Here is a 42,712-nt window from a genome sequence, read left to right on the forward strand (position 1 = left end):
GGACGCCCTCGGCGTCCTGGAGAACGTCGAGATCGGCAGGTGGCGCTGACCGGCACAGGCCCGGGCGGCCGGGCGCCCCGGACCGGGGCGCCGCACGACACTGCTGGAGGAAGTGACCCGTGACCATGACCAGAGCGGAAGCGGCCCCGGCCGACGGGCGTGAGGCGGCCGCCCTCCTCGAACGGGCCCGCCGTACCGTCGACCCCCACCTGCGCGCGGGCGTGCAGAGCCTGCCCGCGTCCATACGGCGGATCGCGCGGTACCACTTCGGCTGGGAGCAGGCCGACGGCACGCCGGCGGCGGGTCAGTCCGGCAAGGCCATCAGGCCCGCCCTGGTCCTCGCCGCCACCGAGGCCCTCGGCGGGGACCCGGCGCAGGCGGTGCGGGCGGCGGCGGCCGTGGAGCTGGCGCACAACTTCACCCTGCTCCACGACGACGTCATCGACGAGGACCCGACCCGCAGGAACCGGCCCACCGCCTGGACGGTCTTCGGTGTGCCGGACGCCATCGTCGGCGGGGACGCGATGTGCGCCCTCGCGCTGCGGCTGCTGGCCGAGGACCCGCACCCGGCGGCGGCCCGCGCCTCGGCACGGCTCGCCGCCTGCATCATCGAGCTGTGCGCGGGGCAGCAGTCCGACTGCGCCTTCGAGCGGCGCGGCCCGCGGGACGTGTCGCTCGACGAGTGCCTCGTCATGGCCGAGGCGAAGACCGGGGCCCTGCTGGGCTGCGCCTGCGCCCTCGGCGCGCTCTACGCGGGCGCGGACGAGGACGAGGTCGAGGCCATGGACGCCTTCGGGCGGCAGGCCGGGCTGGCCTTCCAGCTCATCGACGACCTCATCGGCATCTGGGGCGACCCCTCCCACACGGGGAAGCCCGCGGGCGCCGATCTGGTCGCCCACAAGAAGTCCCTCCCCGTGGTGGCGGCGCTGACCGCCGACAACGAGGCCGCCGCCGAGCTCGCCGCCCTGTACACGGGGCCGCTGGACGAAGCCGCCGTCCTGCGGGCGGCCGACGCCGTCGACCGGGCGGGCGGCCGGGACTGGGCGCAGGAGCACGCGGCGGACCGGATGGCCCGGGCCGTGCAGCACCTGTCCCGCGCGGCGCCCGATCTCAAGGCGGCGGAGGATCTGCTCTCCCTCGCGGAGTTCGTCACCCGCAGGACCCGCTGACCGGGGGACATCGGGGGACAGCGGAGGGGGACAGCGGGGGCAGGGGGATGCGGTGACGGGCGTCCGGGGGAAAACCCCCGGACGCCCGTCGGCTCAGAAGCGCCAACACAAGGATAAGACACGTCAGTTCGAACGACAGCATCTGATGCATCAGATAAGGAGAGAAGAGGCCGGACCGTGGGCGTGGAGATACGACAGGCGGGGGAGAGCGACCGTGAGGCGCTCGTGGGGCTGCTGGACGCGGCCTTCATGGACGACCCGGTGAGCAGCTGGGTCTTCCCCGACCGGGCGCACCGCGGCCGCGTGCACGGCACGTTCCTCGGCGTCTTCCTCGACGTGGCCCTGCGGGACGGCCGGGTCGACGTGACGGAGGACGGCTCGGCCGCGGCGCTGTGGCTCCAGGTGCCGGCCGGGGCGCCGCAGGAGGAGGACGACACTCCGGTGCGCATGCGCGAGACCGCCGACCCCACCAACGAGCGCGCCGAGCTCATCGGCCGGCTGACGGGCGCGGTCCATCCGCACGACCGCGCGCACGAGTACCTGCTGCTCATCGCGGTGTCCCCGGACCGTCAGGGCGAAGGGCTCGGCACCGCGCTGATCCAGCCGGTCCTCGACCGCTGCGACCGCGACGGCGTACCGGCCTATCTGGAGGCGAGCAGCGCGCGCAGCGCCAAGCTGTACGAACGGCTCGGCTTCGCCTTCACCGGCCGCACGGTCGACCTGCCCGACGGCCCCCACATGTGGCCCATGTGGCGCGAACCGGTGCGCTGAGCGCCGTACCGCGGTTCGGCCTCCGCTTTCCACGGGATGAGCGCGGCTCCTCGGGTCGAGCCCCGACACGCCCCCCGTAAACCGCCTTATGCCGCAAGCCCCTTGCCTAACCACTACGGGTGAGGCACTATGGCCGACGTGGTTTCGGGGGGAGGTCGGTCCACGGCCTCTCCGCGGTTCGACCGCACGCCCTGTCTTTCGACCAGAGGATCGGTTTGCGCAAGCTCACGTACTACGTCGGTATGTCCATCGACGGTTTCATCGCCGGGCCCGGCGGCGAGGTCGACTTCTACCCGTTGAGCGAGTCCTTCATGAAGGACTTCCTGGTCGGCGAGTACCCCGACTGCCTCCCCACGCACGTACGGCAGCACTTGGGCGTCGACGATCTCGACAACAGGCACTTCGACACGATGCTCCAGGGGCGCGCCACGTACGACGCGGCACTGGAGCTGGGGATCACCAGCCCGTACAGGCACCTGCGGCAGTACGTCGTGTCGCGCAGCCTGGACACGTCGATCGACCCCGACATCGAGGTCGTCGCCGGTGACGTCGCCGCCAAGGTCCGTGAACTCAAGCAGGAGGACGGCCTCGGGATCTACCTCGCGGGCGGGGCGGATCTCGCCGCGCAACTGCTGGAGGAGATCGACGAAATGGTCCTCAAGGTCTACCCGGTCGTGGCCGGTTCCGGTGTCCCGTTGTTCTCCGCCGAGTTCGGCGTGTTCGCCTTCGCGCTCGAATCGACCCGGACCTTCGACAACGGCACGATCGTGCTGAAGTACGTCAAGCAGCGCTAGCGCCGGGCCCGTTCGGGTGCCTCGCCCGAACGGGCTAAAGTCCGGGTCATGACAGGAGAGCCGTGGGCCGGCTGGTATCGCGACCGCAGGGGTTCCGTCGCCGTCCACTTCACGACGGACGGGCAGCGGCTGCGCACCCGCATCAGGGGAGTCGACTTCGAGGGTGACAGCTTCGACGCCCTCGACCCGACGGCCGGACCGCCCGCCGGGGAGGCGGGGTTCGCGCTGTCGGGCGGCTCGCTGTGCGACTGCATACTGGAGTGGGACATTCCGGTCCCGGTGTACGCCGAAGGGCGGGTGCACCGGGCCACGCTCAGCTGCCTCCTCACGCTGGGCAAACCGCTTCCGAACGGCGGCGTCGACCGCGAACACCTCGCCCTGACCCTGCACTTCGACGGGGCGGCATACGCCTCGGAGCGTGCGGAGAACGACTTCGAGCACGCGCTGACGGTCATCCAGCGGCAGCTGCCGGCCGGGGCGTACCTCCGGGCGTGCATCTCGTGTGCCTTCTCCGACTACCACCCGTTCGGCAGCGGGATGTTCGGCAACCTCGCCTGCTTCCGCAGGACCAAGGATGCCTACCGGACGGTCGAGGGCAAGCAGGACCTGTTCGACCTGTGGGACCTGCGGTCCGGTTTCGTCCAGGAGACCTGGGCGTGCGCGGACTTCGAGCGCAGGCCGGCGCAGGGGCCCGGGACGGGATACCGGGGCCCGTTCCCGTTCGTGCACGAACAGGCCACCGCGACGGCCGCCGGAAGCCCGGCCGCCGGACCGGTGGTCGCCCGGACGGCCGCGCGCCCGCTCTCGTAGCGCGGCAGGGCGATGCCCCGTACGCCGTACGCGTACGGGGCACCCGGGAGCGGACCGGTCAGGAGGCGTCGGCCGGGACGAAGCCGTTCTGCCAGAGCTGGTTGACGCGCCTGCGCTCGCGCAGGTCGGGGGTCGCGTTCTGGCAGGAGGTGCCGGGACCGCCGCCGGACATCAGCTCGCTGCACGGACCCGAGTAGTGGTCGGGCAGCCCCAGCACGTGGCCGGTCTCGTGGGACGTGACGCGGGTCGAGTTGTACTGCTGGTTCTGGCGGTAGTCCAGGAAGATGTACCCGTTGCCGTGGCCGTCGGTGCTGGCGTACGAGCCGCGGGGGTCGTTGCCCTCCCGGTACACGAAGTCGGGGTTCGAACCCTCCTGGAGCTTCACGTTGACGACGGAGCTGTTCCAGATCTGGGTGCTCCTGGCTATCTGCGTGCGGAAGGTCGGCGCGCTCGCCGCCGAGTAGACGACGGTGACGGCCAGGGCGCCGGGGTTCGCCGCGCGCTTCTCGGCGACCGACTTCTTCACGGCGTCGAAGAAGGCCCTGTTGGCGGCGGCGTTCTCCTTGGACCGCTCGTACGAGACGTAGGAGACGGACGCGTCGGACGAGGCGGGGGCGGCCGAAGGCGCCGCCGCGGCGGGCGCGGCGCCGAGGGTCGCGGCGGCGAGGCCGAGGCCGAGGGCGGTGGTGAGGAGGGTTCTGGGGTGCCGCTTCTTCATGTGGGGGGCTCCTACTCGTTCCGTTCATGTCAAACGGGTGGGTAGGGAGAGTGTCGGGGCCCCCGGCCCGGCCGCGGATGATGCCAACCGGTGATAGCGCGAGCGCATCACCCCGGCCAACTCCCGCCGAAGCAGGGGTGATTCCTGTGCGTATGGAGTCTGGTGCGGCTCCGGCGGACCGCCTTAGGGTCGGGGCATGGAGCTTGAGGTCAGGCACCTTCGCGCGCTGTGCGCCATCGCCGACACCGGCAGTCTGCACAAGGCCGCCCGTACGCTCGGAATGAGCCAGCCGTCCCTGACCACGCAGCTCCGCCGGATCGAGAACGCCCTGGGCGCTCAGCTGTTCTCCCGCGAACGCACCGGATGCCGGCCGACGCCGCTGGGGCGGGCGGTGCTCAGCAGGGCGCGTCCGCTCGTCGAGCAGATGAACGCCCTCGTGGCCGACACGAGGGCGGCGGCCCGCTCGTCGGGCGGCCCGCACCTGCGGATCGGGGCCACCGCCAGCCGGGTCCTCGGCGGATGGCTGCGGCGGCTCCGTACGCGGCTGCCGGAGACCGGCACCTCCCTGCACGTCGACGTGTCGGCCCACACGCTGCTGGGCCTGGTCGCGGCGGGGCAGCTCGACGTCGCCTTCGTGCACGAGGTGGAGGGGTCCGCGCTGCGCGTGCCGGCCGGCCTCGACCAGCGTGTGCTGGTTGAGCGGGAACCGCAGTTCATCGCGATGTCACGGGACCATCCGGCGGCCGGCCGGTCCGTGGTGGACCTGACCGACCTGGCGGCCGACCGCTGGATGATCGACCCGACCGTGGACGGCGAATGGGACGGCGTGCGGCGCGTGTTCGACGCGGCCGGTCTCGATCCGCCCGTCCTGCGCGGCGACTACCACACGGCGACCTCGCTGATCGTCATGGGCGAGGCCGTCGCCCCCTGCCAGCCGACCTCGGGGCCGCGCGACGACATGGCGATCCGCCCGCTGCGGGGCGACCCGCTCGCCGTACGGCTGCTGCTCGTGTGGCGGCCGGGCTTCCCCGAGGCGGCGGGGGTGTACGCCGACCTGGAGGCGGCGTACCACGACGCGGCGATGCGGGCCCCCGGATACCGGCAGTGGCTGCTGCGCGAGGAGAACCGCCTGCCGGCGGGAAGTGCGGTGGCCTGACGGCGGGCCACTGCGCCCCCTCGGCGGCGCCCCGGGGCGTGTCCGTGCTGGTGCCAATGGCCGTACGCAGGAATGCCGCCCGGCGGCGGCCCGTCGAGGCTGTAGGGGGCGGATGCCACCGCCGCCCACCGGGACGCAGGACGCACCAGCGAAGGGCACTCCTCATGACCCCAGCAATCGCCGTCACCGGAGCGAGCGGCCGGATCGGCGGAGCCGTCGCCCGGCGGCTCGCCGGAGCCGGAGTCTCCCAGCTCCTCCTCGGCCGCGACCCCGCACGCCTGCCGGACCTGCCCGGCGCGGTGAAGGCGGGCCCGGCGTCCTACGGCGACGCCGCGGCGATGAGCGCCGCGGTGGACGGCGCCGGGACGCTGTTCCTCGTCTCCGCGCACGAGAACCCCGACCGGGTGCGCAGCCACAAGAGCGCCGTCGACGCCGCCCTCGCGGCCGGGGTGGAGCGGATCGTGTACGTGTCCCTGCTCGGCGCGGCGCCGGACGCGACGTTCACCTTCGCCCGCGACCACTGGCACACCGAGCAGTACATCCGCTCCACCGGCGTACGCCACACCTTCCTGCGCGACGGCTTCTACCAGGCCGCGTTCCCCGCCATGGCGGGGAAGGACGGCGTGATCCGGGGCCCGGCCGGCGACGGGCGGGTCTCGGCCGTCGCGCACGACGACATCGCGGACGCGGCAGCCGCCGTGCTCCTCGCCGAGCTGGAGGACCTCGACAGTCACGACGGGGCCACCTACGAGCTGACCGGCCCGCAAGCCCTGTCCCTCGCCGGGATCGCGCGCGAGCTGAGCCGTGTCGCGGGCCGCCCGGTGACGTACGTACCGGAGACGCACGAGGAGGCGTACGCGTCACGGGAGCGGTTCGGCGCCGAGCCGTGGGAGGTCCAGGGGTGGGTCTCGTCGTACGAGGCCATGGCGAACGGTGAGCTGGCGGCGGTCTCCGACGCGGTGCCCCGCCTCACCGGCCGCCCGGCGACGGCGTTCGCCGACTTCCTCCGCGAGAATCCGGCCACCTGGCGGCACCTCGCCGGCTGAAGCCGCTGAGCCGGTCGGGGGCCGCCGGGCCGGTTAGGGTCCGTGGCCATGGGGACGCGTATGCGGGTGGACACGGACGAGCGCAGGGCACGGCTGGGGCGGCGGCACCGGCTGGCGGCGGAGGCGCGCGCGGACGACCCCGTGGAGGTGGCCCGCGACCTGGTGGCGCTGCACGGCACCGACCCGTCGTCGGTCCACCTGGGCGCGCTGGCGCGGATGCGTACGGGCGGCGTCGCGGACGTCGAGCGGGCGCTGTACGACGACCGCTCGCTGCTGCGGCTGCTCGCCATGCGCCGCACCGTGTTCGTCACCTCCCTCGACGTCGCGCCCGTCCTCCAGGCGGCGTGCTCGCGCCAGGTCGCCGCACGCGAACGGCGCCGGCTGCTGGACGTCCTGGCCGAAACGGGCGTGGCCGCCGACGCGGCCGGCGTCGAGAAGTGGCTCGCCGGCGCCGAGCGGGCGGCGCTCGCCGCGCTGGAGGCCGGCGGTGAGGTCACGGCCGCCGAACTCGCGGCGGCCGACCCCCGGCTGGGCACCGAGATCGTCCTGTCCAGGGGCAAGCCGTACGAGGGCCGTCAGAAACTGGCCAGCCGTCTGCTCCTGCTGCTGGCGGCCGAAGGACTCGCGGTGCGGGGCAGGCCGCGCGGATCGTGGACGTCCCACCAGTACCGCTGGTCGCCCCTGACCCGGTGGTGCCCCGACGGTCTCGCCGCGTGGGACACCCGCGAGGCGGAGGCCGACCTGGCCGGGCGCTGGCTGCGCACCTTCGGTCCCGGCACGGCCGACGACCTGCGCTGGTGGACGGGGTGGACCAAGGCGCAGGTCAAGCGCGCACTGGCCGCGCTGGGCGCCGTCGAGGCCGACCTGGAGGGCGGGGGCACCGGCCTGCTGCTGCCCGACGACCTCGACCCGACGCCCGCCCCCGAGCCCTGGGCCGCGCTGCTGCCCGCACTCGACTCGACGCCGATGGGCTGGCACACCCGCGACTGGTACCTCGGCGAGCACGCGCCCCGCCTCTTCGACCGCGCGGGCAACATCGGCCCCTCCGTGTGGTGGAACGGACGGATCGTCGGCGGCTGGGCCCAGGACTCCACGGGCGAGATCGTCTGCCGCTACCTGGAGGACGTGGGCCGCGACGCCGAGGCGGCCGTACGCGCGGAGGCCGAGCGCCTGGCCCCGCTGCTCAGGGGCGTACGCCTGACGGCGCGGACGCGCGGCAAGACCTGGCTGGAGCAGGAACTGACGGCGTGACCGCCCCGGCGGCGGGCTCGGTACGGGCCGGAGCGCGGCCGGCGAGGAAACCGACGGCGTGACCGCCCCGCGTCAGGCTCCGGCCGGCCGCCCCGCCGGCCGCCCCGGCGGCCGCCCCGGCGGCCGCCCCCGTACAGCTCAGAGCGCCATCTCGTACGTGATCTCCTCCGTCGGGCACTCCGCCACCATGTTTTGCAGCGCCGCCAACTCCGCGGAGTCCAACGACAGCTTCCAACGCGCTTTCACCGCCGCCCACTCGGCGATGTAGCGGCAGTCCGCGCTGTCGTCGGACGGCTCCCAGCGCGCCGGATCCCGGTCGCCCTTGAGGCGCTTCTCGGTGGCGGTCACGGCCGCCAGCACCCGTGGATCGCCCAGGTCGTTCGCGAACCGCTCCCGTTCCTCGTCGGTCCACGCCGACGCCCCGCTGCGCCACGCCTCCGCGAGCGGCACCAGGTGGTCGACGTCGAGGGCGCCGGCGCCCACGTGGTCCCGCTTGTCGTAGTACGAGTGCCACACGCCACCCGTGATGGTGCACCGCCCGTCGACGGCGGGCGGGGTGGTCGCCTCCGCGATGATCACCTCGGCCCGGGTGTCGCAGCCGTCCTGGTCGGGGTCGGTCCAGTGCCGGAACTTCCCGGCGGCGTACCCGGTGCTGTCCTCGACGGCCACCGGCAGCATCTCGATGATCCGCTCGACCGTGCTGGTGACCGTGTCGCCGGGCGCGGCCCCGGCGCCGGGCGCGCCCCCGGCGAGGATCGCGGTGGCGGTGAGGAGCGTCGACAGCAGGAAACCCAGCTTGCGCATACGAATCCCTCCCTCTCGTACGGACGGACCAGTACTACCGGCACCTGTCACCCGGACACGCCGCAGAACCGGGACGAATCACCCGCACGGGTCACACCGGCTCCCGGGTGCGAGCACGGGGCCGCCGCCGCTCGACAACTGCCTTTCGCGCACACCTTCCACGCGGCACCATGTCTGTGGTGAGAACGCGGCAGCGGGACTTTCTGGCGGTGGCGCCGCAGTACAGCCCGACCCGGGAGCTGCTCTCGGCGGCGGCCCTCCGCCGGGGAATGCCCGTCGAGGTGCTGCCTCCCGGCCGGCCGGTGACGAGCGGGAGGGGCGGCGGCCACTACTACGGCGGTCCCGGGTTCGCGGCGGGTGTCGCCGACGCCCTGGGAGTCGCACTCCTCGAACCGGCCGGTGCGTGGCTGTCCGGCCTGCCCCGGGAGTTCACCCGGCGGCGGATCGTGACGACGACCCTGGCCGATGCCCGGCGCCTGACCCGGCCGGCGTTCGTCAAGCCCCCGACGGCGAAGACCTTCCCGGCCGCCGTGTACGCGGACGGCAGCCGCCTGCCCGGCGTACTCGCCGCTGACACGGCGGTGCAGATCAGCGACGTGGTGAGCTGGAAGTCGGAGTTCCGGCTGTACGTCCTGGACGGCGAAGTCCGTACGGGATCGCAGTACGCCACCTACGGGCAGCTCGACGCGGCGCCGCTGGCCGGCCACCGGGAGCGGAAGGCGGTCGTGTCCTTCGCGGAACGCCTGCTCGCCGTGTGCGGTCGTACGCTGCCCAGCGCGGTGGTGCTCGACGTCGGCCTCCTGACCGCGCCCGCGGGCGGCGCCGACGGCGGGTGGGCGGTGGTCGAGGCGAACATGGCCTGGTTCAGCAACTGCTACGCCGCCGACCCCGACCGCGCCCTGGACGTCGTCCTGCGTGCGGCCGGGCCGGGTGCGCGACTGCCGCACCGGGACCGGCCGTTCCGCTCGGCCGGGGAACGGCGGTGAGCCGGGGCCGGTGTGCGCGGCCCGCCGGACACGACGACAGCACCCGGCTCCGCGCGGATGCCGGGTGCTGTCGAGTGGTGCGAGGTGCCGGAAGGCGACCGGGTGGGTCAGGCCTTCTTGGTCTCCCAGAAGATCTTGTCGATCTGGGCGATGTAGTCCAGCGCCTTCTGGCCCGTCGCCGGGTCGGTCGAGGCCTTGGCGGCGCTGAGCGCCTTGAGGGCGTCGTTGACGAGCTGGTGCAGCTCCGGGTACTTCTCGAAGTGCGGCGGCTTGAAGTAGTCGCTCCACAGCACCGAGACGTGGTGCTTGGCGAGCTCCGCGCGCTGCTCCTTGATGACCGTGGCGCGCGCCTGGAAGTGCGCGTCGTCGTTGGCCTGCATCTTTTCCTGCGTGGCCTTGACCGACTCGGCCTCGATGCGGGCCTGGGCCGGGTCGTACACGCCGCAGGGCAGGTCGCAGTGGGCGCTGACCTTCACCTTGGGGGCAAACAGGCGGGAGAGCATGTAAGAGCTTCCTTCCTCGTGATCGTCTTCTCAGGTGGGACATTACTCCGTGAGAGACGCGTTTTGGCGGGTGCCCCCTAGGGCTTAGGTCAAAAGTCCAGGGCGAGTATGGGACTGGTGGAGGATCGGACCGGGAGGTGCCGGATGGTGGAGCACGGGTGGGAGCCGACCGCGATGTTCGGGGTCGCCGAGGTGACGGGCCCGTCCATGGTGCCGACGCTGCGGCACCGCGATCAGCTGCTCGTGCACTACGGGGGGCGGTTGCGGGTGGGCGACGTCGCCGTACTGCGCCACCCCTTGCAGCAGGACCTGCTCATCGTGAAGCGGCTGGTGGACCGGCGGGACGCCGGCTGGTGGGTGCTCGGCGACAATCCGGACGCCGAGGTCGTGGACAGCAGGGCCTTCGGGGTGGTCCCGGCCGACATGGTGCTGGGCCGGGTCAGGGCGCGCTACCGGCCGATACGGGCCGGGCGTCAGCGGTCGGCCGTGGTGGTGCTCTCCTGGCTGGTTTCCGCCGTACGGCCGGTGCTCGCCGACCGGTCGGTCTCCAGGCGCTTGCGCGCCCGGTAGGCGGCGACGTTGGCGCGGGTGGCGCAGCGGTCGGAGCAGTAGCGGCGCGAGCGGTTGGTCGAGGTGTCGAGGTAGGCGTTGCGGCAGGGCGCCGCCTGGCACAGGCCCAGACGGTCCGCCCCGTGCTCGGTGAGGTGGAAGGCGAGGCCCATCGACGCGATGGCCGCGTACCCGGCGGTCGCGTTGGACGGGTGGTCCGCGAGGTGCATGTGCCAGTCGGGGCGGCCGTCCTCCTTGCGCGTCTCGTGACCGGAGATCTGCGGGCTGACCGGGAACTCCATGAGGAGCGAGTTCAGCAGGTCCACCGCGAGCGTCTCGTCGCCGCCGTCCGCCGCCTCGAAGATCGCGCGCAGGCGGGCCCGTACGGAGCGGAAGCGGGTGACGTCCGCGTCCGTGGCGCGGCGGGCCGCCGACGCGTTGCCGCCGAACAGCGCCCTTACCGCGTCCACCGACGTGAGTGAGTCCTTGTTGCGGGCCGGCTCCTCGCTGTTGACCAGGCGCAGGGCGTAGTCCGAGTAATAGGCCAGTTCCACTTGTAGTCCTTACGGGGGCGGTCTAGGGTTTCGTAATGGCTGGTTGTGCTTCGAGGGTATTACGTAGTGCGGCGGAGGAGTTCTGATGGCGGAGACGTACACGGGGTCGGCGACGGGGACGGACTGGGCGGCCTGGCAGGAGAGCTGGGACCGTCAGCAGGAGTGGTACATGCCGGACCGCGAGGAGCGGTTCCGGGTGATGCTCGACATGGTCGAGGCCCTGGTCGGCCCCGAGCCGCGGGTGCTGGATCTGGCGTGCGGTACGGGAAGTATCACGGACCGGCTGCTCAAGCGGTTCCCGAAGGCCACCAGTACGGGCGTCGACCTCGACCCGGCGCTGCTCGCCATCGCCCGGGGGTACTTCGACGGCGACGAGCGCGTCAGCTTCGTGACGGCCGACTGGAAGGATCCCCAGTGGGCCGCCGCGCTGCCGTACGGGACGTACGACGCCGTCCTCACGGCCACCGCGCTGCACTGGCTGCACACCGACGACCTGGCCGCCCTTTACGGGCAGCTGGGCGGCCTGGTCCGCTCGGACGGCGTGTTCATGAACGCCGACCACATGATCGACGAAAGCACCCCGCGCATCAACGCGGCCGAGCGCGCCCAACGGCACGCCCGCATGGACCGCGCCAGGGCAGACGGCGCCCTGGACTGGGCCGAGTGGTGGGCTCTGGCCGCCGAGGACCCCGTACTGGCCGAACCGACCGCCCGGCGCTTCGAGATCTACGGCGAGCACGCCGACGGCGACACCCCGGGCGTCGACTGGCACGTACGGACGCTGCGCGGGGCCGGCGGCTTCGGGGAGGCCCGTGCGGTGTGGCGCTCGCCCTCGGACGCGCTGGTGCTGGCGGTGAGGTGACCGCCGGGAGCGGGCACACGAAGAGGCGGTACGGACCGGGTGGTCCGTACCGCCTCCGTCGTGTCCGACTACAGCACCTTCGACAGGAACGCCTTCGTCCGGTCGTGCTGGGGGTTCGTCAGCACGTCGCGCGGGTTGCCCGACTCGACGACCACGCCGCCGTCCATGAAGACGAGCGAGTCGCCGACCTCGCGGGCGAAGCCCATCTCGTGCGTGACGACGATCATCGTCATGCCGTCCTCGGCGAGACCGCGCATCACGTCGAGCACGTCGCCCACCAGCTCGGGGTCGAGCGCCGACGTCGGCTCGTCGAAGAGCATCAGCTTCGGCTCCATGGCCAGCGCACGGGCGATCGCCACGCGCTGCTGCTGGCCGCCGGAGAGCTGCGACGGGTAGTTCTTGGCCTTGTCGGCCAGGCCGACGCGGTCCAGCAGACGCTCGGCCCGCGCGCGGGCCACCGCCTTCGCCTCGCCCTTGACCTGGATCGGGGCCTCCATGACGTTCTCGAGCGCCGTCATGTGCGGGAAGAGGTTGAAGCGCTGGAAGACCATGCCGATGTCCCGGCGGTGCGCCGCGACCTCGCTGTCCTTCAGCTCGTAGAGCTTGTCGCCCTTCTCGCGGTAGCCCACGAGACGGCCGTCGACCGAGAGCCGGCCGGCGTTGATCTGCTCCAGGTGGTTGATGCACCGCAGGAACGTGGACTTGCCGGAGCCGGACGGGCCGACCAGGCAGAACACCTCACGCGGGGCGACCTCCAGGTCGATGCCCTTGAGGATGTGGGCTGCGCCGTAGGACTTGTGTACGCCCTCGGCCTTCACCATGGCGGTCATGTCATGCCCCCCTCGGGCTCGAGAAGGACGTCAGATTGCGCCTGACCTTCTGCCACGGAGTCGGCGGCAGCGCCCGGAGCGAACCCCGGGCGTAACGGCGCTCCAGGTAGTACTGGCCGACGCTGAAGACGCTGGTCAGGACCAGGTACCAGACGGATGCCACGAGGAGCATCTCCATCACGGCGAACGAGGTGGAGCCGATGTTCTGCGCGGCTCGGGTCAGGTCGACGTACGTCACGACCGCCACCAGGGACGACGTCTTCAGCAGGTTGATGAACTCGTTGCCGGTCGGCGGCACGATCACCCGCATCGCCTGCGGCAGCACCACACGGCGCATGGTCTTGCTGTTCTTCATGCCCAGCGCGTGCGCCGCCTCCGTCTGGCCCTCGTCGACCGACTGGATGCCCGCGCGGACGATCTCCGCCATGTAGGCGCCCTCGTTCAGGCCCAGGCCCAGCAGGGCGACCATGAACGGCGTCATGACGTCGACCATCTCGTCCTTGTAGAACCCGATGTTGAGGATCGGGAAAATCAGGGCGAGGTTGAACCACAGCAGCAGCTGTACGAACACCGGAGTGCCGCGGAAGAACCAGATGTAGAGCCAGGCGACCGCGCCGGTGACGGGGTTCTTCGACAGTCGCATGACCGCGAAGACGACACCGAGGACCAGGCCAATGGCCATCGAAAGCACGCTGATCAGCAGCGTGCGGCCCATGCCTTCGAGGATGCGCTGGTCGAAGATGAAGTCACCGACCGTGCCCCACTGCACGTTGCCCTGCGAAAACGCGTAGACCAGCATGCCGAGCAGCGCGATCACCACGACGCCGGAGACCCAGCGGCCCCAGTGCCGAACCGGAATGGCCTTGATCTGCTCGGGCGGAGCGGTGGAAGCGGGGGTGGCCTCCGCCTTGGCGACCGCCGAGTCCTCGGGTGGCTCTTCGGCGGGCGCCTTGTCGAACTTGTCAGTCACAGTGACTGCCCTTCAGTGAACACTTGAGGCGAGAACGCCAGATTTACTTGCCGGCGTTGACGGTCGCCTCGGTGACGGCGCTGTTCTTGACGTCCCACTTCTCCAGGACCTTCTCGTACTCGCCGTTCTTGATGATCGCGTCCAGGGCCGCCTTGATGGCGTCGCGGAGCTCCGTGTTGTCCTTGTTCACCGCGATGCCGAACGGGCCGGCGCCGATCTGGCCGCCGGCGACCTCGAAGTCCTTGCCGCCGCCGGCGGTCTTCGCGATGTGGGCCGCGACCGGGTAGTCGTTGAGGTCGGCGACGGCGCCACCGATCTTCACGCGGGTCTGCGCCTCGGCGTCCGTGTCGAACGCGGAGATCTCAAGCTTCTTGTCACCGCACTTCTTGGCCTGGTCCTTGAAGGTGTCCTCGTAGATCGTGCCGCGCTGGACGGCGACCTTCTTGCCACAGAGGTCGTCCAGAGACTTGATGTTCTCCGGGTTGCCCTTCTTGACCAGCAGGGAGACGCCCGAGTTGAAGTAGTCGACGAAGTCGACGCCCTCGCCGGCCTTCTTGCCCTTGTCGTCCAGGCCCTCCTGGCGGGCCTTGGTGTCGCTCATGGCCGACATGACGACGTCCTGGCGGCCGGTGTTCAGCGAGGTGATCAGGCCGTCGAAGGTGCCGCTGGTGAACTTGAACTCGACGCCGAGCTCCTTGCCGAGGGCGGCGGCGATGTCGGGGTCGATGCCGACGATCTTGCCGCCCTCCTCGTACTCCATCGGGGCGTAGGCGGCGTCCGTGCCGACCTTGATCACACCGGCGTCCTGGTACTTCTTCGGCAGCTTGTCGAAGAGCGGGGCGCTGGACGACTTCGTGCCCTTGGTCTCATCGGCGTCCGAGCCGGACCCGGTCTGGTCGCCGCAGCCGGCGAGCAGCAGGGCACCGGCGACCGCGATCGCGCCGACCGCGGCTGTCCTGGACTTGGTGGCGGTCGTACGACGGGTGGTACGTGCGGTCATGGTTGGTTCCTCCGGCGAGAAAGGGGAGTGGCCTGGGAGGTCGGGCACACTACTTCGAGTATCGCGACCTCGTGTGATTACGGCATCTTGCCATTCGGACTAGCCCATTCAGGGCTCCAGCTATGTCAAAATCGGGTAACGGGTGACCCCCGAATCTCAACGGGCCGGTACATCAAGGCCGGACCTTCTGTTGAGCACTGCCATTTCGGCCGGAAAATCTGCGGTCCGTCTCGCCATTTGGATCTGATTCATGCCACCAATCGGACTTGTCCCCACATGCGGGCATGAGTCGTACCGCCGCGGTGATACGGGCTCGTCGCCGATGCCGCCGATCAGGTAGAAAAGACGGTTACACCCCTCATCCGGGGCTCAGGGCGCGTGTGCGGCGCGCCCGCGCGTACGTACCTCCTCTCTGTCAGGGCGGGCCAACCGCCCAGCGCAGGGAACGGACGCGGTGCCCGCCCACCCCTCCTCAACCAGGAGCGGCCACCCTCAACTGATGAAGACTTAAGGGGTAAAACGAATGGCAGCGGAGATCGTCAATCCTCGCAGCGACAGCAGTGCGGACAGGACTATGGACAGCAACACGGGCAACAGTGCGGAAGGGGCTCCGGAGGAGCCCTTCGATCCGGCCTTCGCCCTGCACCGCGGTGGCAAGATGGCCATCCAGGCGACCGTTCCGGTGCGCGACAAGGACGACCTGTCCCTCGCGTACACGCCGGGCGTCGCCAAGGTGTGCAGCGCGATCGCGGAGCAGCCCGATCTGGTCAACGACTACACCTGGAAATCGAACGTCGTGGCCGTCGTGACGGACGGCACGGCGGTGCTCGGGCTCGGTGACATCGGCCCCGAGGCCTCGCTCCCCGTCATGGAGGGCAAGGCGATCCTCTTCAAGCAGTTCGGCGGCGTCGACGCGGTGCCGATCGCGCTCGCGACGACCGACGTGGACGAGATCATCGAGACCGTCGTGCGGCTCGGCCCGTCCTTCGGCGGCGTGAACCTGGAGGACATCTCGGCGCCCCGCTGCTTCGAGATCGAGCGCCGGCTCCAGGAGGAGCTGGACATTCCGGTCTTCCACGACGACCAGCACGGCACGGCCGTGGTCACCCTGGCCGCGCTGCGCAACGCCGCCAGGCTCACCGGCCGTACGCTCGGCGACCTGCGCGCCGTGATCTCGGGCGCCGGTGCGGCCGGGGTCGCCATCGCGAAGTTCCTGCTGGCGGCCGGGCTCGGTGACGTGGCCGTCGCCGACCGCAAGGGCATCGTCAGCCGGGACCGCGACGACCTCACGGACGTCAAGCGCGAGCTGGCCGAGATCACGAACCGGGCCGGGCTGACCGGCTCGCTGGAGACGGCGCTCGTCGGCGCCGACGTCTTCATCGGCGTTTCCGGCGGTACGGTGCCGGAGCCGGCGGTGGCGTCGATGGCGCCGCAGTCGTTCGTGTTCGCCATGGCCAACCCGAACCCGGAGGTCCACCCGGACGTCGCGCACAAGTACGCGGCGGTCGTCGCCACCGGGCGCAGCGACTACCCGAACCAGATCAACAACGTGCTGGCCTTCCCGGGGATCTTCGCGGGCGCGCTCCAGGTGCGCGCGTCGAGGATCACCGAGGGCATGAAGATCGCGGCGGCGAACGCGCTGGCGGACGTCGTCGGCGACGCGCTGGCCGCGGACTACGTCATCCCGTCCCCCTTCGACGAGCGCGTCGCTCCGGCCGTCACGGCGGCCGTGGCGGCGGCGGCTCGCGCGGAGGGTGTCGCGCGACGGTAGCCACCGGCTCCGCCTGAGACGGGCCGTGCCGTGTCCCCGCGAGGGGGCGCGGCACGGCCCGTCGCCTGTGTGGGGGGTGCGGGTGCCCCGGATTCCGCTCGCCGCTCGTGTGAGCGACGCGTGTCACACCCGTGCGTGGTTCCGTCGCGCGGCGAGCCGCCCTATCGTCATGGTCATGTTCGCCGCCTACGCCGCCCGCATCGACCGCGACCAGCCGCTGAACGGCCTCGAGCTGGGCGAGCGCCCCGCGCCCGAGGTGAGGCCCGGCTGGACCACCGTCACCGTCAAGGCCGCCTCGCTCAACCACCACGACCTGTGGTCGCTGCGCGGCGTCGGCCTGGGCGAGGAGGCTCTGCCGATGATCCTCGGCTGTGACGCAGCCGGGATCGACGCCGACGGCAACGAGGTCGTCGTGCACTCCGTGATCGGCGAGACGGGACACGGCGTGGGGCCCCGCGAGAAGCGCTCCATCCTGACCGAGAAGTACCAGGGCACCTTCGCCGAGCAGGTCACCGTCCCGGCGTGGAACGTCCTCCCCAAGCCCAGGGAGCTGTCGTTCGCCGAGGCCGCCTGCCTGCCGACCGCCTGGCTCACGGCGTACCGGATGCTCTTCACCAACGCGGGTGTGCGCCCCGGCGACAGCGTCCTCGTGCAGGGTGCGGGCGGCGGGGTCGCGACCGCTGCGATCGTCCTCGGGAAGGCGGCGGGCCTGCGGGTGTACGCCACCAGCCGCGACGAGGCCAAGCGCAAGCGGGCGGTCGAGCTGGGCGCGGTCGAGGCGTTCGAGCCGGGCGCGCGGCTGCCGCAGCGGGTGGACGCGGTGATCGAGACCGTCGGCGCCGCGACCTGGTCGCACTCGGTGAAGTCCCTGCGGCCCGGCGGCACGCTGGTCATCTCCGGCGCGACCAGCGGCCCGAACCCGCCGTCCGCCGAACTCAACCGGATCTTCTTCCTTGAGCTCAAGGTCGTCGGCTCGACGATGGGCTCCAAGGACGAGCTCGAGGACCTGCTGTCGTTCTGCGCGACGACGGGCGTACGGCCGGTCGTCGACGAGGTGCTGCCGCTGGACCGGGCCCGGGAGGGCTTCGAGCGGATGGCGGGCGGCGACCTTTTCGGAAAGATCGTGCTGACGACCTCTTGATGGACCGTCAGTTCTGCTGATGTGCTCTCCGGCACGCGACGACGACGTGCTGCCGGAGGGGTTTCCGTGGTTTCTGTGGTGTCCGTACGAGCTCGAACCGTCCGCATCTGGGCCGCTGCCGTCTGTACGGCCGCACTGGCGGCCGGGGCCCTGACCCCGGCGGCCGCCGCACGGGAGTCCGGCGGCGGTGACGCGGTCCCCCGGCTCACCGACGACCGGGGCCGCGTCCTCACCCTGCGCGGCTGGAACGTCGAGGACAAGACCCACCGCGGCGACGAGGCGCTGTCCGCCATCACGGAGAAGCACTTCCGCGACCTGCGCGGGCGCGGCTTCAACTTCGCCCGCCTGCTCGTCTTCTGGGACGACCTGGAGCCCCGGCGCGGGCGGTACAGCACGGCGTACCTCCGCAAGATCGAGCGCATTCTGGACTGGGCCGAGAAGTACGACGTGCACGTGCTGATCGACGCCCACCAGGACGTCTTCGGCCCGGCCTTCGGCCACCGCGGCATCCCGGAGTGGGCGACCCGCACCGACGGGCTGCCGTTCACGCCCAACCCCGACGACTGGTTCTCCGAGTACTTCCAGCCGGCCGTCCAGCGGGCCTTCACCCATCTCTACGAGGACCCGGACCTCCGGCGCGCCCAGGCCGCCATGTGGCGGGTGCTCGCGGACCGGTTCGCGGACCATCCGGCGGTGCTCGGGTACGACCTGATCAACGAGCCGATGGGTGAGCTGCGGGAGGGCGAGGACCTGCCGACGGCGGCCCGCCGGATCGAACGCGACCAGATCACTCCGATGCACAACCGCCTGGCCGACGCGGTCCGGTCGGTCGACCGCCACTCCTGGGTGTTCGTCGAGCCGACGCCCATCGTGGGCGAGGGCGTGCCCACCGGTCTGGGCAGGATCGACGACCCGAAGGTCGTGTACGCGCCGCACTTCTACAACACCGCGATGGAGGCGGGCGCCGACTACGACCCGGCGGCGGGCTGGATCGAGTCGTACGAGGCCGCTGTGACGGAGTACCCGCAGCGGTACCGCGTGCCGGTGGTGGTGGGCGAGTGGGGGCCGCTCAACAACGCCCTGCCGAACATGGGGCGCTTCTACCGGGACGCGCTGGCGTCCATGAACCGCTACAGCTCCGGTTGGGCGGGCTACGTGTGGTGCTACGGCGGTGGCTACTGCGCGGTGGACGCGGCGGGGGAGTTCCGTACGAACAAGGAGCAGACGGCGTCGCCGTACGCGCCCGCCGTCGCCGGGCAGCCGCGATCGCAGTCGTACGACCCGGCCACCCGCACCTACCGGCTGACGTACGTCGCCTCCGGGCGCGGCGCCACCGAGCTGTCGCTGCCCTCGCGGGCCCGCGACTGGCGGGTGCGGGTGGAGGGGCCGGCGTGGGTGCGGGCCGGGCGGATCCACGCGCGGCCGGGGGCGCGGATCTCGGTGACGGTCGAGCCTTCCTCTTCCTCTACTCCCGCTCCTGTGCCCGCGACGGCGACCGGGATGCGGTGAACGGAGGAGTGGGCGGGCTTGTCCGGTCCCGTACGGGTCTCACTCGCGTGTCGTCAACCTTGGTTGACGCCCGGCGGCTGTCAATGTAGGTTGACAGTCATGACCGATGCAACGGATCTCGCCGAGCGCGCGGGCGACCAGGACCCCCGGGTGGGGCTGCGCGCCGTCGTCGCGCTGCGGCGGCTGCTGGAGCAGCTCGAAGCCGTGCAAGTGAGAAGCGCCCGCAATCAGGGCTGGTCGTGGCAGGAGATCGCGGCCGAGCTGGGCGTCAGCCGGCAGGCAGTCCACAAGAAGTACGGGAGGCGTTGATGTTCGAGCGGTTGACGAAGAGTGCCAAGGGCGTCGTCAGGGGCGCGGTGATCCAGGCGGAACGGGCGGGCGCCGACTCGGTCACCGAGGAGCACATGCTGCTGGCCCTGCTGCACCAGGAGGGCACGCGTTCGTCCTTCGCCTTCGCCGCCCTGGGCGTCGCCGGGCGCCGTGACGAGGTCGCACGGGCGCTGGCCGAGGTGCGGCGCCGGGGCGGGCTGTCCAAGGCGGACCAGGAGGCGCTGGCCGGCATCGGCATCGATGTGGCGGAGATCGTCTCGAAGGTGGAGGAGGCGCACGGCGAGGGCGCGCTGCGGTCGGGGCGCGGCGTGCGGCGCGGCCTGCTGGGGACGCACCGACCGTTCACGCCACGGGCCAAGGCCGTGCTGGAGAACTCCCTGCGGGTGGCGCTCGGGCGGGGCGACCGGCACGTCGGCGACGAGCACCTGCTGCTCGCGCTGATCGCACAACCGGGCGCCGTCGCCGACGTGCTGGCGGAGTACGGGGCGACGTACGGAGCGGCGGAGCGCGCACTGTTCGGTGACCCGGGCGCGGCCGCGGCGGGCTGACGCGGGCCCCTGGCCGCCCGCGCCGGCGGGCTGACGAGGGCCGCCGGTGCGGGGCGGGCGGCGGCGAAGGGCGGGGCGCGGTGCACGGCCGTCGCGCAGGGGCGGGGCGCCGGGCCCGCGCCCCGTTCCCCCGCTCGTCCTCCCGGGTGGCTCCGCCCCTCCGGCGCGGCCGCCGAGGGCTGACGCGGGGCGGCCTCTCGGGAGAGCGGGCTCAACGTACGGCGATCGGCCGAGGGGCGGACGCGGTGTGCGGCCGCCCCGCAGGGCACTGGGCCCTTGGCGCGTCCCCGGTGGCTTCGCGCCCCGGCGCCCCGACTTGGACTCCCCCTACTTCTCCGGCTGCCGCAGCAGCGCCGCCAGATGGGCCGCTGTCGTGGACAGGTGCCGTCGGGCCTCCTGGAGCTGGGCCGGGGTCACGCCGTGGTCGCGGGCCGCGTCGCGGATGTCGTCCCGGAAGCGGTCGAGCAGGCGGTCCAGGTCGCGGGCCGGTTCGCCGGACCCGGGGTCCCGGGCCCATGCGGGCTCCGGAGGGGTGTCCGTACGCTCGACCTTGACGTCGGCGGTCTCCGCCGCCGGTTCCGCGGGCTGCGGCGGGCGGCCGAAGAAGCCGAACTGCTTGCTGATCTCCGCCAGGCCCTCCCGTACCCCCTTGGGCCAGTCGCCCCGCGCGAACTGCTCCTGCACCTGCTGCGCGAGCCGCTGCACCTGCTCCCGCGCCTTGTCCTGTGCCTCCTGCGCCTGGCGGCGCGCCTCCTGCGCGTCCTCGCGGGCGCGGCGGCTCTCGTCCTTCGCGCGGCGGGCCTGCTCCTTCCACTCCAGCTTGGCCTTGCGCAGTTCCTCCTTCGCCGCCCGCCACGCCTCGCTGTCCCCGAACGCGGCCTCCCAGTCGCCGCCCTTCGACGGCGACGGCGCGGCCTGCTGCCGGGTCTCGCTCGCGGCGGCCCGCATCTCGCGACGCAGCCTGCCCGCCGCGCCGCGCACGTCGTCGCGGATCTCGGCGGCCAGTCCGGAGACCGACTCGCGGATCTCCAGCTCCAGGTCGGCCAGCTCGCCGCCGCGCCCCGCCAGTTCGGCGCGTCCCGCGTCGGTGATCGAGTAGACCTTGCGGCCGCCCTCGGTGGCGTGCGTGACCAGGCCCTCCGCCTCCAGCTTGGCGAGGCGGGGGTAGACGGTGCCGGCGGACGGGGCGTAGAGGCCCTGGAAGCGCTCCTCCAGGAGGCGTATCACCTCGTAACCGTGGCGCGGGGCCTCGTCGAGCAGCTTCAGCAGGTACAGGCGCAGGCGGCCGTGGGCGAATACGGGAGGCATGTCAGAGCACCTTCTTGTCGGCGGGAGCGTCCGCTTCGTCCTGGCCGGCCGGAGCGTCCGCGTCGTGCGGGACGTCGTCGCCGGCCGGCGGGCGGCGCAGCAGGGCGATGGAGCCGGAGACGGTCGTCGCGCGGAGCCGGCCGCTGCCGGCCCCCAGCGTGCCCGTGATCCTCTTCGCCCCCCACTGGCCGGTGACGCGCAGGTCCTCGAAGGCGTTGGACACGGAACCGCTCGCCGTGTTCGCCTCGACCGTCGCGTCGGCAGGGTGCGGCAGGCGGACGGCCACCTCGCCCGAGACCGAGGTGAGGGAGATGTCGGCCGGCTTCCCGGCGGGGTCCACGTCGACGACCATGTCGCCGCTGACCGAGTCGGCCCGTACGGCGGAGCCCGAGCCGTCCACGACCGTCAGGTCGCCGGACACGGAGTGGAAGCGGAGCTCTCCGGTGACGCCCTGCGCCTCCACGCCGCCCGCGACGGTGTCGGCGCGCACGGGACCGGAGAGGCCGACGAGGGTGATGTCGCCGGTGATGCCGCGTACGTCCGTGGGGCCCGCGATCCGCGAGACGACGGCGCCCGCGCCGATGACGCCCACCGCGATGGACGCGCCGGCGGGTACGGCGAGGGAGACGACGGCGCTGCGCCGCGGGCCCTTGGGGTCGAGCCACTTGAGGAAGCCCTTCCAGGGCAGGTCCTCGTAGGTGACCGTCAGGGTGCCTTCTTCCTGGGTGACGATCAGCGGCGGGCCGTCGAGCGCGGAGACTTCGAGACGGGCGGGGCCCTCGTCGACGCCGACGACGTTCACCGTGCCGTCGACGATGCGCACGCTGAGCGCGGTCACCGGGTCCTCGAAGGTGAGCTTCTGCGGCTCGGCGACCGCCCGTGTCGGCTGGGTCATGCTTCTCCCCGATCTGGTCGGTCCGGCGCCAGGCGCCGCACAGCAACGCAACATATCGCGTCTATGTCCACTCACGATATATCGCGGCGAATCGAAGTCAAGGGCGGTGGGCCGGGGCACCGCCCACGCGAGCGGCCCACTCGTACGCGCCGTACCGGGACGGAGGACCTAGCGTGAAGGCATGAACGCGACATTCGGTGCCCGTCCGGTGGGAGCGCTGCTGCTGTGCGCGGCCGACACCGAGGCGGTACGGCCCGCGGCCCACCTGCTGCGCGAACGCCTGCTCCTGGCGCCCGCCGACGACGCCGGGTCCGGCCAGGCATCCGGGTCCAAGGAGCGGTGGAGCGTCGTCGTGCCCGAGGGCAAGCCCTGGCTGGACGGGGGCGAACCGGTCGACCGGGTGCTCGCGGGCTGGGCCACGGCGCTCGCCGTCGGCGTCACCTGGCCGGTTCTCGCCCTCTGGTGGGACGCCGACCGGGCCGGTTTCACGCTCGCCTCGGGCTTCCGGCGCCAGGTCGGCTACGAGTGGCTCGCGGACGGGACGCCGGTGGGGGAGGACGAGGCGATGCGCACGTTCGCGGCCCGGCTCGGGCTCGATCCCGTACTGGACGTGGAGGCCCTGGCGGCGCTCACCCGCCCCGACGCCGACGCCGACGGCCGGGCCAGGCTGGTCGGCCTCGTCGCGGTACTGTCCCGCCTCGGCCTCGTGCTGCCCGCCGGCCTGGCGCCCGGCGAACCGGCCGACCGGCTGCGGGAGGCGGCGCGGGCGCGGCCGGGCGCGGAGACGGTCGAGTGGTCCGGCTGGCGCGACGCCGTGCGCGCGGAACTCGACGTCGTCGAGAGCGGCCCGGCCGGCCCCTGGCTCCGGGGCCGCAGGGCCCGCCTCCTGAACGCCGCCCAGCTGGCCGCCGGCGTCTCGCTCGCCCTGTGGGGCCTGCGCAGGCGCGACGGCGGCTGGGCGTTCGCGGGCGGGGTGCTGGTCGCGCAGGGCGCGCTCGGTCTCGCGTACGACCGGCTCCGGGCCCGCGCCTGACACGTCCGCACGCGCACCGGCTCAGGCATGCACCCTGTAGGTCCGCACGCGCCTTGTACGTCCGCACGCCCACCGGCCCGGGCCCGCGCCTGGTTAGTCCGTGCGCGGACCGACTGCGGCCCGCGCCGAGCCGGCCGTGCGTACGGGCCCTCCGTACGGGCTACTCCTCGTCGTCCTCGTCGTCCAGGCGGGCCAGCCAGGTCGCCAGGCGCTCGACCGGAACCTCGAAGTCCGGGTTGAGGTCGACGAAGGTGCGCAGCTGCTCGGCGAGCCACTCGAAGGTGACTTCCTCCTCGCCGCGCCGCTTCTCCAGCTCCTCGATGCCGCGATCGGTGAAGTACAAGGTGGTGCTCCGTGGTGGGACAGGCGGGTGGCCAGGGGCGGACAGCGGTTGTTCCAAGCCAGGATAGGCACTGATCCCCGAGTCCCTCGCGCTCGTACCCAGCAGCGATTAACCTTCACCATTCATCGCGTGGGGGAGCGGGGGACGCTGTGGCCAATGGGATCGCACAGGTTCGGCTCGACGACGGGACCGTCGTCTGGGCGCGCGTCAGCGAGGCACAGGAGCTCGACCGGGGCGGCGGCTACCGGGACACCGGCATCGGGGACCGGGTCGTGTCCATGGCGGGCGGACTGACCGACGTCGTCCAGGGCGTGGTGCGCTCCCTGCGCGCCGGGCTGCGGCCCCCCGCCCCCGTCGAGGTCGCCGTGACCTTCGGCATCGAGCTGTCCGCCCAGGCCGGCAAGGTGGTCGGGGTCCTCGCCGACGGCGGCGGCAAGGCGTCGGTCACCGTCTCCCTGACGTGGACCGAACCGGCGCAGCCGCCGGCCGCCGACCCGCCCGCCGGCCCCCTGCCGCCGATGCCCGCCGACCCGCCCGCGCGCCCCGGGGCGCACCCGGACGCCGACCCGGCCGTCGCGCCGGACCCGGGGCCGGGCTCCCCGGCCCCCGGCACCGTATGAGCGCGCCGTGAACGTCTTCGACGAGAGCGTGCGCCCCTCGCTCGTACGCATCGCCGCGCCCGGAGCCGGGTATGACCCGCACGGCGCCCACTACTGGGGCAGCGGATTCTTCATCGCCCCCGGCTGGGTGCTGACCTGCGCCCATGTCGTGGGAAAGGGGGGAGCCGCCGTGTGGAGGGGTGAACGTGCGCTCGGCATCACCTGGCAGGGCGGTGTGACCACGGGGGAAGTGGTGCTCGCCAAGCCGCGCCCCGCCGATCCCGAAGAGCCGCCGTACCGCTGGGAGTTCCCCGACATCGCCCTGGTCCGCGTCCCGGACGCGCGGGACGCCGCCTGCGTCTGGCTCAGCGAGCGTCCGCCCGCCATCCCCGCCGACGTGAGCCTGCACGGATGGTCGCGCGAGACCGGCGACCTGGGCATCCGGTACGGCATCGGCAAGGCGCACGCCACCGACGGCAAGGCGCTGCTGTTACGGGGCAGCCTGCCCGTCGAGGGCTGCTCCGGAGGACCCGTCGTCGACCTCCGGCACGGCGCCGTCGTCGCCATGAACAAGGGGCGCGGCGAGCACGAGGGAGCGGCCGTGCCCCTCACCGCGCTCCGCGAACTGCACGACCTGCGCGGCGGCGGCATCCTCCACACCGTCCTGCGCGAGCACGACCGTCACCATCTGCGCCGCTTCCGCAGCACCACGGCCGCGGGCGGCGGCTGGATCAAGGCGCAGGCCGACCTGCGCAAAGGTGCGCCGGGGTTCCTGCCCGCCGCGCGCGCCCACCTCTTCGGCCGGTTCGCGGAACTGCCCCCGCCCACCGGACCCGGCGAGGTCATGACCCTCGTCGACGACGTCAAGCGCCGTGTCCTGCACAGCGGTTACCAGTCACCCATCGAGCACGACCCGCGCACCTGGCGCGACGGCGTCGGTCTGCTGCACGACCTGCGCGGCCACGCGAGCGGACGCGACCTCGACGTCGACGCGGTCCTGCTGTACGCCGCCAAGGTCGTCCGGCACCTCGCCGGCCAGGGCCCGGGCCGCTGCGCCGGGGCGGAGCGCACCGCCCTCACCGAGCTCGCCGAGTGGATCACCACACAGAGCGAGTCGGCGCACCAGGCGATCCGCGAGGAGATCGCCCAGGTGCTGGAGTCCCGCGGGACGGCTGCCGCGGCCACCGGGTTCGGCTTCCCGCAGGTACGGGAGCGCCCGGCCGGTCAGGCCCGCGCCGACGTGCTCGTCGAGATCGACCCGGTGCACTACGGCGACCGCTACCCCTGGCGCGTCAAGCTCCTCTACGACGGCCGGACCGTCAGCCCGCTCTCCGGCGACGACCGGGGCGTGCCCCGCGCCGCACTGCGCGAGACCCTGCGCGAACCGCTGGCCGACGCCCTGCGCCGGGGCGACAGCGGCGAGCATCTGGCGGCGGTCGAGGCACTGCTGCCGCGCGAGCTGTTCGACGAGCCCCTCGACACCTGGCGGCTCTCTCCCGAGGACGACCTCTTCGACGAGCACAGCATGGCCCTGGGGGAACGCCGCATCGTCGTCATACGGGACCGCAGGCGCCGGGACCGCCCCGCGAGCCCCGAGTGGCGCCGCCGCTGGAAGGCAGCCGTCCGGGGGCCGCTGTCCGTCGTACCGCTGCGCGGCGAGGTCCCCGCGTCCGGGCACGGCCCCGGCGCCCGCCGGGAGTCCCGCAGGGCCGCGTACGCCAGGCTGTCCGACGCCGAGGACGGCACCGTGCCCGTGTACTGCGGGCCGGTCGGCAGCGGCGACGGCTTCGACGCCATGGCCGCCGCGCTGGCCGCCGGGCACCCGCTCGCGCTGTGGCGCCGGTGCGGCCGGGAGCACACCGACTGCCACGAGTTCCACGTACGGGCCGACGCACTGCTGGTGCGCGCCGACGGCGTGGAGGGCCTGCACCGGCACATACGTTCCCTGCGCATCGTTTCGATGGACCCGGACGCGACGCCCGACGCCGTGTCGGACGCGTCCTGGGCCGCGTCGGTCGCCGTACTCTTCGATCCGCCCGACCGTCCGCCGTACGACGGGGCGCCCCTCCAGGCCCCGCCGCCGGTGTCGGGACCCAGCGCGTGACAACCGTCAGGAGGAGTCCCTCATGTGCGGCCGAAATCCGTGGTCCGGACCTCAACCAGGCTCGGCGGCAAGGGACTTGACCGGTAACGTCAGCCTCCCGGACCGCCGGGCCGGCTCCGTCCCCACCATCCACCCGCGAGGTGAGACTCAGTGACAGACTGGCGGATCTATCGCGGCGCGGGGCTGCCGCACGACGGAGTGCAGCGGTTGCCCGGCCCGCCGCCCTGGCGCGATTTCGCCTCCGTCGGCCCCGACGCCGACGGCTCCGACCCCGCCGCCACCGACCCGAGCGCCGCCCGCCGGCTCGGCGTACAGCGCCGCCTGGTGGAGAACCACCACCCGAGGCCCGCCGAGGTCGACGCCGTCAACGCGGCCCTCTACCTGCGCCGCCCGCTGCTGGTCACCGGCAATCCGGGCACCGGCAAGTCGACGCTGGCGCAGGCCGTCGCCCACGAACTGGGGCTCGGACGGGTCCTGCGCTGGCCGATCGTCAGCCGTACCGCCCTCCAGGACGGGCTCTACCGCTACGACGCCATCGGCCGGCTCCAGGACGTGCAACTGGAGCGCGCGCGGGGCGAGGCGGCCCCCTCGTCGGCGGCCGGCATCGGCTCGTACGTGCGCCTCGGACCGCTCGGCACCGCGCTGCTGCCGTCCGACCAGCCGCGCGTCCTGCTCGTCGACGAACTCGACAAGAGCGACCTCGACCTGCCGAACGACCTGCTCAACGCCCTGGAGGAAGGCGAGTTCGCCATCCCGGAGCTGGAGCGGATCGCCGACCGCGAGCCGGTCGTCGAGGTCCTGACCGACGACGGGCGCAAGGCGCCGGTGCACGGCGGCCGGATCCGCTGCACGACCTTCCCGTTCATCGTCCTCACCTCCAACGGCGAACGCGACTTCCCCGCCGCGCTGCTGCGCCGCTGCATCCAGCTCGAACTGGAGCCGCCCGGCGAGGAGCAGCTGACCGCCATGGTCGAGGCGCACCTCGGCAGTGCGGCGGCCACCGAGGGACGGGACCTGATCGAGCGGTTCCTCGCCCGCGAACCGGGCGAGATCATCGCCGCCGACCAGTTGCTCAACGCCCTCTACCTCACCCAGCACGCCCCGCGGGCCGAACGCGTCACCCGCGAGCGCATCGCCGACATGCTCATGCGACCACTCGACCGCCCGAGGTGAGCGCCGTATGGACCTGGGGGAACTTGTCGGCAGGCTGAGGCGCGGCGGTCTCGACCCGACCGCCGAGGAGGTCGCGGACGCCGTCTGGCTGGCGCAGTGGCTCCCGTCGGGCCGTACGCAGGCGGGTGCCGGCGGCGACCCCCGGGAGCCGGGCCGGGACACCGGCGCCGACCACGCCAGGACCCGCACGCCCGGGCCCGACGGCCCGGACTCCGGCGCCGAGGCCCCGGGCACCGGGTCCTCGGGCCTCTCGCCGGGTCCCGTCTCGCTGTACGCCCCCGGCGTGCGCGGCCGGTCCTCCGGTGGCCCGGCGTCCGCCGCATCCGACGCCTCCGCCTTCCCCGTACGCGCCCCCGCGGCAGCCGCCCTCCCCGGCCTGCTCGGCCTCCAGCGCGCCCTGCGGCCCCTGCGCCACTACACGGCCACCACCGCGCGCCCGGCGGCCGACGGACGCCTCGACGAGGACGCCACGGCGGAGCGCAGTGCCATGTCCGGTGTCCTGTGCCCCGTGCTGCGCCCCTCCGAGCGCCGCCGCGTGGACATCCAGCTGCTCATGGACACCGGGCCCGCGATGGCCGTCTGGGAGCGGATGGTCGAGGAACTGCGGCAGGCGTGCCAGCAGTCCGGTGTCTTCCGCGACGTACAGGTCCACCAGCTCTACGACGCCGGGGACGGCGGCGCGCCCCTCGTCGGCACCACGACCGGGCCCGGCGGGCACACCCGGCTGCGCCCCGCCGACCAGTTCCACGACCCCACAGGACGCCGGCTCACCCTCGTCGTCAGCGACTGCGTCGGCCCGCTGTGGCAGCGGGGCCGTGCGCAGCGGCTCGTCCACCAGTGGCCGCGCAGCTCGCCGCTGGCCGTCGTGCAGCCGCTGCCGCCCCGCCTGTGGGCGCGCACCGCGCTGCCCGCCGAGCCGGGGCTGCTGGTGCGCCCGGCGGGTGCGGGCGGGCGTACCGGTTTCGTGCCCGACGAGGAGCCGTGGGAGCCGCCGGAGGCGACGGCGCGGCCCGTCCCCGTGCTGCCGCCGACCCCCGAGGCGTTCGCGTCCTGGGCGCGGTTGCTGTCCGACCACGGCGGCAGCTCGGTGCGCGGCTGGGCGGCCTGGACCGGCGCCCACCAGCCGGTGGACGGCGCCGCCCCGGAACTCGTCCCGCCCGCGACGGCGTCCCCGCGCCCGCCCGAGCGCGGCGCCGACGAACTGCTGCGCGCCTTCCGGGCCAACGCCTCACCCGGCGGCGTACGCCTCGCGGTCCACCTGGCGGCGGCGCCGCTCACCCTGCCGGTGATGCAGCTCGTACAGCGGGCGATGCTGCCCGACACCGGGCCGATGGAACTCGCCGAGGTCCTGCTCGGCGGGCTGCTCAGGCAACTGCCCGGCGCGGGAGCCGACTCCCGTACGCCGTGCTACGTCTACGCGGACGGCGTGCAGGAGCTGCTGCTGAACTCGCTGGGACAGGACGCGGCGGCCCTGGTGCTCAAGCACTGCTCCTCGTACGTCGAACGGCACTTCGGCAAGGGCGCGCGCAACTTCTCCGCGCTCGCCGCCGCCAGGCTCTCCGAGCGCGGTGACGCCACGGCCCCCGACCTCCCGTGGGAACCGGCCGCCGACGGGGAGACCGGGGAGGACGGCGGACCCGCCGAACCCGAACTGTTCGCGGAGATCCCGGCGCGGGTACTGCGCTTCTACCAGCCCGACCTCGTCACCCCCGTACCGCTGGCCGAGGCGGAGCGGCTCCTCGGCCAGTGGCGCTCCCAGGCCGACCCGTCCCTGCTCCGCCGCGCCCGCGAACGGGCGCAGGCCGCGCTGCGTACCGGCGGCCCGGTCGCCGCCGGCACGCCGGGCAGCGGCGCCGGGCCGGCGGCGCGGGCGGGGCTGGTGCTGGGCAGGGTCCTGCTCGCGGAGGCGGGCGCACCGGCCGCCCGGGGCACCGACCAGGCGCGCGAGCTGCTGCTGCACGCCGTACGGGCGCTCGCCGGGGCCCGCGACCGCGCGCCCCGGGGCACCGGGGTCCGGGCCGACGCGTGCCTCGAACTCGCCGCCGTCCGCCACGCCCTGTGGCGCGAGACGGGCGACGGGGCGCACCTCGCGGCCGCCCTCGACGACCTCGCAGGCGACGCCACCGAGTGGCCCGCCGCGTCTCGCAGGACGCTGCACCTGCGCCGGGGGCGGCTGCTGCTGGCGCTGCGCCGGCCCGCTGAGGCGGTGCCCGAACTGAGCACGGGATGTGACCTGCTGGACGCCGAAGACGCCCCCGACAACCTGCGCTGCCCGGCCCTCCTCGACCTCGCCGACGCCCTGCGCGCCGCGAACGCCCCGCACGCCGGCACCGCCGAGGTCCTGACCCGCGCCGCCCGGGCGGCCGGCGACGACCCGGCGCTGCGTCTGCGCTGCCTGACGGCCCAGGCCCGGCTGCACGACGCGGCGGGCGAGCACCCGGCCGCCGACCGCGCGTACGAGACCGCGTCCGGTCTCGCCCCTCCCGACAGCGCCCGCCGCTGCGCACTCCTCACCGAATGGGGCGAGTCGCTGCTGCGCCGGGCCGCCGCCGAACCGCAGACGGCCGGCGAGGACACCGTGGGCCGGGCGGAGAGCGTGCTGCGCGAGGCGCTCGCCGGGATGCCCGCCCGCTCACCGTCCCGCAGCAGGCTGCACCTCCTGCTCGGCAGCGCGCTGGCGCTCCGCTTCCGGCGGGTCGGCTTCCTGCCCGACCTCTACGAAGGCCGCCACCTGCTGGAGGAGGCCGCCAAACGGCTGCCCGGCACCGGCCTGCGCGCCGAGGCGTGGCTGGTGCTGGGCCGGGTCCGGTACGAACTCGCCCTGGTGTCGACGGCGACGCTGCTGTCGGACGCCCTCCAGGCCTACGAGAGCGCCCGGCGCGACGCCGACGACGCGCACGGCGACCGCCCGGGCTCCCGGACCGCGGCCCGGGCCCTGTACGCACAGGGCTGCGTACTGGAGGCCATGGGCCGTACGGAGGCCGCGCGGCGGGCCTTCGAGCGCGCCCACGGGCGATGGCAGCGGCTGACGGCCTCGCTCGTCGAAGTGGACTGGCACGAGGCGGGCGCGCCCCGGGAACGGGCGTCCCGCCTCGCGCAAGCGGCGGCAGAAGCGGAAGCGGACGCGGGCCCCGGTGGCGGTGCGGCGGACCGGTCGGGCGGCCGGCGGCCGACCGCCCCGGAGCGGCGGCGACTGGCGCCCCCGTGGTGGACGTTGCCCGAGGTGGGTGCCGGTTGACCGGAGTGCAGTCGAACATGTTTCTGTTTCACCGGTGTCGGGAAGAACTGGGCAGCCGCTGCGGCCGTGCGGGACGGGTGCCGGCAGGAGGGAGGCGGGCGTGTCGCACAGGAACACCGTGGTTGCCGGCCAGGGGCGGGACGCCGGACAGCCCCCGGTCGTACCGGACCTCACCGACGTCGACCTGCGGACTTTACGCACCTCGGACGATCCAGGGCTCACCGAGGCGGTCGGCCGCGTCCTCGACCGGCCCGGAGACCTGGCAGAGGCGTGGTGGACGGGCGACGAGCCGGGAACCCGCTGAGCGGCGGCGCTTTCTGGTCAGATGCGTGGACCGCACAACGGTCGCGCGGCGGGCCCGGGGCGCGCACGCCGATGCAAGGGGGGCGGCGTGACGTCGACCCCGCTCTCGTCCGCCTTCCTCACCCAGCTCGCCCGCACCCGGCCCGACCCGGCCTGCACCCTGGCCCTGCGCGTCGGTCTGCACGCCCGCCGGCTGCTGCTCCTGAAGTCGCTGCTGACCCGCGTGGAGGGGCAGCGGTCCCCCGCCGCACGTGACCGCTTCCTCCGGCACTGGATGCTGCTGGAGTACGCCGAACGGCACGACCCAGCGGCGGTCCGCGACGTCATCGACTACCCGCTGACCGGTGCGTGGCTGGCGGGTGCCCTCACGGCCCCCGAAGGCCCCGCCCTCGACCGGCACCTCGCCCACTTCGGGGGCATAGCGGCCACCGCGGCCGTGCGCGCGGGCTGCGACCTGCGCCTCACCCTGGACGCCCCCGCCGGACTGCTGGGTCTGCCCGGCCTCGGCACCCTGCGCTGCCCGGCCCGCCGCGCCGAACTGCACGCCCGGGGCCGGACCGTACGGATCACCGGCGGCGGCCGTACCGGCGCCCTCCTGCTGCGGCGGACCGGCGGCCCCGGCGGCAGGCCCGCCGGCGGCGGACCCGGCTGGTCGGGGCTGCGCACCCTGCCGGGAACCGCCGCCGTCCTCGACGACCTCGATCCCTACCGGGTCCCGCCCGGTGCCGCCGCCACCATGCCCGCGGCGGAGCGGGCCACCGTCGCCCGCGAACCCTGGGCGCGGCTGTGGAGCCGGGCCGTCGCGCTGATCGGCCGCACCGACCCCGCACGCGCCGCCGAGATACTGGCCGTGCAGCGCGTGGTCGTGCCCCTCGCCCCCGCCGACCCGGCCGCGTACGAGGGACGCCATCCCATGAGCGCGACGCTGCGGGCGGCGCCCGGCGGCGTACTGACGTCGCTGCCGGACGGACCCGGCGAGCTGGCCGAGGTGCTGGTCCACGAGACCCACCACACCAAGCTGACCGCCCTCCACGAACGCGTCCCGCTGTACCGCCCCGGCGGCCAGGAGCTGCACCGGGTCGCCTGGCGCACCGACCCCAGGCCGGTGGCGGGCGTCTTCCAGGGCGCGTACGCCCATCTGGCGCTCACCGACCTGTGGCGGCGCGGGGCCGCCGGGGCCCCGGCGGCCTGGCGCCACCGGGCCGGCGAACAGTTCGCCCGACACCGGGGACACGTGGCACAGGCGTTGTCCGTACTGCTTGAATCCGATGAACTGACCAATGCGGGAAGGGAGTTCGCGCAGGAGATGCGCGTACACCACGCGAGCCTCGGTGCGGCTCGCCGGACCTTTGAGTGACACTGTGCCCATCGGTCGTGACAGTCGGTCGAGGGGCACTGGCGGAGCGGGACAGGGAGACGTGCAGATGGTGGATCAGCGGCGCTCGGGCGGGGCCGGTGCGGCGGACCGTGGCGGCCCGGACGGCCCGGAGCACTTCCTCGTGGTCTTCCCGGGCTATCACCGGCCCTGGGCCAACTGGATCGGACAGCGGCTGGAGGCCCACGGCCTGCGGGTCACCCTCCAGCGCTGGGACCCGCCCCGCGAGGTGCCGCTGGAGGAGTCGCTCGGCGACCTGCTGCTGTCCAGCGGGCGCGTCCTGCTCGTCCTCAACGACTGGTTCTTCGAGCTGGGCCCCCGGGCGCCCGGCGAGTGGAACGACGTCCTGCGCGGATACGTCGCCGCGCACGCCGGCCGCTTCGCCGCCGTCAACCTCACCAACCGCCAGCTGCCGCCCGCCACCGCCGTACTGGAACCGGTCAGCCTGTGGAGCGCCGGCGAGCAGGAGGCCGAGGAACGGCTGCTCGGCAGGCTCGGCATCGACTTCCGGCGCGCCTCCGGTCGCCGCCCCGCCGCCGGCGGCTCACGCTTCCCGAACACACCCCCCGAGATCTGGGGCGAGGTGCCGCGCCGCAACGGCCGCTTCACCGGCCGCGACGACCTGCTCACCGACCTCCAGCAGCGCCTGACCGAGGCCGAGCACGGCAACTCCGCCTGCACCCTCCTCGGCATGTCCGGCATCGGCAAGACCCAGCTCGCCGCCGAGTACGCCCACCGCTTCAGCACCGACTACGACGTCATCTGGTGGGTCAACTCCGACGACCGCAACATCCAGCGCGACCGCTTCGGCGAGCTCGCCGTCGAACTGGGCCTGCACAGCGGCAGCGAGCCCGGCGAACGCATCCGCGCCGTCCGCGAGGCCCTGCGGCGCGGTGAACCGTACGGCCGCTGGCTCGTCATCTTCGACGGCTGGGACGACATGGACGGCGCCGGCGTCCTGCTGCCGCACGGCCCCGGCCACACCATCGTCACCTCGCGCAACAGGGGCTGGGGCGAGTACACGGACGTGCTCGAAGTGCCCAGCTTCGACCGGGCCGAGTCCACCGCCTACCTGATGCGCCGCGCCCCGCACGTCACCTTCGACCAGGCCGACGAGGTCGCCGCCGAGTTCGGCGACGTGCCGCTGCCGCTCGTGCAGGCCGCCTCCTGGCTGGGCGAGTCCCGGATGGAGGTGCCCGAGTACCTGCGCATGGTCCGCGAGGGCAGGCTGTCCACGGTCGAGGAGCCCGTCGGCGACGGCTTCCCGCACTCCTCGCTCACCTCCTGGTCCATCCTCATCAACCGGCTCCGGCGCACCCAGCCGCAGGCCGTCGAGGTGCTCAGCCTGTGCGCGTCCTTCGCCCCCGGCCGCATCCCCCTCGGACTCGCCCGCGCCTACCCGCAGGCCGACCTGCCCGAGGACCTGCGGTGGATGAGCACCGACCTGCCCGCCTGGACCCGGGCCCTGGACACCCTGGTCAACTACTCCGTGCTCACCCGGGAGAGCCGCGGCCCCGTCAACGCCGAGATGGGCCCGCACCAGGAGTCCGTCCACATGCACCGGCTCGTCCACGACATCGTGTCCCGGCTCACCGGCGACGAGCGCCGCGAAACCCACCGCAAGGCCGTCCGCACGCTGCTGGCCGAGGCCGACCCCGGCAACCCCCTCGACAGCAGGCAGTGGCCCCGGTACGCCGAACTGCTGCCCCACCTGGAACCCTCGGGCGCGCTCAGCAGCTCCAACAGCCGGGTCCAGGCCGCCGTGCTCAACTGCCTGCGCTACTGCGTGCGCAGCGGCGAGTCCACGGCCGGCAACCGGCTCGCCGAGCAGATCCGGACGCACTGGACGGCGTTCATGGACCCGCTCGCCCAGCACATGCTCGACCTGACCATCCAGCAGGGCAACCTGCTGCGTTCCGCCGGCCGCTTCCGGGAGGCGTACGAACTGGAACGCACCCTGCGCGACCGGCTGCGCACCGCGGAGCCGCGCAACGAACTCGGCGAACTCAGCGTCAACGGCGCCCTCGCCAGCAGCCTGCGCCGGCTCGGCCGCTACACGGAGGCGCTCGAACTGCAGCAGCAGGTGCTGGAGGACGCCGAACGGCTGCTCGGCGCCAACGAGCTGACGTCCATCAACGCCCGGCACAACCTCAGCGTCGGACTGCGGCTGCTGGGGCGCTACCGGGAGGCGTACGACCTGGACCTGGAGACCCTCAGCCGACGCGAGGCCGTGCTGCGCGCCCGCCACATCACCACCCTCAACTCCGGCAACGCGGTCGCCCACGGACTGCGGCTGCTGGGCCAGTACCGGGACTCCGTGGCCCGGCAGGAGCCGGTGGTGCGGCTCCACGTGCAGGTGCTCGGCCCGCTCCACCCCCAGACGCTGGCGGCCCGCGTGCACCTGGCGCTCGCCCGGCGGCGCGAGGGCGGCTTCCAGCAGGACATCGGGCCGCTCATGGACAGCCTGATGGAACAACTGGAGCAGGTGCACGGCCGCACCCACCACAACACGCTGTCCTTCATCAACGACTACGGGAACTTCCAGCGCGAACACGGCGACCTGGACCGGGCCAGGGACCTCATCGCCGAGGCGGAGGCCGGATACCGCGCGCTGCTCGGACCCGCCCACCCCGTCGCCACCGGCATGCTCGCCAACACAGGTCTGGTGATGCAGGCGTCCGGCGACCGCGGCGAGGCCATGTCCATGTTCGAGTCCGCGCTCGCCGGCCTGACCGCCACCCTCGGCGGCGACCACCCCTGGGTACTGGGGTGCGCCCTCAACGCGGCCGGCGGCCGCAACTTCAACGGCAGGGTCGCGGACGCCGCCGAGCTCAGCCGCGACACCCTGCGCAGGTCGCGCCGGGCGCTCGGCGACGAACACCCGCTCACCCTGTCCTGCCAGACCGCGCTCGCCGCCGACCTGCGGGCCCTGCGGGAACACGAGGAGGCCGACAAGGTCGAGGCGGACGCCCTGCTGACCCTCACCCGCACCCTGGGCGCCCAGCACCCGCACACCCTGTCCGCCCGCCAGCGGACCCGCCCGTACTGGGACTTCGAGGCGTACCTCGGCTGAGCCGGCTCCCCGCCCCGTACGCCGCAGGGCCCGGCGCCGCATCGCTGCGGTGCCGGGCCCTGCGGGGCGTACGAGCCGTCCGGTCAGGCCTCGAAGACCTCGTTGAGCAGCTGCTGCTGCTCGGCCTGGTGGCGCTTGGCCGAGCCGACCGCCGGGGACGAGCCGTGCGGGCGCGAGATGCGCCGCAGCCGCTCGCCGTGCGGGATGTCGGCGCCGACCGCCAGGTCGAGGTGGTCGATCAGGTTGAGCGCGATGAACGGCCACGCACCCTGGTTCGCCGGCTCCTCCTGCGCCCACAGGTACTTCTCGGCGTTCGGGTACTTGGCGATCTCCTGCTGGAGCTCCTTGCCCGGCAGCGGGTACAGGCGCTCCAGACGGATGAGCGCCGTCTGGGTGTCGCCGCGCTTCTGGCGCTCGGCCTCCAGGTCGTAGTAGACCTTGCCGGCGCAGAAGACGACCTTGCGGACGCCGGCCGGGTCCACGGTCGAGTCGCCGATCACCGGGCGGAAGCCGCCGGTGGTGAACTCCTCCGCCTTCGACGCCGCCGCCTTCAGACGCAGCATCGACTTCGGGGTGAAGACGATGAGCGGCTTGTGGTGCGGGTTGTGGACCTGCCAGCGCAGCAGGTGGAAGTAGTTCGACGGCAGGGTCGGCATCGCGACCGTCATGTTGTCCTGGGCGCACATCTGGAGGAAGCGCTCGGGACGCGCGGACGAGTGGTCCGGGCCCTGGCCCTCGTAACCGTGCGGCAGCAGGAGCGTGACGCCGGACGTCTGGCCCCACTTCTGCTCGGCCGAGGAGATGAACTCGTCGACGACGGTCTGCGCGCCGTTGACGAAGTCGCCGAACTGGGCCTCCCACATGACCAGCGACTCGGGCCGGGCGAGCGAGTAGCCGTACTCGAAGCCCATGCACGCGTACTCGGAGAGCAGCGAGTCGTAGACGTTGTAGCGGGCCTGGTCCTCGGAGAGGTACTGGAGCGGGGTGTAGTCCTCGCCGGTGTTCTGGTCGACGAGCACCGCGTGGCGCTGGCCGAACGTACCGCGGCGGGTGTCCTGGCCGGACAGCCGGACCGGGACGCCCTCCATCAGCAGCGAGCCGATGGCGAGGGTCTCGCCCATGCCCCAGTCGATCGTGCCGTCCTCCACCGAGGCCGCGCGGCGCTGCATCTGCGGCATCAGGCGCGGGTGGACGGTGATCCGGTCGGGGATGTTGACCTGGGACTCGGCGATCCGCTTGACGACCTCCTGGGAGACCGCCGTGGCGACGGCCACCGGGAACTCGGCCTGCACCTCGGGGGTGTGCGCCGGAGCCGGGTTCGAGGTGGCCTCGCGGACCTCCGCGAACACCTTCTCCAACTGGCCCTGGAAGTCCTGGAGCGCCTGCTCCGCCTCTTCCAGCGTGATGTCGCCGCGGCCGATGAGCGACTCGGTGTAGAGCTTGCGCACCGAGCGCTTCACGTCGATCAGCGTGTACATCTGCGGGTTGGTGAACTGCGGGTTGTCGCCCTCGTTGTGGCCGCGGCGGCGGTAGCAGATGAGGTCGATCACCACGTCCTTGTTGAAGGACTGGCGGAACTCGAAGGCGAGCCGCGCGACGCGGACCACGGCCTCCGGGTCGTCGCCGTTCACGTGGAAGATCGGCGCCTCGATCATGCGGGCCACGTCGGTCGCGTACATCGACGAACGCGAGGACTCCGGGGCGGCGGTGAAGCCGACCTGGTTGTTGATGACGATGTGGACCGTGCCGCCGGTGCGGTAACCCCGCAGCTGCGACATGTTGAGCGTCTCCGCGACGACGCCCTGGCCCGCGAAGGCCGCGTCGCCGTGCAGGGCGATGGGCAGGACGGTGAAGTCCGTGCCGCCCTTGTTGATGACGTCCTGCTTGGCGCGGGCGACACCCTCCAGGACCGGGTCCACCGCCTCCAGGTGCGAGGGGTTGGCGACGAGCGAGACCTTGATCTGCTCGCCGTCCAGGCCGGTGAAGGTGCCCTCGGCGCCCAGGTGGTACTTCACGTCGCCGGAGCCGTGCATCGACTTCGGGTCGAGGTTGCCCTCGAACTCGCGGAAGATCTGGGCGTACGACTTGCCGACGATGTTCGCCAGGACGTTCAGCCGGCCGCGGTGGGCCATGCCGATGACGACCTCGTCGAGCCGGGACTCCGCCGCGCTGTCGATGACCGCGTCCAGCAGCGGGATGACGGACTCGCCGCCCTCCAGCGAGAAGCGCTTCTGGCCGACGTACTTCGTCTGGAGGAACGTCTCGAACGCCTCGGCGGCGTTCAGGCGGCGCAGGATGCGCAGCTGCTCCTCGCGCTCCGGCTTGGCGTGCGGGCGCTCCACGCGGTCCTGGATCCACTTGCGCTGCTTCGGGTCCTGGATGTGCATGAACTCGACGCCGACGGTCCGGACGTACGAGTCGCGCAGGACGCCGAGGATGTCGCGCAGCTTCATCATCGACTTGCCGGCGAAACCGCCGACGGCGAACTCGCGCTCCAGGTCCCAGAGCGTGAGGCCGTGCTCGTTGATGTCCAGGTCGGGGTGCTTGCGCTGCTTGTACTCCAGCGGGTCGGTGTCGGCCATGACGTGGCCGCGGACCCGGTAGGAGTGGATCAGCTCGAAGACGCGGGCGGCCTTCGTGACGTCGTCGTCGTGCGAGACGTCGATGTCCTTGAGCCAGCGGACCGGCTCGTACGGGATCCGCAGGGCCTCGAAGATGTCGTCGTAGAAGCCGTTCTCGCCGAGGAGCAGGTTGGCGAGGATCCGCAGGAACTCGCCGGAGGCGGCGCCCTGGATGACCCGGTGGTCGTACGTCGAGGTCAGGGTCATGACCTTGGAGATGCCCAGCTTGTTCAGGGTGTCCTGCGAGGTGCCCTGGAACTCGGCCGGGTAGTCCATCGCGCCGACGCCCATGATGAGGCCCTGTCCGGGCATCAGGCGGGGCACCGAGTGGACGGTGCCGATGCCGCCGGGGTTCGTCAGCGACGCGGTGACGCCGGTGAAGTCGTCCATCGTCAGCTTGTTCGCGCGGGCGCGGCGGACGATGTCCTCGTACGCCTGCCAGAACTCGAAGAAGTTGAGCGTCTCGGCCTTCTTGATGGCCGCGACGACGAGCTGGCGGTCACCGTTGGGCTTGACCAGGTCGATGGCCAGGCCCAGGTTCACGTGCGGGGGCTTGACCAGCGTCGGCTTGCCGTCCTTCTCCGCGAAGGAGTAGTTCATCGACGGCATGGCCTTGAGGGCCTGCACCATCGCGAACCCGATGAGGTGCGTGAAGGAGACCTTCCCGCCCCGGGCGCGCTTGAGGTGGTTGTTGATGACGATGCGGTTGTCGAACAGCAGCTTCACCGGGACGGCGCGCACGGACGTGGCCGTGGGCAGCTCCAGCGAGGCGTTCATGTTCTTGGCGACGGCCGCGGAGGGCCCGCGCAGCGTCACGTACTCGGGGCCCTCGGGGGCCTCCTTGGCGGCCTCGGCCTTGGGCTCGGCCTTCGCCTTCGCGCCGGCCTGCTGTGCGGCGGCCGGTGCGGGGGCGGAGGCGGGCTTGGCGGCGGGCGCGGCCTGGGCCGCGGGCTTCGCCGCGGCGGGGGCCTGCGCGGTGGCCGCGGGCGTCGCCGGGGTGGCGGGCGCGGCGGGGGCCGGAGCGGCCTGGGCCGGCTGTGCGGCGGCCCCGGTCACGTCTTCGGCCTCGGGGGTGGCGGACTTCTCCGCCGCCGGGGTGGATCCGGGCTTGTAGTCGGCGAAGAAGTCCCACCAGGCGCGGTCGACCGAATTCGGGTCCTGGAGGTACTGCTGGTAGATCTCGTCGACGAGCCACTCATTGGGACCGAAGGCGGCGGCAGGGTTCTTCCCTTGCCCGTCTTGGTCGGTCGAGACGCTCGGGCTACTGGGGGACTGAGACGACACGGCGTTAACCGCCCTCTTCCGCTTCGCAAGGTGATGGACAGCGGAAATAAAGGCTACGCCTCCCGGGCCGAGAGGTGCAGGCCGGGCGGGCCTTCCGTCGCGTAAGTCACATCGGAGCGCTGGTTTCGGCGCCTGGAATGGCGGGAAACAAGCGTGGTTCCGGTGTGGTCCGCTGCGGTCCGGGTAGGACGGACCGTGGTTACGGCCCACTTTGGGCCGCACCCCCATGGGATGACACGCAGAACGTGTGCTTCCGGTTCGACCCTACGTCAACGGACGAGTAGCTGGCTTCCCCGGAAGGGTGACCTGGATCCGGCAGCCGCGCGCGGATTCGGCCACACCGATCCGCCCGCCGTGCAGATCCACCGCCCAGCGGGCGATCGCGAGGCCGAGCCCCGTGCCGCCGTCGCTGCCGGGACCGTGCGGCGCCGGCAGGCTGCCCCGGTTGAAACGCTCGAAGACCCGGTGCCACTCGGACTCGGGTATGCCCGGCCCCTCGTCCAGGACCTCCAGGTCCAGGCTCTCCGGCTGCGGGCCCCGCCGGGCCCGCACGGTGACGCGGCCGTGCGGCGGGCTGTGCTTGACCGCGTTGTCGAGCAGGTTGGCGACGACCTGGTGCAGCCGTTCGATATCCGCGTGCGCGGTCAGCTCGGGCGGCGACACGTCCAGGTGCAGATGCACGTCCGTACGCGTATGACTGCCGGAACCGGAGGCCAGACCGCGCTGCGAGGCGATCACGTTGACCTCCTTCAGCACGCCCGAGAGGTACGGCCAGACCTCGAAGCGGTGCGCCTTCAGCGGTACGACGCCGTTGTCGAGCCGGGACAGGTCGAGCAGCGTCTCCACCAGCCTGCCGAGCCGCTCGGTCTGCTTCAGCGCCGTACGCATCGTCTCGGGGTCCGCGGCGGACACCCCGTCCACGACGTTCTCCAGCACCGCTCTCAGCCCCGCGATGGGAGTCCTGAGCTCGTGGGAGACGTTGGCGACCAACTCCTTGCGGTGCCGGTCCACGGCCTCCAGATCGTCCGCCATGCGGTTGATCGTGGCCGCCAGGTCACCGAGCTCGTCACGGCGGCCCGCGCCGCGCACCCGCCGGGTGTAGTCGCCGTGCGCGATGGACTTCGCCACCGTCGTCATCTCGTCCAGCGGGGAGGTCAGGCTGTGCGCCACGAACTGGGTGATCAGCATCGACGCGATCACGGAGAAGACCGTGATGAACCGCAGCTCGGTCTTGGTCCGCAGCGCCACGAGGATGAGCCCGGTGGTGATGAAGACCGAGACGACGACGAGCGTCCCCAGCTTGGTCTTGATCGAGAAGGGCCGCAGCCCGTTGCCCTGCCGCGTCATGCCGACGGCCCGTTCGTCCGCCGCCTCACGCCGACGGCCCGTTCTCCCGCCGCGTCATGCCGGCGGGGTCTCCAGTGCGTAGCCCACTCCGTGGACCGTACGGATCCGCTCCGCGCCGATCTTCCGCCGCAGCGCCTTGATGTGGCTGTCGACGGTCCGGGTGCCCGACGCGTCCGCCCAGTCCCACACCTCGGCGAGCAACTGCTCGCGAGAGAGGACCGCGCGCGGCGTGTTCGCCAGGCAGACCAGCAGATCGAACTCGGTCGGCGTCAGGTGTACGTCGTCGCCCCGCACCCGCACCCGGCGCTGCGCGTGGTCGATCTCCAGCTCACCGAGGCGCAGGATGCCGCTGCGCGGCGTCGAGGCGGCGAGCGTCGCGCGCTCCACCCTGCGCAGCAGGACGTGCACCCGCGCCGCGAGCTCGCGCATCGAGAACGGCTTGGTCATGTAGTCGTCGGCGCCGACCCCGAGCCCGACCAGCATGTCGGTCTCGTCGTCGCGCGCCGTGAGCATCAGCACCGGCACCGGCCGCTGCGCCTGCACGCGGCGGCAGACCTCGAGACCGTCAAAACCCGGCAGCATGATGTCGAGAACCATCAGGTCGGGCTGCCACGCCTCGGCGGCGTCCACCGCCGCGGGACCGTCGACCGCCGTCTGCACCTGGAAGCCCTCGGCGCGAAGTCGCGCGGCAATGGCGTCGACGATGGTCGCGTCGTCCTCGACGACCAGCACCCGGCGCTGAGCGCCCGGAGTGGCCGCGAGGCCGTTGTGGCTGGTGTGTGTCTGCTCCATTGCCCCGCCCCTGGGAGTTCTCTTCTATCCCACGTCTAGGGCAGCAGCGTAGATGCACCGACTGCGTCCCGGCTACGCAGGGCGAACCGCGAGATGGACCACGTCAGGAACGCCCCGGGCAACTTGGATCTCTTCAGTCCTAACCAAGTTGAATCCGGCATTCCGCAACGCTTCCTCGAATGCGGGGGACGGCTGGGCGGACCAGACGGCGAGGACTCCTCCAGGTCGCAGCCGCCTCATACACCCCGCAAGTCCTTGCGGTGAATAGAGATTGGCGTTGTCGTCGGTAACCGTCCAGTCGGGCCCGTTGTCGATGTCGAGGCAGAGCGCGTCGTACGCGCTGTGGTCCGTACCAACACCGCCGATCCGGTTTTCTCTGACGTAATCCACTAGATCGGTGTGAATGATCTCGCACCGAGAATCAGCAAAAGCTTCACGGGAAATCCGCGACAACGGCCCCTCTCGGTGCCAGTCGATGATCGCCTCCTCCCGCTCGACGACGGCGATCCGCCCCCACCGCTCCTGCGCGGCGGCCCGGGCGAGCGAGAAGCCGACCCCGAGCCCGCCGATGAGGAGGGCGGGGGAGCGACGGGACGCGGGAAGGGCGGCCAGAGCGGCGTCGACGAGCAGCCGCTCGGAGCGCCCGTCGGAGGTGTCCATGAGGAAACACCCGTTGGCAATGATCTCGAAGTGCTCCCCCCGCCCCCGCAGAACAACTTCCCCGTACGGCCCCACCCGCCGGTCGAGGGTGGTGGCGCGGGGGGTGTGGGGGGCCTGTGGGGCCTGTGGGGCCTGTGGGGTGCTTGGGATGGCGGCCTGGATGGTCATGGGGAACCTCCGGGGGTGTGGGTGGGCTCTCGGGTGGGTGGGGTGGGAGTGAGGTGGGGTGGGGTGGGGTGGGCGTTGTCCGGTTGGGGGCGTGTTGCAGGGAGTTGGGCTGGTGTCGGATTCATCCTGGCGTTGCGAGGCTGGCGACGGGAAACGATTTGATGGATTGGTGCGGCGGGGGTGGGGCGGCGGTGGGGGGCTTTGTTGGGGCGGGGGCGTTGGTTGTTTCTGGTGTGGGGGCCGCCTTTGGGAGGGTGGCGTCGGAGGTTCGGCGGTAAAGGGCGCGGAGGGCGGGCGGCGCCCAGGGGGGGTTGGGCTAGGACA

Annotated in this window: 38 protein-coding genes (1 of these 38 only partly in view); 24 read left to right on the forward strand and 14 right to left on the reverse strand. The window is 72.7% G+C overall.

Annotated elements, in window-relative coordinates; all coding sequences use genetic code 11:
* The 5 genes from ACWGH0_RS16520 to ACWGH0_RS16540 all read left to right on the forward strand — a co-directional run.
* On the forward strand, positions 1-49 hold the end of the coding sequence (locus tag ACWGH0_RS16520; protein ID WP_453404837.1) for a family 2B encapsulin nanocompartment shell protein. Its footprint begins 1,364 nt before the window's first position; only the last 49 of its 1,413 coding nucleotides appear in the window; the start codon falls outside the window, past its left edge; its stop codon occupies positions 47-49.
* A 76-nt stretch (positions 50-125) separates the two neighbouring features.
* On the forward strand, positions 126-1,169 hold the full coding sequence (locus tag ACWGH0_RS16525) for a family 2 encapsulin nanocompartment cargo protein polyprenyl transferase (RefSeq protein ID WP_453404875.1): 1,044 nt from the start codon (positions 126-128) through the stop codon (positions 1,167-1,169).
* A gap of 177 nt (positions 1,170-1,346) precedes the next feature.
* A complete protein-coding gene (locus tag ACWGH0_RS16530; RefSeq protein WP_453404838.1) occupies positions 1,347-1,940 on the forward strand; it encodes a GNAT family N-acetyltransferase in 594 nt (197 codons plus the stop codon).
* Positions 1,941-2,155: 215 nt separating this feature from the next.
* The gene (locus ACWGH0_RS16535; protein WP_453404839.1) at positions 2,156-2,734 is read left to right on the forward strand and encodes a dihydrofolate reductase family protein; all 579 of its coding nucleotides are present in this window, start codon (positions 2,156-2,158) and stop codon (positions 2,732-2,734) included.
* Between the two features lie 48 nt (positions 2,735-2,782).
* Entirely contained in the window at positions 2,783-3,544 is a 762-nt protein-coding gene (locus ACWGH0_RS16540; RefSeq protein WP_453404840.1) for a DUF6304 family protein, read from the forward strand.
* Between the two features lie 58 nt (positions 3,545-3,602).
* Here ACWGH0_RS16540 and snpA read toward each other — a convergent pair whose 3' ends face one another.
* The gene (snpA, locus tag ACWGH0_RS16545; RefSeq protein ID WP_453404841.1) at positions 3,603-4,262 is read right to left on the reverse strand and encodes a snapalysin; all 660 of its coding nucleotides are present in this window, start codon (positions 4,260-4,262) and stop codon (positions 3,603-3,605) included.
* A 196-nt stretch (positions 4,263-4,458) separates the two neighbouring features.
* On the opposite strand from snpA, the gene ACWGH0_RS16550 reads away from it, so the two are divergent.
* The 3 genes from ACWGH0_RS16550 (at position 4,459) to ACWGH0_RS16560 (ending at position 7,715) form a co-directional block, all read left to right on the forward strand.
* Complete coding sequence (locus ACWGH0_RS16550; protein WP_453404842.1) at positions 4,459-5,418, forward strand: LysR family transcriptional regulator; 960 nt, start codon at positions 4,459-4,461, stop codon at positions 5,416-5,418.
* A 164-nt stretch (positions 5,419-5,582) separates the two neighbouring features.
* Positions 5,583-6,464, forward strand: a complete 882-nt coding sequence (locus ACWGH0_RS16555; protein ID WP_453404843.1) for an NmrA family NAD(P)-binding protein — start codon at positions 5,583-5,585, stop codon at positions 6,462-6,464.
* Between the two features lie 48 nt (positions 6,465-6,512).
* A complete protein-coding gene (locus ACWGH0_RS16560) occupies positions 6,513-7,715 on the forward strand; it encodes a winged helix DNA-binding domain-containing protein (protein ID WP_453404844.1) in 1,203 nt (400 codons plus the stop codon).
* Between the two features lie 138 nt (positions 7,716-7,853).
* On the opposite strand, the gene ACWGH0_RS16565 is transcribed toward ACWGH0_RS16560, so the two are convergent.
* Positions 7,854-8,519, reverse strand: coding sequence for an HNH endonuclease family protein (locus ACWGH0_RS16565; RefSeq protein ID WP_453404845.1), 666 nt, complete (start codon positions 8,517-8,519; stop codon positions 7,854-7,856).
* A gap of 179 nt (positions 8,520-8,698) precedes the next feature.
* Between ACWGH0_RS16565 and ACWGH0_RS16570 the strand changes: the two genes are divergently transcribed.
* The gene (locus ACWGH0_RS16570) at positions 8,699-9,505 is read left to right on the forward strand and encodes an ATP-grasp domain-containing protein (RefSeq protein ID WP_453404846.1); all 807 of its coding nucleotides are present in this window, start codon (positions 8,699-8,701) and stop codon (positions 9,503-9,505) included.
* A gap of 107 nt (positions 9,506-9,612) precedes the next feature.
* On the opposite strand, the gene sodN is transcribed toward ACWGH0_RS16570, so the two are convergent.
* On the reverse strand, positions 9,613-10,008 hold the full coding sequence (sodN, locus tag ACWGH0_RS16575; protein WP_069926993.1) for a superoxide dismutase, Ni: 396 nt from the start codon (positions 10,006-10,008) through the stop codon (positions 9,613-9,615).
* A gap of 144 nt (positions 10,009-10,152) precedes the next feature.
* Here sodN and sodX point away from each other — a divergent pair, with 144 nt between their 5' ends.
* Positions 10,153-10,578 (forward strand): nickel-type superoxide dismutase maturation protease, encoded by a 426-nt coding sequence (gene sodX, locus ACWGH0_RS16580; RefSeq protein ID WP_453404847.1) that lies wholly within the window; start codon positions 10,153-10,155, stop codon positions 10,576-10,578.
* Here sodX and ACWGH0_RS16585 read toward each other — a convergent pair.
* Positions 10,482-11,111, reverse strand: coding sequence for a CGNR zinc finger domain-containing protein (locus tag ACWGH0_RS16585; RefSeq protein ID WP_453404848.1), 630 nt, complete (start codon positions 11,109-11,111; stop codon positions 10,482-10,484). The genes sodX and ACWGH0_RS16585 overlap by 97 nt on opposite strands.
* A gap of 85 nt (positions 11,112-11,196) precedes the next feature.
* Here ACWGH0_RS16585 and ACWGH0_RS16590 point away from each other — a divergent pair, with 85 nt between their 5' ends.
* Positions 11,197-11,973 (forward strand): class I SAM-dependent methyltransferase, encoded by a 777-nt coding sequence (locus tag ACWGH0_RS16590; RefSeq protein ID WP_453404849.1) that lies wholly within the window; start codon positions 11,197-11,199, stop codon positions 11,971-11,973.
* Positions 11,974-12,041: 68 nt separating this feature from the next.
* Here the strand turns inward: ACWGH0_RS16590 and ACWGH0_RS16595 are convergent, their stop codons facing one another.
* The 3 genes from ACWGH0_RS16595 to ACWGH0_RS16605 are packed head-to-tail and all read right to left on the reverse strand — an operon-like array spanning position 12,042 to position 14,773.
* The gene (locus ACWGH0_RS16595; protein WP_453404850.1) at positions 12,042-12,803 is read right to left on the reverse strand and encodes an amino acid ABC transporter ATP-binding protein; all 762 of its coding nucleotides are present in this window, start codon (positions 12,801-12,803) and stop codon (positions 12,042-12,044) included.
* 1 nt (position 12,804) lies between these two features.
* A complete protein-coding gene (locus ACWGH0_RS16600; protein WP_453404851.1) occupies positions 12,805-13,773 on the reverse strand; it encodes an amino acid ABC transporter permease in 969 nt (322 codons plus the stop codon).
* 43 nt (positions 13,774-13,816) lie between these two features.
* Positions 13,817-14,773, reverse strand: coding sequence for an ABC transporter substrate-binding protein (locus ACWGH0_RS16605; protein WP_453404852.1), 957 nt, complete (start codon positions 14,771-14,773; stop codon positions 13,817-13,819).
* Between the two features lie 523 nt (positions 14,774-15,296).
* Here ACWGH0_RS16605 and ACWGH0_RS16610 point away from each other — a divergent pair.
* From ACWGH0_RS16610 to ACWGH0_RS16630, 5 genes are all read left to right on the forward strand, one after another.
* Positions 15,297-16,544: an NAD(P)-dependent malic enzyme gene (locus tag ACWGH0_RS16610; RefSeq protein ID WP_453404853.1), complete on the forward strand. Its 1,248-nt coding sequence runs from the start codon at positions 15,297-15,299 to the stop codon at positions 16,542-16,544.
* Between the two features lie 169 nt (positions 16,545-16,713).
* Entirely contained in the window at positions 16,714-17,685 is a 972-nt protein-coding gene (locus ACWGH0_RS16615) for a zinc-binding dehydrogenase (RefSeq protein WP_453404854.1), read from the forward strand.
* 75 nt (positions 17,686-17,760) lie between these two features.
* Entirely contained in the window at positions 17,761-19,194 is a 1,434-nt protein-coding gene (locus tag ACWGH0_RS16620) for a cellulase family glycosylhydrolase (RefSeq protein ID WP_453404876.1), read from the forward strand.
* A 99-nt stretch (positions 19,195-19,293) separates the two neighbouring features.
* A complete protein-coding gene (locus ACWGH0_RS16625; RefSeq protein ID WP_453404855.1) occupies positions 19,294-19,503 on the forward strand; it encodes a helix-turn-helix domain-containing protein in 210 nt (69 codons plus the stop codon).
* A complete protein-coding gene (locus ACWGH0_RS16630) occupies positions 19,503-20,072 on the forward strand; it encodes a Clp protease N-terminal domain-containing protein (RefSeq protein WP_453404856.1) in 570 nt (189 codons plus the stop codon). Before ACWGH0_RS16625 ends, ACWGH0_RS16630 begins: the two co-directional genes overlap by 1 nt.
* Before the next feature lie 327 nt (positions 20,073-20,399).
* On the opposite strand, the gene ACWGH0_RS16635 is transcribed toward ACWGH0_RS16630, so the two are convergent.
* Positions 20,400-21,380, reverse strand: a complete 981-nt coding sequence (locus ACWGH0_RS16635; protein WP_453404857.1) for a helix-turn-helix transcriptional regulator — start codon at positions 21,378-21,380, stop codon at positions 20,400-20,402.
* Position 21,381: 1 nt separating this feature from the next.
* The gene (locus ACWGH0_RS16640; protein WP_453404858.1) at positions 21,382-22,275 is read right to left on the reverse strand and encodes a DUF4097 family beta strand repeat-containing protein; all 894 of its coding nucleotides are present in this window, start codon (positions 22,273-22,275) and stop codon (positions 21,382-21,384) included.
* A gap of 181 nt (positions 22,276-22,456) precedes the next feature.
* Between ACWGH0_RS16640 and ACWGH0_RS16645 the strand changes: the two genes are divergently transcribed.
* Positions 22,457-23,308 carry a hypothetical protein gene (locus ACWGH0_RS16645; protein ID WP_453404859.1) on the forward strand — a complete coding sequence of 284 codons (852 nt, stop codon included), beginning with the start codon at positions 22,457-22,459 and terminating at the stop codon, positions 23,306-23,308.
* A 160-nt stretch (positions 23,309-23,468) separates the two neighbouring features.
* On the opposite strand, the gene ACWGH0_RS16650 is transcribed toward ACWGH0_RS16645, so the two are convergent.
* Positions 23,469-23,651, reverse strand: coding sequence for a DUF6104 family protein (locus tag ACWGH0_RS16650; protein ID WP_005312030.1), 183 nt, complete (start codon positions 23,649-23,651; stop codon positions 23,469-23,471).
* A 149-nt stretch (positions 23,652-23,800) separates the two neighbouring features.
* On the opposite strand from ACWGH0_RS16650, the gene ACWGH0_RS16655 reads away from it, so the two are divergent.
* The 7 genes from ACWGH0_RS16655 (at position 23,801) to fxsT (ending at position 35,516) form a co-directional block, all read left to right on the forward strand.
* Positions 23,801-24,271, forward strand: a complete 471-nt coding sequence (locus ACWGH0_RS16655; RefSeq protein WP_453404860.1) for a CU044_2847 family protein — start codon at positions 23,801-23,803, stop codon at positions 24,269-24,271.
* A 7-nt stretch (positions 24,272-24,278) separates the two neighbouring features.
* Positions 24,279-26,354 (forward strand): VMAP-C domain-containing protein, encoded by a 2,076-nt coding sequence (locus ACWGH0_RS16660; RefSeq protein WP_453404861.1) that lies wholly within the window; start codon positions 24,279-24,281, stop codon positions 26,352-26,354.
* A gap of 150 nt (positions 26,355-26,504) precedes the next feature.
* The gene (locus ACWGH0_RS16665) at positions 26,505-27,527 is read left to right on the forward strand and encodes an AAA family ATPase (protein ID WP_453404862.1); all 1,023 of its coding nucleotides are present in this window, start codon (positions 26,505-26,507) and stop codon (positions 27,525-27,527) included.
* Positions 27,528-27,534: 7 nt separating this feature from the next.
* Complete coding sequence (locus ACWGH0_RS16670) at positions 27,535-30,765, forward strand: SAV_2336 N-terminal domain-related protein (protein ID WP_453404863.1); 3,231 nt, start codon at positions 27,535-27,537, stop codon at positions 30,763-30,765.
* 100 nt (positions 30,766-30,865) lie between these two features.
* Complete coding sequence (gene fxsA / locus ACWGH0_RS16675) at positions 30,866-31,069, forward strand: FxSxx-COOH cyclophane-containing RiPP peptide (protein WP_453404864.1); 204 nt, start codon at positions 30,866-30,868, stop codon at positions 31,067-31,069.
* Between the two features lie 87 nt (positions 31,070-31,156).
* Positions 31,157-32,425: an aKG-HExxH-type peptide beta-hydroxylase gene (locus ACWGH0_RS16680; protein ID WP_453404865.1), complete on the forward strand. Its 1,269-nt coding sequence runs from the start codon at positions 31,157-31,159 to the stop codon at positions 32,423-32,425.
* Positions 32,426-32,492: 67 nt separating this feature from the next.
* Positions 32,493-35,516 (forward strand): FxSxx-COOH system tetratricopeptide repeat protein, encoded by a 3,024-nt coding sequence (fxsT, locus tag ACWGH0_RS16685; protein WP_453404866.1) that lies wholly within the window; start codon positions 32,493-32,495, stop codon positions 35,514-35,516.
* Positions 35,517-35,599: 83 nt separating this feature from the next.
* On the opposite strand, the gene ACWGH0_RS16690 is transcribed toward fxsT, so the two are convergent.
* The 4 genes from ACWGH0_RS16690 to ACWGH0_RS16705 all read right to left on the reverse strand — a co-directional run bounded on the left by ACWGH0_RS16690 (position 35,600) and on the right by ACWGH0_RS16705 (position 42,388).
* The gene (locus ACWGH0_RS16690; protein WP_453404867.1) at positions 35,600-39,421 is read right to left on the reverse strand and encodes a multifunctional oxoglutarate decarboxylase/oxoglutarate dehydrogenase thiamine pyrophosphate-binding subunit/dihydrolipoyllysine-residue succinyltransferase subunit; all 3,822 of its coding nucleotides are present in this window, start codon (positions 39,419-39,421) and stop codon (positions 35,600-35,602) included.
* A gap of 264 nt (positions 39,422-39,685) precedes the next feature.
* On the reverse strand, positions 39,686-40,768 hold the full coding sequence (locus tag ACWGH0_RS16695) for a HAMP domain-containing sensor histidine kinase (RefSeq protein WP_453404868.1): 1,083 nt from the start codon (positions 40,766-40,768) through the stop codon (positions 39,686-39,688).
* Positions 40,769-40,822: 54 nt separating this feature from the next.
* Positions 40,823-41,560 carry a response regulator transcription factor gene (locus ACWGH0_RS16700; RefSeq protein WP_069926973.1) on the reverse strand — a complete coding sequence of 246 codons (738 nt, stop codon included), beginning with the start codon at positions 41,558-41,560 and terminating at the stop codon, positions 40,823-40,825.
* 72 nt (positions 41,561-41,632) lie between these two features.
* Positions 41,633-42,388: a spermidine synthase gene (locus ACWGH0_RS16705; RefSeq protein ID WP_453404869.1), complete on the reverse strand. Its 756-nt coding sequence runs from the start codon at positions 42,386-42,388 to the stop codon at positions 41,633-41,635.
* Positions 42,389-42,712: the final 324 nt, after the last annotated feature.

This window comes from Streptomyces sp. NPDC054887 (assembly GCF_053610585.1).

Excerpts from the sequence above, each read along its gene's own strand:
- ACWGH0_RS16525 (WP_453404875.1), top strand. The coding sequence starts at position 126 with ATGACCAGAGCGGAAGCGGCCCCGGCCGACGGGCGTGAGGCGGCCGCC.
- ACWGH0_RS16540 (WP_453404840.1), top strand. The coding sequence starts at position 2,783 with ATGACAGGAGAGCCGTGGGCCGGCTGGTATCGCGACCGCAGGGGTTCC.
- snpA (WP_453404841.1), bottom strand. The coding sequence starts at position 4,262 with ATGAAGAAGCGGCACCCCAGAACCCTCCTCACCACCGCCCTCGGCCTC.
- ACWGH0_RS16550 (WP_453404842.1), top strand. The coding sequence starts at position 4,459 with ATGGAGCTTGAGGTCAGGCACCTTCGCGCGCTGTGCGCCATCGCCGAC.
- ACWGH0_RS16555 (WP_453404843.1), top strand. The coding sequence starts at position 5,583 with ATGACCCCAGCAATCGCCGTCACCGGAGCGAGCGGCCGGATCGGCGGA.
- ACWGH0_RS16560 (WP_453404844.1), top strand. The coding sequence starts at position 6,513 with ATGGGGACGCGTATGCGGGTGGACACGGACGAGCGCAGGGCACGGCTG.
- ACWGH0_RS16565 (WP_453404845.1), bottom strand. The coding sequence starts at position 8,519 with ATGCGCAAGCTGGGTTTCCTGCTGTCGACGCTCCTCACCGCCACCGCG.
- sodN (WP_069926993.1), bottom strand. The coding sequence starts at position 10,008 with ATGCTCTCCCGCCTGTTTGCCCCCAAGGTGAAGGTCAGCGCCCACTGC.
- sodX (WP_453404847.1), top strand. The coding sequence starts at position 10,153 with ATGGTGGAGCACGGGTGGGAGCCGACCGCGATGTTCGGGGTCGCCGAG.
- ACWGH0_RS16590 (WP_453404849.1), top strand. The coding sequence starts at position 11,197 with ATGGCGGAGACGTACACGGGGTCGGCGACGGGGACGGACTGGGCGGCC.
- ACWGH0_RS16595 (WP_453404850.1), bottom strand. The coding sequence starts at position 12,803 with ATGACCGCCATGGTGAAGGCCGAGGGCGTACACAAGTCCTACGGCGCA.
- ACWGH0_RS16605 (WP_453404852.1), bottom strand. The coding sequence starts at position 14,773 with ATGACCGCACGTACCACCCGTCGTACGACCGCCACCAAGTCCAGGACA.
- ACWGH0_RS16610 (WP_453404853.1), top strand. The coding sequence starts at position 15,297 with ATGGCAGCGGAGATCGTCAATCCTCGCAGCGACAGCAGTGCGGACAGG.
- ACWGH0_RS16615 (WP_453404854.1), top strand. The coding sequence starts at position 16,714 with ATGGTCATGTTCGCCGCCTACGCCGCCCGCATCGACCGCGACCAGCCG.
- ACWGH0_RS16625 (WP_453404855.1), top strand. The coding sequence starts at position 19,294 with ATGACCGATGCAACGGATCTCGCCGAGCGCGCGGGCGACCAGGACCCC.
- ACWGH0_RS16630 (WP_453404856.1), top strand. The coding sequence starts at position 19,503 with ATGTTCGAGCGGTTGACGAAGAGTGCCAAGGGCGTCGTCAGGGGCGCG.
- ACWGH0_RS16635 (WP_453404857.1), bottom strand. The coding sequence starts at position 21,380 with ATGCCTCCCGTATTCGCCCACGGCCGCCTGCGCCTGTACCTGCTGAAG.
- ACWGH0_RS16640 (WP_453404858.1), bottom strand. The coding sequence starts at position 22,275 with ATGACCCAGCCGACACGGGCGGTCGCCGAGCCGCAGAAGCTCACCTTC.
- ACWGH0_RS16645 (WP_453404859.1), top strand. The coding sequence starts at position 22,457 with ATGAACGCGACATTCGGTGCCCGTCCGGTGGGAGCGCTGCTGCTGTGC.
- ACWGH0_RS16670 (WP_453404863.1), top strand. The coding sequence starts at position 27,535 with ATGGACCTGGGGGAACTTGTCGGCAGGCTGAGGCGCGGCGGTCTCGAC.
- fxsT (WP_453404866.1), top strand. The coding sequence starts at position 32,493 with ATGGTGGATCAGCGGCGCTCGGGCGGGGCCGGTGCGGCGGACCGTGGC.
- ACWGH0_RS16695 (WP_453404868.1), bottom strand. The coding sequence starts at position 40,768 with ATGACGCGGCAGGGCAACGGGCTGCGGCCCTTCTCGATCAAGACCAAG.
- ACWGH0_RS16700 (WP_069926973.1), bottom strand. The coding sequence starts at position 41,560 with ATGGAGCAGACACACACCAGCCACAACGGCCTCGCGGCCACTCCGGGC.
- ACWGH0_RS16705 (WP_453404869.1), bottom strand. The coding sequence starts at position 42,388 with ATGACCATCCAGGCCGCCATCCCAAGCACCCCACAGGCCCCACAGGCC.